A 56,345-nucleotide genomic window follows, 5' to 3' on the forward strand; every position below is an offset into this window, starting at 1 on the left:
TCCCGCGGCTGATGGAGTCGGTCCAGGGCCACGTCGACGACACGTCGTACGCCGTGTTGAAGGGCCGGTCCAACTACGCCTGCCTGCACCGGATCCGGGAGGGCGTGCCCGACGACCAGGGCACCCTCGTCGACATCCCCGAGGGCACGATGGGGGCCGACGTGCTCAAGCTGAGGGCGTGGGCCGAGGAGGAGGCCGAGGCCGGCGGCACCGGCGAGCGCGACTGCGCGCCCCGGCACAACGAGCGGCTGTGGCGCCAGGTGTCAGTGAGCGCCCGCGAGTGCCTGGGCGCGGCGAAGTGCCCCTACGGCCAGGAGTGCTTCGCCGAGCGGGCGAAGGAGAAGGCCGCCCGATCCCAGCTGATCGTCACCAACCACTCCCTGCTGGCGATCGACGCCATCGAGGGCGTCCCGATGATCCCGGAGTACGACGTCGTGGTGGTCGACGAGGCGCACGAGCTCGCCGCCCGGGTGACCCAGGCGGCCACCGACGAGCTGACCGTCGGCGAGGTGGAGCGGGCCGCGCGGCGGTCCCAGCGGCACCTCGACGAGGGTGAGGCCGATGCCCTGATGGACGCCGCCAACACGCTCCGCGACGCGATCGCCGAGACCGCGCCCGGGCGGATCGACCGGAGCCCCGACCGGCTCGGTGACGCCCCGCAGCGCGTGCGCGACGCCGCCCGCGCCCGCCTGTCGGCCTTCCCGCAGGACGGCGACGCCGAGATGCGCGCCGAGCAGACGGACGAAACCGCCAATGAGAGCCAGGCGGCAGAGGATTATGAGCCGGGCGAGGACGAGCTCGCGGAGGCCGATGAAGCCAGTGACAGCGGCCGGCCGGGCCAGACCCGGCGCAACTGGGAGCTGGCACCGCCAACCGACTACAAGGCGTTCACGACCCGCTTTGACGAGATCGTCGAGGCTGGCGAACTGTGCGACGAAACCGAGCTCAACCGGCTCCGCACCTATCTCGACCAGCAGATCGGCGCGCTCGTCGGTCGAGACCCGGACGAGGACCTCGGCGGGTGCTCCGTCGTCACCCCGGCGGGTCGAGGTGACCCCCGCCTCGGCGGCGACATCGGAGGCGCGCGACAGCACCTCGTCATCCCCCCCAGCGTTGACGATCACGATCTCGGCACCGTCCTCGGCCGCGACACCAGCGGCACGCCGCAACGCCTCGAGCGAGGTGTCCGAACCGTCCACGCCGACGACGACGCGCTGGTACGGCGTCAAGGGCCCGCCGTGATCCGCGCGTTCGCGATGCACCGCATCGCTCGTGTGGACGATGAGCACGTCGGTCGGGGCGTGGTGCGCGAGTTCGTGAGGGACGCTGCCGCGGGCGCGCTGCACGCGCGAACCGAGGCCGACGTTGCCCACGACGACGAGGTCAGCGGAGGTGGTCCGGGCGACCTCGGCGATCGCGTCGACGACCTTGCCTTCGACGAGGTGAGTCCGGACCTCGAGATCGTCGTAACGCTTCTGCACACCGGTGAGAGCGCCGCGACCGACCTCGCCGGGGTTGGCACCGGACTCGGCGAAGGGCCCGCCTGACGACTTCGCCGGCCCGTACGCGAACACCGCGTGCAACGTCGCTCCGTGCCGGCGGGCCAGCATCGCGGCCCGCTCCTCGGCACGCATCGCGGTCGAGGACCCATCGGTCGCGACGAGGATCACATCGAACATGGCGGCTACCCCTCCCCGGAGGACACCGAGCGTAGCCTCGGTCGCGGAGCTGTCGGGCCCCAACGCTCCCACACACGGCTCGCGGGTGCGCCACTCCGCTGGCATCATCCGGCTCCCTCCTCCCAGCGATCCACACCGGAGCTGCCTTGCCCTCCCTCCGCCTGCGCCCGTGGCAGAAGGCTGCGCTCGAACGGTTCCACGCCACCGCGAGCACGGATTTCCTGTGCGTCGCGACGCCCGGAGCGGGCAAGACCACGTTCGCGCTCACCGCGGCGGTGCAGGATCTCGCGCTCAACCCGCACCAACGGGTGATCGTGGTCACCCCGACGCAGCACCTCAAGGCGCAGTGGGCCGCAGCGGCCGGGCGGTTCGGGCTCCAGCTGCATCCGACCTGGGCGCCTCGTCACGGCGGACTGCCCGCGGACGCCCACGGCATCGTGACCACGTTCCAGCAGATCGCGTCCGCAGCGGCCGCCGTCGCCCCGATGGCGACCGACGCGTTCGTGATCCTGGACGAGGTGCATCACGCCGGCGACGAGCGCGCCTGGGGGGACGGGCTGCGCCGCGCGTTCGCCGCGGCGGGGCGCCGGCTCTCGGTCTCCGGGACGCCGTTCCGCTCGGATACCAACAGCATCCCCTTCGTGCGGTACGAGGAGGAGGAGGCGGTCGCGGACTTCAGCTACGGGTACGGCGACGCTCTCGACGACGGCGGCGTGGTGCGCCCCGTCTTCTTCCCGCGGATCGATGGCCACATGGAGTGGAGTGCCCCGGACGGCTCGCTGCACAGCCACAGCTTCGATGACGTGGTGACCAACGAGGTCGCCAGCCAGCGGCTCCGCACGGCGCTGTCGCCCGACGGCGAGTGGCTGCCGACGGTCCTGCGACGAGCGCACGAACGGCTCCTCGAGCTCCGACGGGACCACCCGGAGGCCGCCGGGGTGGTGATCACGACCGACCAGGAGCACGCCCGCGCGGTGAGTCGGATCATGCGCCAGCGTCTGCGCGTTCGGCCCGTGGTCGCGACATCCGACGACCCGAGAGCCTCAGGCCGCATCTCTGGCTTCGCCGCCGGTACCGAACCCTGGATCGTCGCCGTCCGCATGGTCTCCGAGGGCGTCGACATCCCGCGGCTGCGGGTGGGCGTCTACGCCACCTCGACCTCCACGGAGCTGTTCTTCCGTCAGGCGGTGGGTCGACTGGTGCGGTGGATCCCCGGGATGCCGCGCCAGAAGGCGTTCCTGTTCGTCCCCGACGATCCGCGGTTCCGCGTCCTCGCGCACCACATCGCCGAGGAGCGGCGGCACAGTCTCCGCAAGCGCCAGGAACGGATGGATCGCGAGCGTGATCCCGACCTGGTGACGGCCACCGTCGGCGAGGATGGCCAGCTGGCCATGTTCGAGGTGATCAGCGCGGTGGCGCTGGGCGAGGAGGAGACGTCGATCTTCTCCGATCGCCACCGCGAGGACCTCGTCCACCTCGATGACCTGACCTACGATCCCGACCTCGAGATCGCGCTCACGCCTCCCCCTCTGCCGGACGGGTCGGTGCACATCGGTGACGCGGCGCTGCACGACGAACGCGATCGACTCCGGCGGGTCAACCAGGACCGCGTCGCCATGCTCGTGTTGCTTACCGGCGAGGACCACGCCACCGTCAACGCCACCTTGAACCGCGAGACCGGCATCCGGTCCGTCGCGGAGGCCACGGTCGGACAGCTCGACAGGAGGGTCCACCTGGCCGACCGCTGGCTCGCCCGTCTCTGAACACCCGAACGAGCAACTAGCCTCGCGACGTGACCTCTCGATCATCGCGTCGCCGCCCCGGACCGCGGACCTCGGCCTCCGTCCTCGCCCTCGACGGACGGGGGGCGCGTGAGCACCCCGACAGCCTCGTGACCGAGGAGCCGCTCGAGATCCGACTGCGCGACGACCACGGACGTCGCACCGTCGCGATCACGATGCGCACCCCGGGATCGGATGTCGAGTTGGCTGCGGGCTTCCTCCACGCGGAGGGCGTGGTCGCCCGGCGTGAGCACATCAGCCACATCCGCTACTGCACGGACCCCGGGGTGGAGCAGCGCTACAACACCATCACGGTCGAACTGCGTCCCGGCGCGCACGCCCACCTGCCACCGCTCGAGCGGCACTTCATGACGACGTCGGCTTGTGGCGTGTGTGGGAAGGCCAGCCTGGACGCACTCGATCTCGACGGCCACACACCGATCGACTCGCAGCTGGCGATGTCCCTCGACGTGCTGTACGACCTGCCCACCCGTCTGCGGGCCGCACAGGCCGTGTTCGCACGAACGGGGGGCCTCCACGCGGCCGCGCTGTTCTCCCCCGACGGCGAGCCGATCGCGATCCGGGAGGACGTGGGACGGCACAACGCGGTCGACAAGCTCCTCGGCTGGGCGTTGCTCGGGGACCGGCTCCCCGCGGACGACTCGGTCCTGCTGGTCAGCGGTCGCACGAGCTTCGAGATCCTGCAGAAGGCGCTCGTCGCACGTATCCCGGTCGTGGCGGGTATCTCCGCTCCGAGCAGCCTGGCGTTCGATCTGGCGCGACGGTTCGGTGTGACCCTGATCGGCTTCCTGCGGAACCAACGCGCGAACGTGTACAGCCATCCGGAGCGCATCCGCCTCCCCGCGGCGACCGAAGGAGCCCGATCGTGACGCTGGACGACCTCGCCGGGGAGCTCGGTGTCGCCGCGCTGACGGACGACGAGATCGAGCTGCTCCTCGACGTCGCCCGCGACGTCGCGCACGCGACCGAGCGCCGCTTCGCGCCCCTGAGCTGCTTCCTGATGGGCTTGGCAGCGGCTACCGGGACTGATCGCTCGGCGGAGCTACACGCCCTGGCCGGGCGGGTCAGGGCGCGGCTGCCCTGACACGGACCCGCCGAGCGCAGCGAGGTCCTCGGGGCGGTTGAGGTTGAGCGTGAATCGCCCCGCAGGGTCGAGATGATCGACGTCCACCGCTACACCTTCGAGCTCGTCGAACGCCCCGTGGACGCTGCGGCCGCCTCCATCGAGGTACCTGCGGAGCGCGCCGCGGGCAGCGGCCCGCCACACCGCGTGCAGCGGCTGGATCCTCCCTCGGTGACGAGGCGCGACCACCGCCGCTCCCCGTCGTCGCAGCTCCGAACCGAGGGTCGCCAGCACATCGGGATCCGCGTGCGGCAGGTCCACGGCGACGACGGCGACGAGGTCGTGGTCGGAACCCGCGAGCTCCAGAGCCGCGAGCACGCCTCCGAGAGGACCCACGTCGTCGACCGCATCGGCGATCTGGGTCCACGGCAAGGAGCCGAGTCGCTGGCCATCGCCCGAGGCGATGACCACACGCGCACACGCGCTCGCGACACGACGCGCCACCCGTACCACGAGCAACTCGCCGTCGAGCCAGAGCGATGCCTTGTCGGAGCCCATGCGGCGGCTCGCGCCGCCGGCGAGGACCACGCCGATGGGGATGGGGCGATCGTTCGTCACGGGCGCAAGGATGCCGCAAGCTTGCCGTCCGGATCGTGTGCCGTGCGGAGGTGGTCGTGGAACATCGACTGACCCCGGTCGACGTCGCGCGCGAGCACGTCCTGGCCCAGGTCGCAGCAGTGCCCGGCGAGGACGTACCGCTGCGAGCCGCTCTGGGTCGCGTCACGACCAGGGCCGTTGTTGCCCCGCACGATCTCCCACGGTTCGACAACAGCGCGATGGACGGCTTCGCCGTACGTGCCGCGGACACGGCGGGCGCGACGCCCGACGAGCCCGTCACGCTCGAGGTCACGGCCGAGGTCGCCGCGGGATCCGATCCGCTGCCGACCATCGCGCGGGCACAGGCGGCGCGCATCGCGACGGGTGCGCCTCTGCCCCCCGGCGCCGACGCGGTCGTGCGGCTCGAGCGGGTGCGGATCGATGACGGACGTGTCCACGTTCCGCGGCAGGTCGCCCCCGGCGCTGATGTGCGTCGGCGCGGGGAGGACGTACACCGACAGGACGTACTGGTGCCGATCGGGACCCGTCTCGGACCCGGTCAGATCGCGGCGATCGCTGCGACCGGTGCGGAGACGGTCGAGGTCCACCGTCGGCCACGGATCGCACTGGTCATCACCGGCGATGAGATCGCCGTCGCTGGAACGCAGCTGCGCCCGGGTCAGGTCTTCGATGCCGTCGGGCCGTCGCTCGCGGCGTGGTGTGGGGCGACCGGAGCGAGCGTCGAACTGGAGGGCCCGGTGCGCGACGAGGCCGACTCGCTGCGCGCTCGCCTCACGTCCGCGGCCGAGGCCAGCGACGTGGTGCTGACGGTCGGGGGCGTGTCCATCGGCCACCGCGATCACGCTCGCGCGGTGGTCGACGAGGTGTCGCTGTCGGGCGTGGCGGTCCGGCCCGGTAGACCCTTCGCCGTGGGCCGGGTCGGCGGGCAGCTGTGGCTGGGGTTGCCGGGCAACCCGGCGGCGGCCCTGGTGACGTTCAGCCTCTTCGTCGAGCCCGCTCTGCGACGACTCGGCGGCTACGAGCCGGCTGACACCACGGTCCGTGCGGTCCTGACCACGGAGCTGGCCAGCCTGTCGGACCGCGTTCACGTGGTGCGAGCACGTTGTTGGGAGGAGCACGACACGCGCTTCGTGGCGCCGGTCAGGGGCCAGGGCGCAGGCATGGTCGGAGCCCTCGCCCGGGGCAACGCCCTCATCGTCGTGCCGATGGGGGTAGGCGAGTACGGCCCTGAGGACCGCGTCGACGTTCGACCACTTCCGACCGCGGTTCAGAACGGCGGATCCTGAACGTGGCCGGTACGGTCGAGCCGTCACCCACCAGGAGGCACGCACGAGTGCGGTCCGAAGCGCGGTCCGGCGCTGCGCCCGTGCCGGACACCCAAGGATCGGACGGCGACGTCACGGCTACGGTCACCGCCGATCGGGGTGACCGGCAGAGCGTCGAGGAGCAGCTCCTCGACAGCGAGCAGCGCTTCCGCTCGCTGTTCGAGAGCGCCCCGCTGGGGATCCTCCTCGCCGATCTCGACGGTCGTCTGGTCCGTGCGAACGCCGCTCTGTGCCGCATGCTCGACCGGCGCGAGTCCGACCTGCTCGGCGGGGACCTCGCCGACCTGATGGACCCCACGGCCGCCGAGGATGCCGAGGCGAGGTTGGCGGACGTCGCCACCGCGCGGACCGATGGCTTCACGATCGAGACGCGCTACCTGCGGGGCGACAGCAGCACGATCCACGCCCGCACGACCTCCTCGCCGATGCGGGACGCGACCGGCCAGCCTGCCTACATCATCGCGGTCGTCGAGGACATCACCGACCGGCTCCGGCTCGAGGAGCTCGAAGCCCGCCAGCGTGAACTGGAACTGATCGCGGCCCACACCGAACAGCTCCAGAGCCTCAACCGTGCGGCGATCCTCATCAACACCCAGACCAGCCTCGACCAGATGCTGTTGACCATCACCGAACAGGCGCGCGCGATCATCGGCGCCCACCTCGGCGCCACCTCGCTCACCGTCCCCGGCGCCGGCCCCGAGGAAGGGTGGCCGCAACAGGACATCACCGTTTCCGTGTCGGACAAGTACGCGAGCTTCCGGGCCTACGACGAACCCTCCCGCGGCTCGCCGGTGTACGGGCTCGTCTGCGACCGCAACGACGTCGTGCGTATGACCGACGACCAGCTGAAGTCGAACCCGGCCTGGCGCGACTACGGCAGCGAACATGATCGACACCCACCGCTGCGCGGCTGGCTCGCGGCACCGCTGATCGCACGCGATGGGACCAACCTGGGGATCCTGCAGCTGTCGGACCGCTACGACGGCGACTTCACCCCCACCGACGAAGCCTTGCTGGTGCAGCTGGCACAGATGGCCTCGGTGGCGGTCGAGAAGGCCCACCTCTACGCGCTCGAGGCGGGGCGCGCGGCAGCTCAACGCCGGGAAGAGCTGCTCGCGGGCATCAGCCACGACATGCAGACTCCGATCGCGGCGATCGTGGGTTTCATCGACGCCCTGAGCTTCGACGACATCCCGAACGTGGACCGCGACGAGATGCTCACGGTCCTGCGCCGTCAGTCCCGCAGGTTGCGGGCGCTGGTCCAGCAGTTCCTCGACTTCTCGCGACTCGAGGGCCAACGTCCGCTCGCGGTCGACCTGCGACCCATCGACGTGGTCCCCGTCATCGAGCGAGTCGTCGAGCTGTTCGAACATCAGCACGAGTTCATCGTGGGCGCCGAGGCCGGCCTCGCTCGTGCTGTAGCCGATGGGAACCGGCTCGAGCAGGTCCTGACGAACCTCGTCGCCAACGCGGTGAAGTTCAGCGACCGACCGGTCCGCGTCGTCGCGCGACGGAGCGGCGATCACGTCCTGATCGAGGTCATCGATGAGGGAGACGGCATCTCCGAGAGCGAGCTGGAGCTGGTGTTCGAGAAGTTCTACCGTGGGGACGGCGCCGGCGGCACGTCCGGTTCCGGACTCGGGCTCTACGTCGCCCGTGCCTTGACGGAGGCGCAGGGAGGGGAACTCTCCGTCTCCTCGACGGTGGGGGTAGGCACTAGGTTCCGCATCCTGCTCGAGCGGGAGACCCCCACGTGACCACCCGCGTGCTCGTCGCTGATGACGAGCCGGACATGCGGCTGCTCGTGAGCCGGCTGCTGAAGCGGGAGGGTTTCGACGTCACGACCGTCTCCTCCGGCGAGGAGGCGCTGCAGACGTACGCCGAGGACGGGGCCGACGCCGTCGTCCTCGATCATCGGATGGACGGCATCTCGGGGGTCGAGACGGCACAGCGGCTGCGACAGAGTGGCTGCGACGCGCCGATCGTGATCTTCTCGGCCTACCTCGAGCCCGCGATCGATCAGCTCGCGAGGGAACTGCGGGTCGCCACGTTGCCGAAGGCCGACGCTCCCCAGCTGGCGACGGCGGTGCGGTCGCTGCTCGACGACCGCGAGGATCCTCGCGCTCAGGCGTAGTCCGCGCTCAGCGATGCGGCGACCGTCGCTCCGAGGTTCCAGCAGGCGTCGCGGGCCTCCGCCGTCGGAGCGCCCACGATCTCGACCGCTGCGGCGACCTCCCTCCATCCCAGCCCCTGGGTGATCGAGGTGACGGCTCGCAGGGCACCGGAGGTATCGCTGCCGCCGTGGATGTACACGCCGTAGGGCCGACCGCGGCTCGCTTCCATGGCGGGGTAGTACACGCGGTCGAAGAAGTGCTTCAACGCGCCCGACATGTAGCCGATGTTGGCGGTTGTGCCCAGCACGTAGCCGTCGGCCTCGATGGCGTCGACGTCGCTCGCCGTCAGCGCCGGCCGCGTGATCACCTCGACGTCCTCGATGGCGTCGTTGGTCGCGCCGTCGAGCACCGCTTCCAGCAGTTCCTGGAGCGTCGGGGACGGCGTGTGGTGGACGACGAGCAACCTCGGCACGCCGCGACCGTACCGGCACCCCGCGGCGGACCCGTGTCTCGTTCGGACGAACCACGTGCAGCCCCTAGATTCGTCTCGGGAGGCCGGTGCTATGGACAGGCTCAGCGACAACGTCGTCCTCGGGGCGACCGTGTTGCGAGTTCGCGACGTCGACCGCAGCGCCGCGTGGTACCGGGAGATGCTCGGTGTCGAAGTGACCGTCACCGCGGCGATCGAGCACCCGACCGCCGTCTTCCGCTTCGGGCAGACGCTCTACAGCATGTGGCAGCTCACCGAAGGCGAGGAACCGCCTCGGGGGTCGGTGAGCGATCCGTACATCGTCGCCGTCGTGCCCGAGAACCTCGAGGGGATCCGCACCGGACTGGTGGCGGGCGGGGCGAACGTCACATCGATCGGCCAGGGCAACGGGTTCCGCTTCTTCCGGGTGCGCGACCCCGACAACAACCTGATCGAGATCTCGTCGCCGGACAGCCGTTGAGGGTGTTCAACCCTTGAACGTCGAGGCGCCGGGATCGCCGAAGGGCTCGTCACGTTCGCGCACGGCCTGGCGGAAGCCCACCTGCGCCGTGCGCTGTTGGAACGCGTACCCCTCACGGGTGTGACGGGCGATGCCGTCGAAGACGGTTCCGAGGATCTGGGTAGCGTCCAGACCCTGGTTCGCCAGCGTCTGGTTGACGAGCAGCTTCATCATCTGCAGCTGGTTCAACGGCATCCGCGCGATGCGTCGCACGAGCGCCTCGGTGCGCTCGTCGAGCTCCTCTGGCGGTGGCGCTTCGATCGCCAGACCCCACTCGGCGGCTTCCGTACCGGACAGCGAGTCGCCGGTGAACAGCAGACGCTTGGCGCGCTGCGCTCCGATGCGGTGGGCCCACAACGCTGTCGTCGGTGAACCCCAGACCCTCGCCGGCGGGTAGCCGATCTTGGCGTCCGCGCTGATCACGAGCAGATCCGAACACAGCGCGAGGTCGGTTCCACCTCCGACGCAGAACCCGTGGACCTTGCAGACCACCGGCGTCGCGGCGTGGAACAGGGTCATGAACGCGCGCACGTTGCGACGCATCATGGCGAAGTCGACCATCGGGTCCCAGGTGGCTGACGGATCGTGGTTGGCGACGATCACGCCGGGGTCGAGCGGTGAGCCGGCGAGATCCTCGTCGCCCGCGCCCGCTTGGCTCGTCCCCATCGCCTCGGCGGATTCGACCAGGTCGTAGCCGCCACAGAAGCCCTTGCCGTTGCCCGACAGGAGGATGACGCGCACAGCGGGATCGAGATCGGCGCGCTCGACCGTCTCCGCGAGCTCACCGATCAGCCGCGGCGTGAGCCCGTTCCCTCGCTCGGGACGGTCGAGCGTGATCCGGCCGATGCCCTCCGCGACCTCGTACCGCAGCGTGCTGAGCGGGCTCAAGACGGCTCTCCTGCGACCGGCTTCTCACGCGTTCTCGGAAGACCTACTACCATCGTTCCCATGTCCTCCGCTGCCGAGCTCACCGACGTGCATGCGACGGTGCGCGACCAGCTCCGGCGCACCCGGCAACGCTACACGCACGGTCGGCAGCATCTCGTCGAGCTGCTGGTCGAGCTCGCGCGCCCCGTGACGATCCCCGAGCTGCTCGAGCACGGGGCGCAGCAGTCGCAGTCGTCCCTGTACCGCAACCTCGCGATCCTGGAACGCGCGGGGGCGGTGCGACGGCTGGCCTCGGTGGACGACGTCGCACGCTACGAGCTCGACGAACACCTGACCGAACACCACCATCACCTCGTGTGCGGCACGTGTGGCCGGATCGACGACATCGCTCTGCCCGATGACATCGAACGGTCCCTGATGCGAGCGGTCCAGGGAGCCAGCGGCGACCACGGGTACCAGCTCACCAGCCACCGGCTCGAGCTCGTCGGGGTCTGCGCGGACTGCGACTGACCCTCATGCCGGTGCCTCGGCGACCCGCGACGCGGCGATCGACGCGCCGATCTCTCGGATGGTCAGGACGAGGAAGAACTCGACGACGGTGGCGACCGCGATCGAGGACGCCGCCGGCGTCGCTACGTGGTAGCTCGTGAGCAGTCCTGCCACCACCGCGACCGCCCCGAGGGCGACGGCGATCACGACCATCACCGGCACGCGCCGCGAGATCAGGGACGCTGCCGCCGGTGGGGCGACGAGGAAGGCGAAGACCAGCAGCGTCCCGACGGTCTGGAACGACACGACGATCGCCAGGCCGATCAGCACCAGCATGGCGAGGTGCGTCGGGCCCGGACGGAACCCCAGCGCTTCGGCCTTCGCCCGACTGAACGACAGGACGAGGAACGGGCGGTAGAGCAGCACCGTCACCACGATGGTCACGATGGCCGCCGCGCCGGTGGCGGCGACGTCCCCCCAAGTCACGCCGAGTGCGTCTCCGAACAAGATGGCGGTCAGGTCACCGGCGTAGGCGCCCTTCAACGAGATGATCATCACGCCGAGGGCGAGCATGCCGACGAAGAGCAAGCCAATGCCGGTGTCCTGAGGCAGGTGGGACCGGCGGTTCACGAGGTCGATCCCCGCGACCATGACGAGCGCCGACACGGCGGCGCCCAGACTGAGGTTGATGTCGAGCAGGAACGCGAGGGTGATGCCGGGGATGACCCCGTGAGCCATCGCATCACCGAGGAAGCTCAGCCCCCGTAGGACGACCCAGGTCCCCACCAGGGAGGTCGTCACGACCGTGAGCAGGCCGGCGACCAGCGCTCGCTGCATGAAGGCGTTGTCGGTGAAGGGTTCCAGCAGCCACTCCACAGCGATCTCCTCAGCAACCCGCGAGAGTCTCCGCTACCAGCTGTGCGTTGGTGCGGATCATGTCGGTGTACGTGGCAGCTCCCGAGTCAGGCGCACCGAGAGACTCGGTGTGCAACGACACGACCTCGACGTCGCTGCCGACCTCGGCAGCGAGCGTCTCGGCGAGCCGCGACGACGACTCGACCTCGGCGAACACCGCGGGCACTCCGGTCGCGCGCAGGGTGTCGGCGAGCTCCGCCAGTTCGGCCGCGCTCGGCTCTGCCTGTGACGACGTGCCCGGGATGACGCTGCCGACGACCTCGAAGCCGTAACGCGCAGCGAAGTAGCTCAGCGAGTCGTGGTTGGTGATGAGCTGCCGGCACCGCTCCGGAACGGCGGCGAGGACCGTCCGCGCCTGCTCGTGTGCCACGAGGATCTCCGCTGCCACCTGCTCGCCGCGGCCGGCCCAGTCGGCATCGTCACCCGCCACTTCGGCCAGTCGCTCGGCGATGTGCTGTGCTGCGTCGGCCATGCGTACGGGGTCGTGCCACACGTGCGGATCCTCGTCCAGCGGATCGACGATCTCGGCGACACGCAGGACCTCGACGCCATCGCTCTCGGCCGCCCGCAGGCTGTCCTGCAGCTGCTCCTCGAGGTCGAACCCGATCGCCACGACGAGGTCGGCCTGGCGCAGCGACCGCGTCTGCTGTGCCGAGGGGGCGAACGCGTGCGCGTCCTGGCCCGGCTCCACGAGCACCTCGACCGTGCCCTCGTCGCCGACGATCCCGCGGCTGATGTCCGCGACGATCGACGTCGTAGCGACGACCTGGAGCCCTGGGGGGCTGGTCGCGCCCTCTGCGCCACACGCAGCGAGCGCGAGCGCCGCGACGGCGAGCAGTCCTGCGAGCGGTCGGTACGACACGTCCGTCCTCGGGGCCGAGCGGGGTGTGGAGCTGACGGTCCGATGGTAGTGTTCTAGGAACCGTTCTCGCAACCGAGCCTGGAACGAGGATGCAACCGTCGTTCGTTCGTCCGTACGCTGCGTCCGTGAGCGCATCCCCCGCTGTGGCTGCAGGGCCCGCCGTCGTCGCCGACGGCGTGCTGCTCACGTACGACGACCACGTGGCCCTGCGCGACGCGACCTTCGCCATGCCGACGGGCGCGACCACCGCCGTCATCGGTCCCAACGGCTCGGGGAAGACCACGCTGCTGCGAGCGATCAGTGGCCTGCTCCAGCCCCGCCGCGGCGCGTTGCAGGTGCTCGGCGCCCCGGCGGGGCGTCGTCGACGCGCGGTCGCCTACGTCATGCAATCCAACCGCGTGAACGAAGCGGTACCCCTGACGGTCGTCGAGGTGGTCCGGATGGGCCGCTACGCCCAGCGCAGACTGGTCGGTCGCTTCACCTCCGAGGATCACGAAGCGGTCGACGAGGCCATGGATCGGATGGGCATATCCGACCTCGCACGGCGCCACCTCCGTGAACTCTCGGGCGGCCAACGACAACGGGTGTTCGTCGCACAGGGCCTGGCCCAGGACGGCGAGTTGCTGCTGCTCGACGAGCCGGTCACCGGACTCGATCTCGTCAGTCAGGACCGCATCGAGCGCTTGCTCGAGGACGAGACCTCGCGCGGCAACACGGTCGTCCTCACGACCCACGACGTCGTCACGGCAGCGGCAGCGGACCACGTCCTGCTCCTGGCGACGCACGTGGTCGCCGCCGGCCCGCCGGACGAGGTGCTGACCGAGGAGCACCTTGGCCACGCCTACAGCGGGACCGCGTTCCGTACCGTCGAGGGGACCCTCGTGATCGGCGATCCCCACGTGCACGGCGCGCCTGTCACCGGCCACGAAGGACATTGACCTCGGCGGCGGCCTGGCCACGACGTCCCTACGCGACGGTACCGGTCAGGCGAGACGGAAGCCGTGGGGCAGCTCGAGGCGGTGTCGGCGGAGGCGCTCGTCGTCCCTGAGGAGCTCCCGAGTTGCGCCATCCGCGACCACCCGGCCCTCGTCAACGATCACCGCGCGCTCGCACAGCTGCAGCGCGAACGGCAGGTCGTGGGTGATCACGAGCTGGGTCAGGTCGAGCGGGGCGAGGACCTCGACCAGCTCACGCCGCCCGGCCGGGTCCAGCCCGGACGTCGGCTCGTCCAGCACGAGCACGTCCGGCCGCATCGCAAGAACGGTCGCGAGCGCGGCACGTCGGCGCTCGCCACCGCTGAGGTGGTGCGGGGCGCGATCGGCGAGGTCCGCCGCCTCGACCGCTCTCAGCGCCTCGCGCACCCGGGCTTCGAGCTCCGCTCCATGCACTCCGTGGTTGGCGGGCCCGAAGGCGACGTCCTCGGCGACGGTGGGCATGAACAGCTGGTCGTCGGGATCCTGGAACACAAGCTGCACGCGGCGGCGGATCTCGGTGAGGTGCTCATCCACCACGGGCAACTCACCCACGTGGACACTCCCGGTCGCGGCGGTGTGGATCCCGTTGAGGTGCAGTGCGAGCGTCGTCTTGCCTGCACCGTTCGGTCCGAGCAACGCCACCTTCTGGCCGCGCGGGACCACGAGATCGAGTCCGCGGAGCGCCTCGGTCCCGTCGGGGTAGGTGAAGGTGACCCCGGCCGCGCGCACTGCGGGCACGGGCGCTGGCGCGTCCTGGATCATCACGACGTCACCGCGGCCACGACCGCCGCTGCAGCGGCGATCGCCGGAGCGGACGACGCGAGCAGCCACTCCCCCGGGCTGGCGGAAACCTGATCGAGGTGTGGCATCACCCCGGTGAACCCCCGACCCAGCATCGCCGCGTGCACACGCTCGGCACGCTCGTAGCTGCGGATGAACAGCGCGCCCGCGGCGGTGGCGAGGGGCCGTGCCTGCCACAGCGAGCGGGGGGCGTAGCCCCTGGCCGCCATGGCGGTGCGCATGCGACCGAACTCGTCCGCGAGCAGCTCGAGGTACCGCAGCATGAACGCGGCGATCGCCGTGAGCGCACGTGGCACGTGGAGGCGTTCGAGGCCCTCGAGGATGCGGGCCTGCTCGGTGGTGCCAGCCAGCGTGATGCTGGCGGTCGCACCCAAGCCCGCCTTGGCCAGGATGTTGAACGCGCTCCACAGACCGTCGCGCGACAGTGCCACCCCGATCACCTCGGTGCGCTCGCCACCGGCGATGAAGGGGATGAGGACGGCGAAGACCACGAACGGGATGACCACGGCCAACCGTGCGAGGACGAAGCGGAGAGGCAGACCCGCAGCGGCGACGATGACAGCGAGGACGACGGCATCGAGCATGAAGACCCAGACCGCCTCCCGTGGGGTCAGCGCCACAGCCGTGACGAACGCCAGCGTGGTCGCGACCTTGACCTCCGGCGCGAGTCGGTGCACCCGGGTGTGGCCGTGGTGGTAGAGCGTGTGGGCGTGTCCCGCTCCCACCGGTCAGCCCGTGCGCGGCGACGCGCGGCTGCGCCGGTCACGGATCGCGGCGAACAGACCTGCTCCGACCGCCAGGGTGATCGCGACCCCGGCCACGCCGGCGACGGTGAGGCTCAGACGCTCGTCGCCGAGACCCCTGGTGGCGTAGTCGGCGAACGGGGCGTCGGCCAAGGGGTGGTCGCCGGCGACCTCGGCGAACCCCTGCTCGGCGGCGACCGATTCCAGCCCATCCGGAGCGTCGGCGGCGAACTGGCTCACCACACCGGCGACGACGACCGCGACGAGCACGGCCGCGATCGCGAACCCACGCACGTCACTTCGGGGGCGTTCGAGCAGGCGGAGTCGCGGGATGTCCTGGGCACCGTGGACGAGGTCGGGGCGTGAGGCGAGGACGCCGGCCACCGCAACCGCGCTGAGCAAGCCCTCGCCGATGCCGATGATCAGGTGGACGCCGACCATCGCCCCGAACACCGTGTCGAACGGGACGTCCGCGGTCGCCCCGAACAGCCACTCGAGCGAGAACGCCGCTGCGGAGAGCACGACCGAAGCACCGGCGGCGACCGCCGTCGCGGTGACAACTCCGGTGGCGTTCGCCGGGAGGAGACGCCTCGTGGCGCGGAACACGGCGTAGCCGCCGAACGAGGTAACGACGGCCATGTTCAGGACGTTGTAGCCGAGGGCCGTGAGCCCTCCGTCAGCGAACACCAGAGCCTGGATGACAACCACGACCGTCACCACCAGCGCTCCCACGGCGGGGCCGAGCAGGATGGACGCGAGCGCTCCCCCGAGCAGGTGGCCCGTCGTTCCGGCCGCGACCGGGAAGTTGATCATCTGCGCCGCGAAGATGAAGGCCGCAGCGACCCCGGCCAGGGGCACCTGCTTGTCCGCCAGCTGCCGACTGGACTGACGCAACGCGACGGCGACCGCCGACACGCTCGCCGCGCCAGTAGCCGCGGCCGTGCCGGCGTTGAGGAAGCCGTCCGGGGCGTGCACGGGACCCGTTCGTCGTGGTCGGACGTCCCGAGCGTAAGTTTGTTGCGAGTCGTTCGCAACACGGCGGAGGCGGAGCGATGCCGGTGCATCCCGACGGGGCGTTGCCTCAGGCGCGCCCCGCGCAGTCCGAGCACCGCCCGGTGACGATCAGCTCGACGTCGCGCGCCTCGAACCCGTGGCCGTCGGCGAGGTGGTCACGGATCTCCTCGACCAGCGTCCCCACGTGGTGATCGATCCGACCGCACGAGTCGCAGACGAGGTGGAAGTGCTCGTCGGGGTGCGCGAGCTCCCAGCGGCTCGCCTCCTCACCGACCATCCGCGATTCGCGGACGAGCTCGAGCTCCTCGAACAGCGCCAACGAACGGTAGATGGACGCCAGGTTCACCCCCGGGTCACGGCGCTGCACGCGTTGGGCGATCTCCTCCACCGTCAGGTGGCCGTTGGCGTCAACCAGGGCGCGCCAGACCGCCTGTCGCGGCTGGGTCACGCGGTAGCCACTGCGGCGCAGCAGGAGCTCGATGTCGTCGGGGGCCATGGCGCGAGACTACGCCCGCGAGCCTGTGCGCTGCGGCACGCAGCGGATGCGGATCCCCGTCAGCGGAACTTAGGAAACCTCCGAAGACGACCGCACCCGGTAGGGACGGTGCTCGCCGATGCCGTGCAGGTGCGTCGGCGGCACACTGCTCAGCTCGAAGTGATCCTCGAGCCGGTCCGCCAGCTCGTCCGCCGCGAGGATGCTCCAGGGCTTGGCGTGGTCGGTGAGTCGGGACGCGAGGTTGGGCACCTGGCCGTAGAAGTCGCCTTCGCGGACGAGCACCCGACCGTACGCCAGTCCCGCGTGACGCGGCGTCTCGGTCAGCTGCTGGCGGTCGTCGACGAGGTGGAGCAGCACGCGGGCGACCTGCAACGGATCCGAGCCGACGACCATGGCCGCGTCTCCGACGAACTTGGCCAGGAGGGTGTCAGCGATGCGGTCGACCGCCTCGGTGACCAGCTCCTCGAAGCGTCCCAGCAGCCGGTCAAGACCAGCCGGATCGATCTTCCGTGACAGCTTCGTGAACTCCACCAGATCCACGAATCCCACGGCCAGATCGACCTCTCGAGCCTGTAGCTGTGCGCCCTGCGAGACCGCGTCGGAACCGAGCAGGCCGACGAGGATGTGGCGGTAGTCCTCCGCGAGCTGTCCGGTGATGAGCGGCAGGAGCTCACCTGCCGTCTCGCCCAACCGGACCGCGAGGCCGGTGGTGTCGGCACCGCCCTCGAGGGCAGGAGCGATCACCCGGTCGCGGACCGTGCCGAGATCGCTCACCACGATCGTCGTCATGCCGCGGTACCGGGTGCGGAGGTTGCGGACGACGACGTCGAGCGGGTACAGGTCCAGGATCCGGCGCAGGGCGCGCGCGTACGCGACGTCACGCTCGTCGTAGCCGGGTCGGGCGTCCCAGTTCATCGCGGCGAACGCCTCGCGCAGCACCTGAGCAGGGACGTCCGCTTCGTCCGCGACCTGCTCGAGCGTGAGCTCGGCATCGCCCTCGACCACGTCGCGGACGTGGTCGAACACCGACGACGTCGCCTCCTCGTCACTCATGCGCTGTCGCGACTGGTCCCTGAGCCGCGGCGGATGACATCGCCCCAACGCTCCCTCGGCACCCCTCCCGGTTCGGTCGTCCGGACGAAGTCGGCGATGAACTCGGCGACGCGGACGGGCTCATCGACGTGAGGGAAGTGGCCGGCGTCGCGCAAGACCCGCAGACGGCTACCCGGGATCGCCTGGTGCGCGTCCGTGGCGTGCGCGAGCGGGATGATGCGGTCGCGTGCGCCCCAGATCAGCAGTGTGGGAACGTGCTCGGCGAGGTAGAGCTTGTCACTCGCGGACACGCGCTGGCCGGTGAGGCCGATCGTGGCCTGGACCGTCCTTAGGAAGGCCCGGCGTGCTTCGGCGTCGGACAGCTTCTGTAGACCCCGACGGGCCTCGAGAAGGTCCGCGCCGCGCGCCAGTCCGAATCGCTGGAGCGCCCGGGACAGCGAATCCATGGCCCGAAGGGCACGGTCGGTCGCGAGGAGCGCCACCACCGGATCGGCACCGGGTAGCGAGGCGGCGCGCAGGAAGGGGCTCACTTCGGGACCGAGGCCGCCGGCGTCGATCAGGACCAGGCGGTCCACCATCTCGGGGAACTGGTACGCGAACTGCAGCGCCACGCCCCCGCCGAGCGAGTGTCCGATAACGGTCGCGCGCGGTTCGTCGAGCGTGAACAGCAGGTCGCGAACCGTGCTCGCGTACGCGCCGAGGGAGTGGTCCCCTTGCGGGCTCTCGCTGCGGCCGTGGCCCGGAAGATCGACGGCGATCAGTCGCAGGTGCTCGGCGAGGAGGGGACCGACGTGATCCCACGTCGAGGCGTCCTGGGTCATGCCGTGGATCAGCACGGCGGCAGGGCCACGCGTCCCCGCGGAGCGGTACGCCACCGTGCGACCGTGGATCGCGATCTCCTGCTGCTCCATCATGCCTCCGTGTACGTGCCTAGCCGTCGGTGGAACCTACCCACTGGTCACAGATGTCTGGCGTTCGGGAGCTGTACCTATGCTCGACCACCATGGGGTCGGATGGGTCCTCCGCTCGTCCGTGGTTGTCACCACGGGCGAGCGAGCGCGAGACCGAGCTGCTCGCGTCGCTGCCGGTCGGGGTCGAGGAACTCGAGGAACGCATCGCGGCGCTGATCGCGCGGAACCGCAGCATCCACGAGTCCGAGTGCGTGAACCTCAACCCGGCGACCAACGTGATGAACCCGGTCGCCGAGGCAGCGTTGGGGGCGGGCCTGGGTTCGCGGCCTTCGCTGGGCCACCCCGGCGAGAAGTACGAGATGGGCCTCGAGGCGATCGAGCAGCTCGAGGTCATCGCCGCTGCGCTCGCGTGCCGGGTTCTGGTTGCCCGGTTCGCCGAGCTCCGGGTCGCGTCCGGCTCGATGGCCAACCTCTACGCCTTCATGGCAACGTGCGCACCCGGCGACGCGATCGTCGTTCCGCCACCGTCCGTCGGCGGGCACATCACCCACGACCGCGTCGGTGCGGCCGGCCTCTACGGTCTCGAGATCCACCATGCCCCGATCGACGCCGAGCGCTACACCGTCGACGTCGCGACGCTGGCCGATCTCGTTGACCGCGTGCGGCCGCGACTCATCACGATCGGCGGGAGCCTCAACCTGCTCCCCCACCCGGTGGCCGCGATCCGTGAGGTCGCCGACGGGGTCGGGGCGCGGGTGCTGTTCGACGCCGCGCACGCGTGCGGGATGATCGCGGGGCGGGTGTGGCCCAACCCGCTCGACGAGGGTGCGGACCTGCTCACGATGAGCACGTACAAGAGCCTGGGTGGACCGCCGGCGGGACTCGTCCTGACCAACGACGAGGGGCTCGCGGCGCGGATCGACGCCATCGCCCATCCCGGACTCACGGCGAACTTCGATGTCGGCAACACCGCAGCGCTCGCGATCGGGCTACTCGACTGGCTCGAGTACGGAGCCGACTACGCGGCAGCCATGACGAGCGCTGCGTCGGCGTTGGCCGGCTCGCTCGGTGATCTCGGGGTCCCGGTGTTCAGCACCGTCGAGGGACCCACGACCTCGCACCAGTTCGCCCTCCACGCCGACCGCTGGGGCGGGGGCCAGGCGATGGCGGAGCACCTGCGCCACGCGAACCTTCTCACCAGCGCCATCGGACTCCCGACCGGAGACGGCCTACGCATCGGCACGCCCGAGATCGTGCGGTGGGGCATGAAGGATCCGGACATGCCGGAACTCGCCGGGCTCGTACACGACGCGCTGGGTGACGCACCCGAGGACGTGGCTACACGCGTGACGGAGTTCCGTCAGCGCTTCCGCGACCTGCACTTCATCCGGAACTGACAGGTCTGGGGCTGGCTCAACATCGTCGGGGCGGGGGGTGGGTGCGGATCTGGTGTCCGGTGGGTGAGGTGAAGGTGGCGATGGCGGTGTGTGGGTCGTAGTGAGCGGTCCAGCCGCCGGTGGTGTGCATGGCGTGGTGGCCGTCTTGGCCTTTGCAGGCGGGCAGGGTGTCGTCCCACTCGGTCTCGCCGTGGTCGGCCCAGGGGATCACGTGGTCGGCCTCGGTCCACGCCACCGGCCGGTCACAGAAGGGGTAGCGGCAGCGGGTGTGGAGGTGCTCCAGCAGCGGTCGGAGCCAGTCCGGCAGGGTGCGCAGGGAACGTCCGAACGCGACGGGACGGTAGGGCCCGGCGGTCAGGATGACGTTGGTGAGGAACCCCTCGTCGTGCACACCCCACCGGGTGAGCAGGTCGCGGGCGAGCTGGTCGTCGATGGTGCCGGCACGGCGCAGCCGGGATTCGAAGGTGCGGCGGCTTCCTGGCCCAGCAGGGTCCACAGGTCGATCATCAGGTTGACGTGCGGACGGGCACCGTTGCGGGTCTCCAGCGTCGCGGCGGCGGCACGTCTGAGGATCTCGGCGAAGGCGTCGTGGCGGATCTGCGCGGCGGTGCGGCGCTGCTCCTTGGGCACGTCCTTACTGTCGCGAACGGCGAGGGTCTCCAGCAGCTGGACCAGCAGCTCGTGCACATCCGGCACCACGGTCGCCTTGACGTCTCCGAGCCCATCGATGCCAGGGTGAACGGTGAACTCGCGACGCTCGTCCAGCCCCGACCCCAGCGGCTGGGCGTCGGTGCCGTCAGGATCGACCTGGTCACGGATCAGCTTGACGGCGCGGCGCACATCGGTGGGGGTGCCGTGCTTGGCGAAGGTCACCAGGGCGTCTTCGGCGTCTTGCAGCGCCCGCAACCGCCGCGACGTGGTGGCGCGCACGACCGGGTCGACGTGGTCGGAGGAGATGTGTCCGGCCTGGTAGGCCTGCTGCAGTTGGGGGAAGAAGTCCAGGCGGTGGGCACGGCGGGCGATCCGGGTGGTGGCGGCCCCGTCCAGGCCGGTGTGGGCCGCGTACCACGACGCGATCGAGACCGCCCCGTCGAGGCGGTGCACACCGGTCACCCGGACCCGCTCCAGCAGCCGGGTCTGCTGCGCCTGGAGGCGGTTGACGTGCCGCTGCGCCGCGATGGCGGCGTCGGCGACGTCACGGTCGATCTCGTCACGTAGATCCAGCCCCGCCAGCGCGTCCAGGCCCTGGGTGATCAGGCCCAGCGCCTCACCCACATCCCGCACCGCCGGCGTCTCGTTCTCGCCAGCGCCGGGGTCGTAGCCGCCCCGCACTTCGCGCGCGACCGACGCCCCGACCTCCGTACGCGCGCCACCGCCACTGCGGGCTTCGGCCCGGCGGCTGGGGTAGCGGCGCGTCTGCTCCATGGCCCCCAAGCTACGCAGGGGGTGTGACATCTGAGCTCGAACACATCATCCCTACGTGCGTTCGGCGCATACCTGGGGGGACTGGTTCGAACTGCGCCTCGAGGACCCGAACGAAGCGTTCCCGTCAGGGACGGGACAGTGACAGGTTGAACCGCGGGGTCCCCAGCGTCTGCATCAGTTCGATCCACAGCAGCAGCCAGGCCTCCATGCCGCGGGCCGCGGTCAGCGCCCCGAGGTCCAGGATCTGCTCGTCGCGCCAGCCCAGATCGGCGAGCAGCGACCGCACCGCGCCCTTCGCGTCCTCATCGTCACCGGCGATGGGCGCGAGGTGGTCTCCCGGGATGCTCGACGGGGACGTCATCACCGACGCGTTCATCGTGTTCAGCGCCTTGACCACGCGCGCATCGGGGAAGGTGCGCTGGATGCGTTCGGCGAGGCTGTCCGTACTGGTCGTGAACAACGCCAACCTGCCGGTCGAGAAGTCGAGCGGGTTCGCGACGTCGATCAGCGGCTTGTCCGCGAGCGCCTCCGCGCCGACGGCCTCGAGCGCCTCCAGCGAGGCCATCCCCGAGGTCGCGTTGATGACGATCTCCGCACCCGCACCCACGTCCGTCAGGGGCTGTAACCCGATGCCGGCGTGGTGTCGGTGCCACTCGGCGAAGGGCGGGTTGCCCATGCGGTCGGGTTCGGTCCGCGCCATCGTGTCGTGGGGATCTCGCGTCCCGATGACGACGTCGTGACCCGCCGACGCCAGGCCCCCCGCGAGAGCCCGCCCGACCATGCCCGTACCCACGATCGCGATGCGCACGTGCGCTCCTCACGTCACCAGAGGCGTCAGCATGCCGCACGGATCACGCCGACCGAGCGCCAAGGTGACCAGCGAGCATCGAACTGCTCGCGGACGGAGACGTGGTCGAGGGTCCCGACGTCGGCGACGGTCAACAGGCGATACGCCACCGTTCGGACGACGCAACGCGACCGACGACCGTTGGATGGACGCACAATCCGGCGACGAGACCGACCTGGTGTCCATGACCTGACCGTCGCGTCCACGAGCGCGCCCTTCTGCCCAGAAGTCCGGGACCATCGGCGGGGGCGCTCGCGTTCGTACGCTCTGCTACCGGCACCGGTCGGGACGGAGGTACCGCCGTGCCCAGCATCGTGACCTTGACCCTGAACCCGACCGTCGACGCCAGCACCGAGGTCGGCCGGGTCACCGCGAACGAGAAGTTGCGCTGCGAGTCGATGCGCTACGAACCCGGTGGTGGCGGCATCAACGTGGCGCGAGTCGTTGCGCGACTCGGTCTTGACGTCACGGCCGTGTTCCTCGCCGGGGGTGCGACAGGCCGGCAGCTACGCGAGCTGCTCGAGGACGAGACCGGCATCGACGCCCTCCCCGTGGACATCGATGGGTCAACCCGACTCAACGTGCATGTCGACGAGCACGAGAGCGGCGACCAGTACCGGTTCGTCATGCCGGGTCCCGAGGTGACGGCAGAGGAGTACGAGACAGCCGTGGACGCCGCGCTGCAGACGTCCCCCGACATCCTGGTCGCCTCCGGGAGCCTGCCCCCGGGTGTCTCCGACGATGCCCTGGCCGAGGTAGCGAAACGGACGCGCGAGACACCGACCCGCTTGATCGTCGACACGTCCGGACCAGCTCTCGAAGCCGTGGCGGGAGCAGGGGTCTACCTGCTGAAGCCCAACGCGACGGAGCTGCGCGACCTGTGGGGGGGTGACCTCGAGGACGACGACCTCGAGGCGGCCGCCCGCCGCCTCGCCGAGCGGGGCGCCGCGGACGTCATCGTGCTGTCCCTCGGTTCCGGCGGCGCCTACCTCGCCACCAGCGACGGAGGCAGACACCTACGCGCCCCGACCGTCCCGATCGAGAGCCGCGTCGGAGCAGGCGACAGCATGGTCGCCGGGATCGCCGTCGGGCTCGTCCGCGGCTGGGAGGTCACCGACGCCGTTCGGCTCGGGCTCGCCGCCGGGGCCGCGGCGGTGATGACACCTGGCACCGAACTCGCGCGTGCTGACGACATCGAACGCCTGTACCGACGTGGGACCGACTGATCCGGCCTGGGGGAGGGCGATCCACCGCACGCACGATGGTCGGCGGCGTCGATCCTCCCAGTGCTCAAGTAGCGAAGCGGTAGCACGACCTGAGGCGTCCGGCTGGCCGGGTGGACCAGCGCGGCCGAGACTACGGTCCCGGAGGACCGCATGGACGTCCGCACGTCGGGAGGGACGGGTGCTCGCAGGCTTCCTCAGCGCGGCGGTTGTACTGGTGGCCTCACTGGGCCTGCTCGGCACGGCGTCGCAGTGGCGCCGCATCACCGACCCCACCGCGATCCCCTGGTCGGAGACCGTCCCGGTGCTCGGCGGCCACGAGCCTGCCACCCACGCGTGGTCGCGCTTCCACGCGCGCTACTACCCGATGACCCTCGTCCTCATCGCGTTCGAGATGGAGATGATGTTCATGTACCCGTGGGCGGTCGTCTACGTCCGCGAGGGAGTCAAGGCGCTGGTCGAGATGGGGATGTTCCTGGCGATCCTGTCGCTGGGGGTGCTCTACGCGTGGCGTGAAGGAGCCCTTCGGTGGCAGTGAGCCTCCTGCATCGGATCGCTTCGTCGGCCCGAGTCCCCGTGTGCATCGTGACCGGGCGCGGCGAGGAGCCCGTGGCGCTCCGGCTGGGGATCGACCCGCGCATCGAGGTGGTGGACTCGCCCCGACACGCGACCGTCCTCGTCGTCATCGGTGCGATCGCCGCCGACCACGCCCCGGCCTTGCGGCGCGTGCACGATCAGCTCCCCCACCCTCGAGCTGCCGTGTGGTGGACGGCCGAACGGCTGACGGTGACCACGCGGGATGTCCTGCCGGACGTCGAGGAGGTACGGGTCGAGCCTCTCGTCACGATCACCGACCTCCACCGGGCACTGCTCCTCGGGGATCGCAGCTCCGCGCCGGCCGTGGGGCCAGCGGACAACCCCACGTCGTGGAAGGGCGTGGGGCCCCACGGCCAAGGCGGCGAGGGGATGATGGGCGGCGTTCCCTACGGCCGCGGGATGGCGATGACCGGCGAGGATGTCCGCGACGGGCTCGAACTCGATCGCGTCCCGCTCACCCTGGGTCCGTTCCACCGCGCCCTGCCGTCCGGGCTGACCCTGGAGCTGGAGCTGCAGGGCGACGTCATCGTCGCCTGCGACGCGCGCGGTCCGAACGGACCGTGGCTGGGATCAGCCACAGGCGCCGACGGTGACGTGCCGGACGCGCGGCTCGTCGCGGTGGCGCACCTGCTGCGGGTCCATGGGCTGGATGCGCTCGCCCAACGTGTCGTGCGCACGACGGTCGATGGACCCGAGGCGGCGATCGCCCCCCTGCTGCGCTCGGCCCGCAGACGCCTGCGCCCGGCACTCCAGGGCGTGGGCGTGATCGAGGGCGCCGACGCACTCGATCGCTTCGACGAGCTCATCGCGGATGCCAGCCTCCCGGACCTGGCGCTCGATGAGCTGGGGGAACATCTCGTGGGGCTGGGGTGGAGCGAAGCGGTCACGACGGTGTCGACCTCGCTGGGCACCATCCACGACCCGGCGGAGGTGAGCGGTTGACGGTCCCGCACCTGCATCCCGTCATCGCGGTCGCGGCGGTCGGCGTGGTGATGGCCGCGGGAGTGTGGGTGGCGGCGATGGCCGATCGCCTGCTGACGGCACGCGCCGCCGGCGCCCCGCTGACGGGACAGCTCGCCGCACCCTGGCGACGCGCCAGCCTGCTCCTGGTACAGCAGCAGACGACGACCGAGCGCCCCGACGTGACGCTGTGGCGGCTCGCGCCGGCGATGTACGGAGCGATGGCGGCGACCATCGTTGTGCCGGTGCCCCTCACCGAGGGGGCCGTCGCGGCCGACGTGCGAACGGGCATCGTCCTGATCGGCGCGGCCGAGGTCGGAGCCATGGTCGCGATCTTCCTCAACGGCTGGTCCGCCAACAGCTACCCCGCACTCGTGGGCGCGTACCGCATCCTCGCCATGGGCCTGTCGTACGTGCTGCTGAGCATGTTCGTGCTCATCGCGGCCGCACTCCCGGCGGAGTCACTGTCGGTCGGCGCGATCGTGGCGTCGCAGGAGCCGCTCTGGAACGTGGTCCGACAGCCGCTCGGTCTGCCGCTGTGGCTCATCGTCGGTCTGGGTGTGGCGTTCTGGGGGCCGCTCGAGCTCCCGGATGGTCGCGACCTCGGAGGCGGGACCGCGGCCGAGACCGCCGGGGCGCACCGGCTCGTCTGGGAGCTGTCGCGCTACGCGATGCTCGTCGCCTACGCGGTGGTCGGCGCGGCCGTGTTCCTCGGCGGCCACCACGGCCCGCTCTTGCCGGGCTGGGCGTGGATGGCGGTGAAGTCGCTCGGGCTCCTCGTGGCGCTCGTGGCCAGTCGTCAGGTCGTGGGCCGCGTGCCCCCGGAACGGTTCGTGCTGTGGACGTGGACGGTGCTGCTGCCGCTGGCGTTCCTGGATCTGCTCATCGCCGGGCTCGAGGCGCTGCCGTGAGCGCGCCGCTCGCTGCCGACATCGCCTTCTGGGGCTTCGGGCTCGCCGCGGTGTGGTTCGGCTGGCGCGTCTTCGTGACCGACTCGATGGTCCGAGCGACGTTCGCGCTGCTCGCGTCGTTCGTCAACGTCGGCGCGATGATGGTGCTGCTCGTCGCCGAGTACCTCGGCGTCGCGCTGCTGTTCATGATGACGGTCGAGATGACCGTCATGGCCATCTTCATGGTGGCGTTCATGATGAACCCTGCTGGCCTGAACCCGATGCAGATGGTCCACCAGCACACGGTCGCGATCGTCGCGGGCGCGCTGACCTTCATCGGACTCGCCGCCCTCGCGCTGCTCGCCGACTGGCCCGATGACCCCGTCGCCGCCCACGTCGACGCTGTGCCGAGCACGACCATCGAGGATCTCGGCACCGAGCTGCTCGGTGGCTCGATGCTCGTGTTCGAGTCGGCGGGGGTGACGCTGCTCGCGACCATGATCGGGGCGGTGATCCTGTCCTCACGTCGGGGACGCTACGGCCCGTCCGACGAGGGCTCGACACCGCCACCGCTCGACCCTGACGACCCTCACGGCCGCACGGCGGAACCGCAGCCGGCGACCGATCAGGGCGGCCACCACCATCACCACTGAGGAGACGAGCCCTTGGGACTGCAGGCTGCGCTGGTCATCGCCGCCGCGCTCATCGGCGTGGGCGTCTACGGCGTGCTGTCGCAGCAGACCTTCGTGATGATCATGATGGGCTTCGAGCTCGCGATCAACGGGGTGATGCTGGCCGGCGCGGCCTTCTGGGCCTACTCGACCGGTGGCCCTCCCCAGGGACAGGTGCTGGTCATCATCGCGATGCTGGTCATGGCGGTCGAGGCTGCCATGGGCTTCGCGCTGGTCATCGCCGTCTACCGCGCCCGTCAGGTCGACATGACCGAGGGCATCGACACGCTGAAGGGCTGATGCGGTGACCTGGATGCTCGTGCTGCTGCCGCTGCTCGCGGGCCCGCTCACCTGGTGGGCCTCCGGGCGCGTCGCGGAGGACCGACGCCGTGTCTTCTTGGCGTCCGTCGGTGGGACGACGCTCGTCGTCACGACGGCCGTTGGTGTCGCGGTCGCGGTGCAGCGTCCGAGCAGCGTGGCCGAGCTCGGGGAGGGATGGCGGCTCGTCCACGACGTCACACCGCTGGCCGGCATCGTCGCGGTGCTGGTGCCGGTGGTCGCGCTGCTCGTCGTGGTGTACGCCGCGGCTCACGAGCAGGCACGCGGGCTCGGTCGCCTGATCGGTGGCCTGGTCGCGTTCGTCGGGGCGATGGAGCTGATCGTCGTCGCGGGCGACCTCCTGACGCTGCTGATCGGCTGGGAGCTCGTCGGGGCGGTCTCGTGGGGACTGATCGCGCAGGACTGGCGCGACCCGACCGTCCCACGTCAGGCCGCGCACGCGTTCAACGCGACCCGCCTGGGCGACCTGGGGCTGTTCGTCGCCGCGGGTGCGGCGCTCGCGGGGGTCGGAACCCTCGACTACGACGGGCTCGGAACGCTGTCGGGTGGTGAGCTGCACGTCGTCGTAGCCGGTGTGATCCTCGCCGCCACCGCGAAATCGGCGCAGGGGCCGTTCGCACCCTGGCTGTTCTCGGCGATGGCCGGTCCCAGCTCGGTGTCGGCACTGCTGCACTCCGCGACGATGGTGGCGGCCGGGGCGTACCTGCTGGCACGCCTCCACCCGGTCCTCGACCGAGCCGACTGGTTCGGGCCGACGACGATCGGCATCGGACTCGCGACCGCGCTGGCCGGAGGAGCTGTCGCCGCGCTCCAGACCCACACCAAGAAGCTGCTCGCCGCCTCGACGTCGGCGCAGTACGGGTTGATGTTCGTGGCCGTTGGTGGCGGCTTCCCTGCCGCTGCGACCGCGCACCTGGTCACCCACGCGGTGTTCAAGTCCCTGCTCTTCCTGGTCGCGGGCATCGCGATCGTGGTCACGGGCAGTGCCACGCTGGGACGCCACCGGCTCGGCTCGCACCTACCGATCGTTGCGGGGGCCTCACTCGTCGGTGCGCTGGCGCTGGCCGCGGTCCCTCCCCTCGGCGCGGCGTGGACCAAGGAGGAGGTGGTCGCGGCCGGCGGTCACCACGCCCCGTGGCTCGCCGTCGCGGTGGCGATCGCGGGGGGACTGTCGGCGCTCTACGCCGCACGGTTCCACCTGCTGTCGTACGGACCGACCCAGGGCGGTCTGCGCGATCTCGGTCGGCCGTCGCGTAGCGAGCGGGGCGCCGTCGTCGCCCTCGCGGCCGCGTCGATCGGGCTGGGTGTGCTGCTCATCCCGGGCTCGGCTGAAGCCGTGTCCGACCTGTTCGACGCCCCGCTGCCACCTGGCGAACCCTGGGAGCTCGCGCTGTCGCTGCTCCTCGTCGCGGCGGGCATGTGGACCGCAGCCGTCGCCGACCGGCGCGACCGGCTCGGCAGCCTCGGCATGACCGGGGCCACCTCGCAGGCTGCGGACTGGCTCGGCCTGCCCACACTGACCCGCCGTGCGGTCGACGGTGCGCTGCGTCTGGCAGCGGCCGCGGCGCGGTTCGACGACCGCATCGTTGATGCCGGCGTGCGCGTCGCGGCGGCCGTCGGCGTCGGTCTGTCGTGGCTCCTCGCGGGACCGGGCGCCTGGAACCTGCCCCGGAAGGGCGTGCGGCGGGGTGTCGAACCCAGCGTTGACCGGGTCGTTCACGGGGCCGCCGCGGCGGTCCGGTGGCTCGCGGACCGCGCCTCGGTGCTGATCGAGCTCGTCGTCGACGGCGTGGTCGAGGGGACCGCGACTGGCGTCGGGGTCGCGGGGCGTGATCTCCGACGGCTCCAGACGGGACAGGTCCACCACTACTACGTGTTGATCGTCGTCGGTCTCGGGCTGCTCGTGGCCGTGGCCGCCATCTGGAGGTAGTCGATGCTCACCGCTGCCGTCCTGGTCCCGCTGGTCGGGGCGATCGCGTTGGCGCTGTGGCCCCGCGCGTCCGAACGCACCGCGCGGGGAGTCGGGGTGGTCACGACACTCGTCCCGCTGGTGCTGCTGATCGTGACGTGGGGCCGCTTCGAAGCCGGCGCGAGCGACCCGTTCCAGCTGGTCGAGCGGATCGAGTGGATCCCTCAGCTCGGTGCGTCGTTCGCCTTCGGCGTCGACGGCATCGGCCTCGCCGTGGCCGCGACCGCAGCGCTCCTCTTCGTCGTCGCGGTCGTCTACCCCGCCGACACCCGGGGGCGCCCACGACAGTACGTGGCATGGTTCCTCTTCCTCGACGCGGTCTCGCTCGGCCTGTTCCTCACGGTCGACCTGCTGCTGTTCTACGTCTTCTTCGACCTGTCGCTGGTCGGGATGTACTTCCTGATCTCGTCGTGGGGGCATGGCGATCCCAAGCGCGCGGCGTTGAAGTTCTTCCTCTACACGCTGGCCGGATCGCTGGTGATGCTGTTGGGGGTGCTGGCCATCTACCTGGGTACCGAGCCGCGCACGTTCGACATGGCCGAGGTGATCGCCCAGCAGCCGCTCGCGGGTGAGGCGACCCGGGCCGGGCTCGCACTGCTCGCGCTCATGATCGGTCTGGGCATCAAGTCGCCGGTGGTGCCGTTCCACACCTGGCTGCCGCCTGCCCACGTCGACGCGCCCGGTCCCGCGTCGACCATCCTCGCGGGCGTGCTGCTGAAGATGGGGACGTTCGGGATGATCCGCCTCCCCTACGCCATGCTGCGCGACAGCTTCCAGCGTTGGGCCTTCGTCATCGCCGTCGTGGCGGTGATCTCGATCGTGTACGGGGCGCTGGTCGCGTTCGGGCAACGCGACCTCAAGCGGCGCATCGCCTACACGTCGGTCAACCACATGGGCTACACGGTCCTGGGTGTCGCGGCGGCCGGTGCCTTGATCGGGGGTGACGAGGCCGCACGAGAGCTCGCGCTGACCGGCGCGACGGTCGAGATGGTCGCGCACGGGCTGATCACCGGAGCGCTGTTCCTCATCGCGGGCTCGTTCTGGCAGCGGGGCGGGGAGTACGACCTCGACGCGTACGGCGGGCTCGCCGGTCAGGCACCCAAGCTCGCCGGCGCCACGACCATCGCGGCTTTCGCCAGCCTCGGGCTGCCCGGACTGGCGGGGTTCGTCGCCGAGTTCCACGTCTTCGTCGGGACCTTCTCGGTGTTCCCGGTGCTCGCTGCCGTCGGCCTGCTGGGCATCCTGATCACCGCCGCCCTGTTCCTCCAGGTGCTCCAGGAGCTGTTCCTCGGGGACCTGCCCGACCGGTGGCGTGGGTTCCCCGATCTCGTCCCCCGCGAGGTGTCTGCCCTCGGGGTGCTGCTCGCGCTGACGGTCCTGATCGGAGTCTGGCCGGGGTGGCTGCTCGACGTGGTCCGTGACGGAACGGCGTGGCTCGTGGGGTCGTGATGCCGGTCGAGCACGTCGTCCCCGAGATCGCGGTCGTGATCGGTGCCGCGGTCGTGCTCGTGGTCGCCATGTTCACTCGGCGTGCCCGGCAGTGGGTGAACGCCCCGCTGGCGCTCCTGACGCTGGCTGCCGCCGCCGGGTTCACGATCGACGTCGCGATCAACGGCTCGCCCCTCACGACGATGCACGCTTCGTGGGCGGTGGATCCCGTGACCCACGCAGCCCGGCTGACCATCCTCGGCGCCACCGCGATCGCGGTCGTGCTCGCCCCGGAGTGGTTGCGACGCGACCCGCGTCACGGGGAGTACTACGGCGTGCTGCTGCTGTCGGCCCTCGGGGCGATGCTGATGGCTGGCGCCGCCGACACGATGGAGCTCGTCCTCGGACTGCTGCTCGCGTCGATCACGGGCTACACGCTCGCCGCCTACCACCGTGGATCGGCGGCATCGGTCGAGGCTGGGATGAAGTTCTTCCTCGTCGGGGGCCTGGCCAACGTCGCCCTCATCACCGGGGTCGTGCTGCTGTTCGGCGTCACCGGGACGACGGGGTACGAGCACGCGGCCATGGCGCTCGACGGAGCCTCCCGACCGGTGCTCGTGACCGCCGTCACGCTCATCACCGTCGGCCTCGCGTTCGAGCTCGGAGCCATCCCGGCGCACACGTGGATGCCCGACGTCGCCGAAGGCGCGCCAGCACCGGCAGCGGCGTTCCTGACCGTCGTGCCGAAGATCGGCGCGCTGGTCGGTCTCGCCCGCCTGCTGTCGATCCTGCCCGAGCCGCAGGTGGGGTGGCGGCCCCTGGTCGCCGTCATCGCGGTCATGACGATGACCCTCGGGAACCTCGCCGCGCTGTGGCAGGACGACGTCCGACGGCTGCTCGGCTGGTCCTCGGTCTCCCAGTCGGGCTACGGGCTGATGGCGATCGTCGCCATCGGGCACAGCGATCGCGCCATCCCGGCTCTCATCACGTTCCTGATCGCGTACGCGCTCGCGAACCTCGCGGCCTTCGGCGTGGTCGTCGAGCTGCGTGGCCGCACCGCCATCGCCGACTACGACGGGCTCGCCCGGGCCCGGCCATGGCTGGCAGCCGTCCTCGTGGTCGCGTTCCTGTCGCTGGTGGGGATCCCGCCGTTGGCAGGCTTCGTCGCCAAGCTGGAGCTGTTCACCGCCACCATCGACGCGGGCTACGCGTGGCTGGCGATCGCCGCCGTGCTGAACACCGTCGTCTCGCTGTTCTACTACCTGCGCGTCCTCGGGCCGGCCTACACCGCCGAGGCGCCTCGCGCCGTCCCGGTGCTGGGGCGCTGGGCCGGCATCGGGGCGGGCGTGGCCGCCGCGGGGCTGCTCACCGTGGGGCTGCTCGCCGGGCCGGTCTCGCGTGGCCTCGAGGGCGCACCGCTGCTCCCCTGACCGCGACGGGTACACCGCGACGAGCCAGGCAGAACACGCCCCGATGCCCGCTCGATGTACGCGATACGGTGCCATCTGGCAACGGATCACTTTCGTCGACATGCCAGAAGCGCTGCGGCCACGGAGCGGGTCGTCAGCTGACGGACCCGACCTCTTCGGACGTCGAGGGATGATCTCCAGTGGGGTTCGCGCGGACGAGGAGCACGACCTCGTCCCCCGCCTCGAGATCGTCGGCCGTATCGAAGAGGATGCGGTTCTCGCCGCGCAGCACGACCAGTGGCAGTCCGCGTCGCTGAACCTCCCAGACCGCCCGCAGCCGCTGCGCGTCGCCCTCGTCCGCCACCCTCTCGGTGACGATCTCGGTCCGGTTCGTCGTCAGCCACCCCTCCCACAGGCCGATGTCGACGTGGCCACCGAACAGCGGCTCCGCCCCGGCGTTCTCGCTGAAGCTGCGCAGGCCCGCGCTCATCGAGGCCCGCAACGCCGCGAGCACGCGCGGCACGAAGAACTCCTCGCGAGCGATGCGCGCCGCCAGCACGTTCACCTCGGCGTTGGTCGTCATCGCGGCGAACACCCCAGCCTCCTCGATCCGTGCCCGCTGCATCGTCTCGGCGTCGAGCACATCCCCTCTGACGGCGCTGAGCCCCTCCCGCCGCGCTTGAGCGCACAGGTCGGGGTTGGAGTCGATGAGGGTCACCGGCCGGGCATCGCCCAGCTGCGAGGCGATCGTGCGCGGTAGCGGTCCCGCGCCGCAGAGGACGACCCGGCGGCGGGCACTCTCGGAGCGATCGAGCTCTCCGTGTCGACGCAGCCATCGCACGCCGGCCGTCAACAGGATCGGAACGGTCGCGGTCGTGAAGATGGCCATGAAGACCAGGATCGTGAACAGCTCAGCCGAGATGAGCCCGAGCTCGAGACCGATCCCGGCCACGATGATCTCGACCGCGCCGCGACCGTTCATCGCCATACCGAGCACCAGGCCCTCACGCCAGCCGTACTGCGTCGGGATGTAGAACAGTGCGGTGCCTCCGATCTTGCCGAACATGGCCACCGCGAGGACGCCGAGCAGCAGTGCCAGGTCGGTCCGGAACACGTCGAGGTCGATCTGGAAGCCAGCGGTGACGAAGAACACCGGCGCGAGGAAGCCGACCGAGATGTCGTGGATGGTCCGGTTCACCTCCGTGAAGACGCGGCCCCCGAGCGCCTCGCTGCGCAGGAACAGTCCCGCGACGAAGGCGCCGAGGATGGGGTGCAGACCGGCGTACTCAGCTATCTCGGCGAACGCGAGTCCACTGCCGAGCACGAAGATGAAGGCGAGGCTGCGGTCGTTGCCGGACACGCGAGCTACCAGGCGGCCCAGCCGTGGGAGCAGGAGCGCACCGATCAGGCCGGTCACGACGAAGAAGGCCACCGCTTCGCCCGCTACCCGGGCAGTGCCGAACACATCGAACGCGCCGAGTTCGACGAATCCGATGATGCCGGCGAACACGATCAGCGTCGCCGTGTCGGACAGCAGCGCCCCCGCCATGAGCACGGACGCGATCCGGGTATCGAGCAGCTTGAGGTCGAGCAGGATGCGCGACTTGGTCGCCAACGACGTCACACCGACGGCACTGCCGACGAACAGCCCGGCGATGGCGGAGCCACCGGTCAGCATGATCAGGCCGAACCCCAGGCCGAAGGGGACGACGAAGCCACCCACCGCTGCGAGCAGACCGGGCACGGAGGCGCGTCGGAGATCACGGACGTCGATCTCGGTGCCGATGTAGAGCATCATCAGGATGACCCCGAGGTCACCGATGATGGTGAGCGCGTCGCTACTGTCGAGCAGCCCCAGGAGCGGTGGGCCGAGGAGGATGCCGACGATGAGTTCACCCAGGATCGCCGGGTAGCCGACGTGCACGGCGAGCCGCCCAGCGGCCCATGCGGCTACCAGTACGGCGAGCAGGTTGCCGACGCTGAAGGCCCCGTGAGCCGCCGTTTCCTGAGCGGCGAGCACTGCTTCGGTCACGGTGCTCCCGTGGTCGAGGGCTCAGCAGCCAACCATACCCAGCCCACGAGTGTGGTACCCGACTCGCGCCGAACGCTCCCCACGGTGGTGCCGGTGCTGGACGCGTAACCCATGCTCCAGATCGCTCGGCGCAAGGCTCTCGACCTGATCGACACCGGGCCACTTCTTGTCCCGCGATGCAACCAACCTGAGCCGTGTGACGTCTTCCTCTCGACGCCGCGAGCAACGGTGCTCCAGCACCTCCTGAACAGGAACGACGATGATGGACATGACGCGCGCGCGCATCTCGATCGCGCTCGCTGCCGGTCTCGCGATGGCTGCGCTGCTGGCCTCCGCTTGCTCGAGTTCGGATGCGGCGGCACCCCCGACGGACCCACCAACATCACCGGCACCACCGAGCACACCACCGACCGAAGCCATCGAGATCGACTGGAACGACGCGGAAGCCACGACCACGCTGGGCAACGGCTGGACGGTGAGCCACTGCGAGGGCGACGCGCCGCTCCTGTGCGTGTACGACGGCGACGAGTGGCTCGGGGTCCTCGAAGCCGGAAGCTCTCCTCTCGACGACGATCTCGCCGCGACGCTCGAGGCTGAAGGCCTCGCCGCGACGCTCGCCCAGCACGTCGAGGCCTACCACGCCACCTTCGAGGTGGACCGCGAGAACGGGTGCGGGCCGGGCTACGGGTACAGCGCTCTCGAGACCGTAGAGGCGACGCTCGCAGGCAACCTGGCACTGCGGTACGGCTTCGTCGGCACCCGCGACGGTGTCGAGGTGGAACGCAACCTCAGCTACGTCAGCATCGTCGACGGTCAGCTCAAGCTCATCACGGCGACGGCCAACGACCCCGACTCGTGCGTGTACTCCGACGAGTTCCACGAACTCACGCCCGCGGCTCTCCGCGAGTTCGAGACTCACCTCGATGCACTCGCCGCAGGGAGTCGCCTCCCACGGTAGACCGCCCTCCTAGAGTGCGCGGGGATGGTCTCGCTGCCCCTCGAACAACCGGCGTTCGTGTTCGCGGTGCTGTTCGTGGCCATCCTCGTCGCCCCGCTCGTCGCGGAACGCCTCCGAGCCCCAGGTCTCATCGGCTTGCTCCTCGCCGGAACCCTGATCGGACCGGCTGGCCTGGGACTCGTGGCACGCGGTGGTGTCGTGGAGTCACTCGGGGCCGTTGGACTGCTGTACCTGATGTTCGTGAGTGGCCTCGACCTCGACCTCGATGGGTTCGAGGAGTACCGCCGTGACTCGGTGCTCCTCGGCGTCCTGACGTTCATCGTCCCCGCGGTGGCTGTCGTCACGCTGGCGTTGGCGTTCGATCTGCGGTTCGCGGCGGCGGTGATGATCGGCTCCGCCTTCACCAGCCACACGCTGCTGACCTACCCTGTCGTGCAGCGCTTCGGGATCGTCCGCAACCGCGCCATCACCGCGACGCTGGGAGCGACGCTGCTGTGCACGGTGGCGGCGTTGCTCATGCTCGCGGTCGCTGCCGCCGCCGGTACCGGGTCGTCCGACCTCGGATTCTGGGTGGGCTTCCCGATCGGTCTGCTCACGTTCGGCGTCGTCACCCTGATGGGTCTGCCACGACTGACGCGATGGGTGTTCAGGGGGGTCGGACAGGACCGCGCGGTCAGGCTGACGTTCGTGCTCGCCGCGATGTTCGCGCTGTCGGCCACGGCCGATCTCGTGAACATCGAGCCGATCGTCGGTGCGTTCCTCGCTGGGCTCGCCGTCAACCGGTTCGTCGGCGAAGGCACCACCGTCCGCGAGCGGCTCGACGTGCTCGGATCCGCGCTGTTCATACCGCTCTTCCTCATCTCGACCGGGATGCTCATCGATCCGATCTCGGTCGCGACGAACCCGAGGACGCTGGCGATGGGGGCGGCGTTCACCGGCGCGACGCTGCTCTCGAAGTCGCTGGCAGCGTGGTCGACCGCCCGCCTCCTGGGCTTCGACCGGAACGAGCTCGGGATGATGGTGTCGCTCACGGTCGGGCAGGCGGCGGGAGCCCTCGCGGCAGTCATCGTCGCGTCGGATCTCGGACTGGTGGGTCAGGAGGTCGTGGATGCGACCGTGCTGGTGATACTCGTGACGGCCCTCGTGGCCGCACTCTCGGCTCAGCACTTCGCACCGCGGGTTGCGGTCCCCCCCGTCCGCGTGCGTGGGCTCGGACAGCGTGTCGTCGTCCCGGTCGCGAACCCGCACACCGCGGGACCGCTCGTGGAGCTCGCGGGGCTCGTCGCAGGTGCGGACCACGGCGCCGTCGTGGCGGTCAACGTCCTCGATCATGCGGCTTCGCCGCACGAGGTCGATGAGCACCGGAAGGTGACCGCCGAGGCGGAGCGAGCGGCCCTGCGGGTGGGAGCGGAGGCGGTCAGTCTCGTCCGGATCGATGCCAGCCCCACGGCTGGTGTGCTCCACACGGTGGTCGAACATGCAGGCACGAGCATCCTGATGGGTTGGACCGGCCACACCAACCGACGAGAGGCGTTCTTCGGCAGCATCATCGACGCGGTCATCGCCCGGGCGTCCGTGCCGGTACTCGTCGCACATCCGGGTAGCGATGGCGAGATCCGGCGGGTCGTGCTGTCGCTGACGTCCTACGACCTCACGATCGAGGGTGAACGGACGCTCGAGCTGACCCGCGATGTCGCCACACGGCTCGCCACTCAGGCCGGAGTTCCACTGCTCGTCGTCGGGCCGGAGCCACCCGAGCGCCTGCGAGCGCTGATCGCGAACGAGCGCCAACGAGGAGTGGAAGCGGTGCACGATGACCGGGCGCAGACGGTGTCCCTACGCGACCACACCGGCCCCGGTGACCTGGTCGTGACTGGCGTGCCTCCGACCCGAGGCCGGCTCGCACGGCGTGCGCTGCGGGTCGGACGCACCGTGCAGGACCGCACCCTGATCGTCGCCGTCCCGCACTGACTCCGGTCAGGCTGCGCCGGCTCGGGTGTCGGTCTCGCGCAGCGCGTCGATGAGTTCGTCCTTGGACATGCTCGAGCGCCCCGAGATGTCGCGCTGCTGGGCGAGATCGTACAGCTCGTCCCGCGTCAGATCGGTGTACGAGCCGTCGCCGCTGGCCGCCGCACGTCGGTCGCCACGGGACCGCTGCAGGCTCTCCTCCAAGGCAGCCATGAGGTCGACGACACCGCCGACATCGCGCTCCGGAGGGGTGATCTCCACCTCCTCGCCTTCCGCCTTGGCCTCGAGGAACTCGATCAGGCGCTGCTGGTACTCGTCGTGGTAGGCGGAGGGGTCGAACTGGGTGACGAGCCGGTCGATCAGCTGCTCGGCCATCTCGAGTTCACGCTCGCGCACCTCGACGTCTTGCCCGAAGGAGCCCACGTCCAGTTCCTCGGGATCGGCGACCTCGTCGGCGTAGTTCATGGTGGACAGCAGCAGCACACCATCTCGTGGCCGCAGCGCCGCGAGGTACTCCTTGTTGCGCATGACGAACTTCGCGATGCCGACCCGCCCCGACCGCTCCATCGCCTCGGTCAGCAGTCGGTAGGGCTTGAGTGCCGCCTCACCGTCAGGAGCCAGGTAGTAGGGACGGTCGTAGTAGATGGGGTCGATCTCGGACAGGTCCACGAAGTCGCGGATGTCGATCATCCGTGACGTCTCTGGATCGAGCTGCTCGAGCTCATCGGGATCGACGATCACGTAGCGATCCTCGCCGACCTCGTAGCCCTTGACGATCTCGTCGTAGGGGACCTCCTCGCCGGTCTCCTCGTCGACGCGCTTGCGCTTCACCCGCGCGTGGGTGGTCGCGTGGATCTGCTTGAAGTTCACGTCGTGGCTGCGGACCACGGTGAAGAGCTTCACGGGCACGTTGACGAGCCCGAACGATACGAAACCACTCCAGGTCGCTCTAGCCATCCTGCTGCTCCTGATCGTCCTCTGCCAGGGTCGCTCCGATCAGGTCGCCGCGCCGCACCCGGCCACGTCCGACCGTCGGGTGTGACTACGGTGACCCGACCGAGTGTCAGGGGCCACGTGTTCCGTCGTCTCGCCGTGCTGGCTGCGCTCACCGGGCTGCTGTTGCCAGCCGCCCCAGCCCTCGCCGACCTCCCCGACGGGACCACGCATCCACGCGCGTTCCCGTCAGCGCGAACCCTTCGCGCCTCACCAGCCTGACGGAAACCCGCATCCACGCGCGTTCCCGTCGCGCGGCTCGATCGCTCGCCTACCAGCGGGCGTCGAGCAGGGACTCGACGGCGTCGACCACGCGGACCGGCTGCGTCCGGATCGCGAGGTGATCCGCGTCAAGAGCCGACCGAGGCCAGCTCCGCGCACCCGCCTCAGCGAACTCGGCGTCGTACGCGTCGCTGAGCTTCAGGTAGCTACAGCGACCGCGTGACCAGCCATCGGGCACGGGAACCGCCTCGTCGTAGAACGACCGCGGCAGCGAGGCCATGTCCGCCGCGATCTCAGCTCGGTCGAGCGGATCGGGTATCAACTCCTCCACGACCTGCTCCGGCCACCACTCCAGCCAGGGTCGCAAGCGACCGTCCACGGTCTGCTCATCGAGCTGCCGACGCATCGCCGGCGGCGTCTCGTGGACCCCAGCACCGGGAGGGAGTACCGCGTCGACGAACACCATGTGGGCGTCCGAGACGCGATCGGCGATCTCCGGCAGGAACGCGCCTGCACCCGAGTGGCCGACCACGGCGGTCGGCCCGGTCAGTGAGGCGGCACCTGCAACGGCCACCTCGACGAACGCCTCCCACTGCGGAGGCGGTGACGACGCCACGACCGTGAGGTCGGGGAGGGCGACGTCGAAGCCTCGGGCCCCCAGGACCTCGGCGGCCAACGCCCAGGACGAGGGCCCCACCAGGGGGCTGTGGACCAGGACCACGGACATCGCCATCGCAAGGAGCAGGCTAGGGGGTAGCGTCAGCCGCGACCGTGACCCGGAGGCTCGGCCGGAGCCTGTCCGGGCTGGGGACCGGCAGGCACGTCGTCGGGGATGTGCTCGTCAGCCTGGTCCGGCGCGCGGTCCTCGGGCTCGGTCAGCCCCTCGCCGGAGCCCTCGGGTGCGTCGTCCGGCCGGTCGCCCGCGGTCTCGCGCTTGGTCTCCGCGGTCGTACGCCCCTCGTCGGCTCGATCGGGCAGGTCGCTGCTGCGGCCGTCCGACGCCTCGTCGGCGACCTCGCGCCCCTCGACGCCGGGTTCACCGTCGCTCTGACCGGTCGCGTCCTCCGCGACCTCCTGACCGAGGTCGGCCTCGAGTGCCGGAGCTCGATCCTCGTCGCCGGCACTGCCGGGGCCGCCCCGACGCTCGACGGCTTCGCGCGCGGTGTCGCTGGCGCTCGACGGCAGCTCGAAGGGCGTCACCGTCCCCACGACGCCCGCGACGGCGTCCTGGACCGGGGCGGGGAGCACGCCAGCGGCGCCCGCACCGGTGGTGGCGGCGGCCGCCACGGCGGCGCCGAGACCGAGCTTCACGAACAGCCCGAAGGCGGCGAACCGGGTTGCCAGCGTGCGCACCAGCCGGCGCCCGCGTGCGGTGCGCGACGGATCGGCGGTGGTGAGGGCGTAGCTCGGCCTCACCGGGTCGAGTCCGTCGGAGAAGATCTCAGAGAGCGCGTCAGACGGGCACTGCGGCGTGCCAGCGACGGCGCGATGCAGCGCGGAGACGAAGTCGGCCAGCTCGTACAGATCGGCGTCGTCGGGGCGCCCTCCGGCCAGGAGCCGGCCGATCGTTGCGTCGGAGAGGCGCTGGCGGCGTCTACGCACTGGTGAGCTGCACTGGCGAACTCCTCGTGTCACCTACGTCATCGCCGTGAGAGCTCAGAGGGTTACGCCCCGTGCGGCGAGGATCTGCTTGACGCGCAGGAGCCCGCGACGCTGCAGCTGCTTGACCGCCCCGGGGCGCTTGCCGATCGTGTCCGCCGTCTCGTCGACCGTGAGGCCGCCGACGATCCGCAGGAGCAACACGTCACGCTGGGTGGAGGGGAGGTCGGCGAGGAGTTCCCCGACCTGCTCCTGACGCAGCTTGTGCACCACGTCGTCCTCGGTCGTCTCACCGGTGGGGACGTCGGTGCCCGGTTCGAGCTCGGTCGTGGACGGACGGCGGGACCAGTAGCGGCGTTCATCGAGCAGGCGTCGGTGCGCGATCGTGAACACCCACGACCGGAACTGCTGCTCGGTCCCCTCGAAGGAGCCCAGACCACGGAAGACGGCCAGGAAGGTCTCGGACGCCACGTCATCGGGCTCGCGCGCACCCTGTAGGCGCAGGTAGCCGGTCACGGTCGGGGCGAGGTGCTCGTACAGCCGCTCGAACGCCCACCCCGCCCCGGCCTGGGCGGCGGCGAGCACGTCGTCGAAAGCCTCCAGGCTCACCCCTGGGGGCGTGCGTCGAGCCGCTCCAGGATGGCGTCGCACACCCTCGCCAGGTCCGCGACGTCGCCGTCGTCCAGGCCATCGAACACGAACCCACGCACCGCCTCCGCGTGGCCGGGAGCTGTGGCGACGACCTTGTCCCAGCCCGCTTCCGTCAGGACCGCGTAGCTCGCGCGTGCGTCGTGCTCGCACGGCTCCCGGGCGACCCAACCGCGCTTCTCCAGGCGGGTCACCACGTGGGACAGTCGGGAGAGCGACGCGTTCGCCTGGGCCGCGAGATCGCTCAGCTGCAGCCGGCGCTCCGGTGCCTCGCTCAGCAACGCCATCACCCAGTACTCGAAGTGGCTCACGTCCGCGTCCTGCTGGAGTTGGCGCTCGAGCTCGGACGGCAGCTTGAGCACGACCGCCGCCAGTCGGCGCCACGCGTGCTGCTCAGGGTCCGTCAACCAGCGTGGCTCCTCCATGGCGCTCAACCTACCTCTTGACGATTCAACCGTTCTCCCCGACCGGCGACCACTGATACTTGACACATCAACCAACCCCCGGGTAGCTTACTTGAAGCATCAACCGAACGCTACCGATCCGAGAGGACCTAGAATGACGACCACCACGACCTCCCCGACATTGACCGGCACCTACGAGCTCGATCCGACGCACACGCGCATCGGGTTCGTGGCGCGTCATGCGATGGTGACCAAGGTGCGCGGCTCGTTCAACGAGTTCAGCGGTTCCGGCTACTTCGACGCGGACGACCCCACCCGCTCCCACGTCGAGGTCACGATCACGGCTGCGAGCATCGACACGCGCAACGCCGACCGCGACGCACACCTGCGCAGCAACGACTTCCTCGACATGGCCAACCACCCCGAGATCCACTTCGTCTCGAGCTCGGTGGAGCAGCTCGACGACGACACGTACCGTGTGGTCGGCGACCTCACGATCAAGGGCGTCACCAAGCCGGTCACGATCGACTTCGACCACGAAGGCAATGCCGTGGACCCCTACGGCAACCTGCGTCTGGGCTTCGAGGGCCGGACGACGATCAACCGCAAGGACTGGGGCGTGAACTGGAACGCCGCGCTCGAGGCCGGCGGCGTGCTCGTCAGCGAGAAGGTCACGCTCGAGTTCGAGGTCTCGGCGATCCGCACCGACAGCTGAACCCACGCCGGGGCCGGGCGCGCCGCCCGGCCCCACGAGGAGGGAGTCCGATGACGTTCTCACCCGTGCGACTCAACCACGCCGTGCTCTTCGTCGCCGACCTCGACCGATCACTGCGCTTCTACACCGACACCTTCGGCATGGAGGTCGTCGCCCGCGAGCCGCGTGCGAACGCGGCGTTCCTCCGTCTGCCGCGCTCCGACAACCACCACGACCTCGGGCTGTTCGGCGTCGGCACCATCGGGGGACCGCGACGGCGTGGCGCCATCGGCCTGTACCACCTCGCCTGGCAGCTCGATACCGTCGACGAACTCGCTGACGCGTACCGGACCCTGCGGGAAGTCGGCGCGTACACCGGCGCCTCCAACCACGGCGCCACGCTGAGCGTCTACGGGGCGGACCCCGACGGCATCGAGTTCGAGATCATGTGGATGCTGCCCCGGGATCAGTGGGGCGCCTACGAGAACGCCGCACCGATCGAGCCGCTCGATCTCGATCGCGAGCTAGAGCGCTGGTCGGGCGTCAGCACTGCGCTGCGGCCAGCGTCGAGCGGTCAGTAGTCTCGGACGATCGGGAAGAGCCGGTCGGGTAGCAGATGCGGTTCCGAGCCGGTGAGGCAGCCCAACACGATCGCGAAGGTGTTGACGAAGGTCAGATCGTCGGGCACGTCGAGGTCACGGCACGCCTCGGGCAGCCGGATGGCGCTGAACGCGGAGAAGAACATCTCGCCGTCGAGCAGCACGCGACCGGACGTCTCGGTGCTGAACCCCAGCCGGGGCCCGTGGTCGCCCGTGATGATGATCACGGGGTCGGCATCGACCTCGAGGATGCGCCGGACGGTGGCGTCGAGGCGGTCGAACAGGCACGTCACGGCATCCCGGTACCCCGGCCCCTCGCCCCAGGCCGCGAACACGGGAGCGACATCGCGCAGCCCGCAGGCCGCATCCCGGTAGTAGGGCGGGTGCGGGTTGATCAGGTGGATGAAGGCGAAGTACGGCGAGGGCGGAGCTCGGTCGAGCACCGCCCGCGTCACCTCGACCGGATCGTTGGACCGCGCGATGCTCGCACTCGCTTCCTCATCGACGATCAGCTCGATCAACGGCGTCTGTGTGGCGAGGGCCCACTCGGTGTCGCTCAGCGGACCGTGGTCGCCGATGCACACGTCCTCGAGGCCAGCACACCGGCTGCCTGTCCACAACCCGGGGTACGCGTGCACGTACCCGTACCCGTTGGCGCGCAGCGTCGCGACCGTGCGGTTGTCCCCCTGTAGGCGCTCGAAGAACGGTCCGGCGCCGGGTTCCTCGACGCCGTCGTACAGGTACTCCATGTCCAGCGCCGACGCGACCGCGAGGTGCGTGAACGGGTAGTTGCTCCTGGCCTGCTCCTGCACGTGGAAGCCCCGCTCCTCCAGCGAGCCGACGAAGCCGTCGGTCTCCACCCCCACCTGACGCAGGAACGGGGGACCCGCCAGCCCGTCGAGCACGAACCAGTAGACGTTGGGGTGGGGCTCGAACGCCGCGTCGGCGGACTCGCGCACGATCGTCTCCTCAGCGGCAGCCGTTGGAGCGGCGCTCAGGAGCTGCACGAGCGGCAGGAGCAGGAGCGCCGGCGCCCAGATCGCGAGGAAGAGCTGCGCCTTCTCCCTGCGCAGCAAGGGGATCGCGAGCGCGATGATGACCGCAGCGACCAGCAGCCACCACTGCAGTCCCGTCAAGGGCGCCCCGACGCGATCGCGGACGTCGACGACGGCCGGGTAGTTGAAGAAGAGGAACAGCGCCACACCCAGCACGGCACCGATCCACCGTGCGGCGCCACGGCTCCGCCACGCCACGAGGGCGACCACCGCCAGTCCCGCGGCGACGGTGATCGCCCACCACCAGAGGACGAACGCGAGATCGAGACCCTCCCCGACGTTGGCGGCGATCAGCGACAGGTAGGGCAGGCTCCCGAGCGCGGCCACGACGAGGACGGCCGGCCAGATCCGCCCGACTCGTCCCTCGGCTGTCTCGTCCACCGCATCCCCTCGTCGGTCGGCGCCAGAAGGTACCCACCACCGCCACCGCCACCGCGCCGAGCCGCCCTGGTCAGGAGACGCTAAGCTCAACCATCATCGACTCAATATATGTTGAGAGGTTGTGGAAAGTGGCCGACCGCGAGACCCGAGCGCGACGACACCACGCGCTGGGCGACACGCACCGACTCGCCATCGTCGACGCGCTGCAGGTATCCGATCGGACGCCATCGGAGCTGCAACGACTGACGGCGCTGCCCTCGAACCTGCTGGCGTTCCACCTCGACGTGCTCGAGGAGGCCGCCCTGATCGCACGGCACGGATCCGAGGGCGACCGGCGCCGCCGGTACGTCACCCTGGACGGCGGCGTCCTGGCCGACCTCGTCGTGGTGCCGCCCTCCGGCCTCGGCGACATCGCAGACCCGGTCCTGTTCGTGTGCCGTCGCAACTCGGCGCGCTCACAGCTCGCGGCCGCGCTGTGGAGCGAACGCACCGGCCGCGTCGGCCTCTCGGCGGGTCTCGATCCGGCACCGCGCGTCCACCCTCACGCCGTCGAGGTGGCGCGACGTCACCGCCTCGATGTCCGCGGGGCCCGTCCGCGCGGCTACCCGGAGGTCGAGGTCGAACCGGGTCTCGTCGTGTCGGTGTGCGACCGGGCACGTGAGGCGGGCATCCCCTTCGACGCCCCCGTCCTGCACTGGTCGGTGCCCGATCCCACACGGGGTGGCCTGCGCGATTTCGAGACGGCCTACACCGTTCTCAGCCGGCGCATCGATCGGCTCGCGCAGGCGGTCGCTGCGTGAGTAGACGGGCGCTCACGCCGGCTCCTGACGTCGCTGAGTGCGTGGTCGTGCCGCACCAAGACGACCGCCCTCCGCTGCCGACCTCGGCCACGGGAGGATGACGATGTCCGAGCGACCCACCGTGCTGTTCCTGTGCGTGCACAACGCCGGCCGATCGCAGATGGCTGCGGCGTGGCTCCGCTACCTCGGCGGCGACCGCGTCGAGGTGCTCTCCGGCGGCTCCAGTCCCGGCGAGCGCGTCCACCCCGTCGCCGCCGAGGCGATGGCCGAGGTCGGCATCGACATCATGGCGGAGGAGCCGCAGCGCTGGACCGACGAGAAGCTGCACCGCGCGGACGTCATCGTCACGATGGGATGCGGCGACGAGTGCCCGTTCATCCCCGGCAAGCGCTACCTCGACTGGGAGCTCGACGACCCGGCTGGTCGGCCCGTGGAGGCCGTGCGACCGATCCGGGACGACATCGAGCGGCGGGTCCGTGCGCTGATGGCGGAGCTGGGCGTGACAGCCCGGCCAGCCTGATGCCCGATCGCGACGGGGAGCGGACGATGAGCCAGGGCAGGCACGAGCTCGCTCGCCGTCTCACGACGACCGACGCCGTGCTCATCGGGCTGGGCGCCATGGTCGGCGCTGGCGTCTTCGCCGCGCCCGGTCCCGCGGCGGAGGCCGCCGGGAGCTGGATGCTCGCCGGCCTCGCCCTGGCAGCGATCGTCGCCTACGCCAACGCGACGTCGTCGGCGCAGCTGGCGGCGCTCTACCCCGAGTCGGGCGGCACCTACGTCTACGCCCGTCAACGGCTCGGTCCCTACTGGGGCTTCCTCGCGGGATGGAGCTTCGTGATCGGCAAGACCGCCAGCCTCGCCGCCATGGCGCTGACGTTCGGGGCGTACGTGCACGCGGATCTCGCACGCCCCGTGGGCATCGGCGCGGTCCTGGCCCTCACCGCCGTCAACTACCGCGGGGTCGAGAAGACCGCCCGCCTCACGCGCATCATCGTCGCGATCGGCTTCGCCGCCCTCGCCACCGTCGTCGTCGCCTCGCTCGTAGGGGGGGACCCGGCGCTCAGCAAGCTCGACGGGGACGCACCGCGGGGTCTGTGGGGCGTGCTGCAGTCGGGGGGTCTGCTGTTCTTCGCGTTCGCGGGCTACGCCCGGATCGCCACGCTCGGCGAGGAGGTGCGCGATCCGGCGACCACGATCCCCCGAGCGATCCCCATCGCGTTGTGGCTCGTGGTCGCCACGTACGCGCTCGTGATCGGGGCGACGCTCGTGGCCGTGGGCGCGGGGACGATCGCCAACTCCCCCGCCCCGCTCGCGGACGCCGTCGAGGCCGGACGCTGGCGCACTCTCGCTCCCGTCGTGGGCGTGGGCGCGGCGGTCGCTGCGGGTGGTGTGCTGCTGTCGCTGTTGGCGGGCGTCAGCCGCACCGCGTTCTCGATGGCTCGCCGACGTGAGCTCCCCGGCTACCTCAACGCGGTGCACCCCCGCTACCGCACGCCCCACCGGGCGGAGGTGACCGCGGCCGTTGTCGTCTGCGCCATCGTCCTAGCCGCGGACCTGCGGGGCGCGATCGGCTTCAGCTCGTTCGCGGTCCTGACGTACTACGGCCTCGCGAACGCATCGGCGTGGACGCTCTCAACAGACGAGCGGCGGTGGCCACGCTGGCTCGCGGGTGTCGGCGTGGCGCTGTGCGCCCTGCTGGCCCTCACCCTGCCGCTGGTCGCGGTGATCGGTGGGCTCGTGCTGCTGGCTATCGGCTCGATCACCTGGTTCGCGACGGGCGGCCCGCGTCAGACGTCCTGAAGGGCCCCGCCGCGCAGCACCAGGCTCAGGACCAGCGACGCGGTGGCGGGGCGATCGTCATCGACGACAGCGAGCAGCCGGACCCCTCGCGCATCCCAGCGCTCGGGCGCCAAGCCCTCGATCTTGCAGGTCGCGTACGGCTCCGGCACCGCCGCGACGGTCGTGCGCTGCTCGTCCAGCAGCGCCAACACCGAGCCGGCGACGGGACCGTCGGCGACCGGATCGGGCGCGTCCTCGGCGGTGGCGGACACGCAGATGGCTCCGGTCGGCAGCGCGACCGCATCGGTGATGCCGAACGCGAGTCCGCCGACGCCGCCGAGGTCGTATGCCCGCACGTCGCCCAGCTCCACGTCCGCGGGATCGCGTGCGCCCCGGACCGCGGCGATGAGCGCACCCAGTTCCACGTCGACGCTGGCCGAGGGAACACCCGATCGCGCGTGTCCCCGCTGGTACCAACGCAGTCGCTCACCGACGACGCACGCGCCCTCGAGGTTGAGCGCCGCCGGCTCGATCTGCAGCGCCTGGCGGACGCGGCGGTAGAGCGGTGCGAGGTCGGCCGAGGTCGCGACGGGACCGTCCGAGCCGAGTTCGACGACGACGCCCCGGGTGCGTGGCGGCAACGAGCCGGACCCGAGCAGGAGCACGCCGCGGCCGCCCTCGATGGTGACCTCGCAGGCAGCCTCGAGGTCGGGCTTGAGGTGCTTGGTCGCCGACGCTTCGTCGAAGGTGTCGTGGCCCTCCACCGGCGGCAACAGCCGGACCCGCTCCACGCCACCGTGCTCCGGCGACCACCACGCGGCGTGGGTGGCGTCGTCCTGGACGACCAGCCATCCCGCGCCGAGACGGGCGACCGCCGAGGCCGCACGGACGGGATCGTCGGGACCGAAGCGCAGCGCGGTCACCCCGGTGACCTGCACGGACAGCGTCCCGTCGTGAGGCTCCTCGGGCACCGGTCCGGTCATCGTCTCTCGCGTGGCGGCTAGATGCCGTGGTTAGCATGCCGGGATGAGCGCGTGGCGACGACCCCTGGCCGTCTTCATCGGGGGGATAGCAGGCGGCGGGGCGCGGATCGGCCTCTCCGCGGCGTTCGCGGCTCCGAGCGGCATCCCGTGGGACACGCTCGTTGCCAACCTGAGCGGCGCGCTGCTCCTCGGGTACGTCCTGACGCGGCTACTGGCGGGGGCGCGTCGTACGACACTGACGGTGCCGCTCCTCTGTACTGGGGTGCTGGGCAGCTACACGACCTTCTCCGCCCTTTCGCTGGAGACCTGGATGCTGCTGCGAGGTGACCGACCTGCTCTCGGAGTGGGCTACGCCGTCGCGAGCGTGATACTGGGACTCGCCGCTGCGGCAGCCGGGATCCGGCTCGCGGAGCGGACGCCATGATCGTGCTCGCGGCCATCATCGCCGGCGGCGTCGGCTCCGCCGCCCGCTACGGGCTGGCTGGCACGGTGCAGCGCGGCGCACGCACGACCCGCCCGTGGGGTACGGCGGTCGTCAACCTCGCCGGTGCCCTCGTGCTGGGGCTACTGACCGGGCTGCACGCAGCGGGACACCTCCACGTCGATATCGTCACCGTCGTCGGGACGGGGTTCTGCGGCGGCTTCACCACCTTCTCGACGTGGATGGTGGAATCGGTTCTGCTCGGCGAGGAGGGCGGAGGGGCGGGGCGCGTTGGCGCCTTGCTGAACGTGGCGGGGATGCTGGTGCTGGGTGTCGGCGCAGCCGCGGTGGCGGCGGCGATCGCGTAGGAGGGAGCGACGTGGAGGACCTGGAGGATGGCGTCCTGCTGCGGATCTTCGTCGGCGAGGACGACGAGCACGAGGGCCGTCCGCTGTACGAGGCCATCGTGCTGGCGCTCCGCGAGCACGGCCTCGCCGGTGCCACGGTGTTCCGCGGCGTGATGGGCTTCGGTCGGTCGAGCGTGGTGCACACCTCGAAGGTGCTGCGACTCTCGGAGGACCTGCCGATCGTCATCGAGTGCGTCGACCGGCGCGCCACCGTCGAGCGTGTGTTGCCCGTGCTCGACGGGATGATCGAGGACGGGCTCGTGACGCTCGAAGCGGCCGACGTGCGCGTCTACCGCGGCCGCGAACCCGGCTGAAGCCGGTCCGGAGCCCGATCGTGCCGTGAGTCATCGCACGGGCGTCACAGCCGGTGGATCACGAGCTCGTGCGCGCGCTCGACGAACCGGGCGTAGGCGTGTGCTGCCTCAGCCAGGTGCGGTCCGGCGCCCCGCGCATGGTCGGGATCCATCCACACCTCGACGAGGACGACGTCGCGTCGCAGCGTCCGCTTCCACCGCCCCGCGGGTACACCATCGCTGACGACCACCCCCGTCGGAACGCCGAGCCGACCGCTCGAGCGCCCCGCGCCGACCTCCATCCCCCGCGTCGCCTGGAATCCCACGAACAGCTCGTCGTAGGTGGGCAGCAGGTGCACCCTCGTTCCTCCGGCGCGGCGCGATGTTGGCTCGGCCCACCAGTACCTCACGCCCTCGACGTCGCGGTGCTCGAGCGTGTCTTGCAGCTCCTCCAACGCCCCACGGATGTCGGTGAGGGTCAGGCTCGCCCACCAGCGCAGGTCCGCGTCGCTGGCGGGACCGTGTCCCTGGAGGTAGCGCCGGACCAGTTCGGTGACGGCGGCGTCTCGATCGCGTGAGGGGGTCCGCGGGGCGCGGTCGTCGACGAGCGCGTACGTGTGCTGGTTGCCCGATCGCGGCCCGCTGCAGACGACCCCGGTCAGCTCGGCGTGCATGAGCAGGTAGGGCAGGCGCTGCCCGTCGGGCTCGGTACCAGCGTCCTCGAGGATCTGACGCGCCTCGGACCGGGGCACCGCTCGACCACCACGCAAGGCAGCCGCGAGGGCCTCGCATCCCGTCTGCAAGACCGCGTCGTCGAGGCCGACCTGCCGGTACCGCGACCGGTTGTGGCCGATCACCCGTGGGCCGGTGAGGTCGAGCAGCCAGCGCAGATCGGCGGCGGTCACCAGGTGCCACGTGGGTCGCAGCACGTGGGTACGGACCAGCGTCGCGTCATCCAGAGCTCGATCGACTTCGGCGTCCGTCGAACCCCGCGTTCGCTGGGCGATCGACCACGTGCTGCCGGCGTACTCCTGGGCCTGGAGCGCGAGGAGGTGAGCCACGGCGTCACGCGGGCTCACCGCGCCGGGGCCCGTGAGCAGCTGGGTCGCCGTGCGCCAGCGCACGAGGTCACGAACGTCCACGCATCCGAGCCTACGCGGGCCGGTCGCAGCGACGGTTACGTTGCCCGAGGGCTACGAGGGGAGAGGCCGTGGGACGACGTGGCCTGGCGGTGTGGCTGGCGGCGTTCATGGTGCCGCTGGTGCTCCACGCCCCGCCCGCGGCTGCCGAGGTGCCGACGCCGACGGTCGAGGAGATCCCGTACGGGGTCGGGGTGTTCGGCCACCCGCTGTGGGATCCGTGGTTCGACATCGAGGCCTTCGGCTACGAGTCGCACGAGTACCTCGTGTCCGGGACGGCCACCGCCACCGGAGGGACGCAGACCGCTGACTACACGACCCGCATCATCGTGGTGCACCCGACGGACCCGGCGGACTTCTCGGGCACCGTGATGCTCGACTGGGTGAACGTGACCGCACAGTTCGAGAACGCCGTCAACTCGCTCACCTCGGTCCGCTACCTGCTGCGCGAGGGCTGGACGTGGGTGCACGTCAGCGCGCAGGCAGCGGGTGTGTGCTGCACACCGCTGACACCGAAGGTCTACGACCCCGTCCGCTACGAGGCGCTCGACCACCCCGGTGACGAGTACGCCAACGACATGTTCAGCCAGATCGCCAAGGTGTTCGAGGAACCAGGTCCGGTCGACCCACTCCGGGGCCTGCAGGCCGAAGTGATCCTGGCGGCCGGACAGTCGCAGAGCGCCAACCGCCTGACCGACTACGTGCAGACGAGGCAGCAGGCCGCGGGGATCATCGACGGGTTCCTGATCCAGGCCGAGGGCGACAAGGTCTACCCCGCCAACCCCGATGTCCCGGTGATCCACGTACTCGGCGAGCGCGAGGGGGACCCCGAGGAGCCCACCGAGTGGCCCAACTACGTCCTGTGGGAGGTCGCCGGCGCCGCACACGCGGATTCGTGGATCGGACGACAGCAGACCGAGGGGCAGCGGGATCGCCTCGGTAGTCGCGAACGCAAGTCGCGCGAGGAAGCCGAGGCGTTGTGGCAGTCGGCGGGCAACATGGGCGAGGAGGTGGATCCGCGTTCGACGGTGTGCATCGTCAACGGGGCGCTGTTCCCCACCCGGTTCGCGGTGAACGCCGCGCTCGACCACCTCGAACGCTGGGGGAGCGAGGGCATCCGTCCTCCGGTGCCGCCGCGGTACGAGTTCGAGGATGGGTCCGTGGCGCGGGACGCGGACCGCAACGCGCTCGGCGGGCTGCGACTCCCGCCGATCGACGTGCCGATCGCCCACTACGACTCCGCGGCCTGCAACCTCGGCGGCATCACGGTCCCGTTCGCCGAGGTGGATCTGATCCAGCGCTACGGCGACCACCAGAGCTACTACGACCGCTTCGCCGCAGCCACCACCCAGACCGTCGCCGCCGGGTACCTGCTGCCGACCGACGCCGAGGAGCTGCTCGCCCGCGCCTGCGCCGCACGACCGCGCTTCCTCGATACCAGCACCGAACCGTGCGCCGCGTCGGTCACCGACGGTGACCCACCGGATGGTCCCGCCCCGGCTCCGGATCCGCCGGCCTCGCCGCCACCTCCGTCCTCCCTCCCCACTACCGGTGGCGGAGTCGTCGCGCTCGCGCTGCTCCTGGCCGCGATGGGGTCGCGCCGGCGCTCGCGGTGAGAGCGATCGCGGACGGGAGGTCCGCGGGCACGGCGAGATCGATCAGCAGATGCGCGGTAGGGGATCGCCGACCAGCATGTCGATGATGCGGTGTCCCCCGAAGGTCGTGCGCCCCAGCACCCGACCCTCGGGTTCCTCGACCACCTCACCGATGATCGCGGCGTCCTCACCTGCCGGGTCGGAGCGCATCGCCTCGAGCCCGGCATCAGCGTGCTCGGGTGCGACGAACGCGACCAGCTTGCCCTCGTTGGCGACGTAAAGGGGATCGATGCCCAGGATCTCGCACGCCCCGGTGACGGCGGGACGGAGTGGGACCCTGGCCTCTTGGACCACGATCCCCGCCCCGGAGCTCAACGCGATCTCGTTCAGGACCGTCGCCACGCCGCCTCGGGTCGCGTCGCGCATGCAGTGCAGGCCGGCCCCGCAGGCGTCCATGACCTCCTCGGCGAGCGACCACAGCGGCTGCGTGTCGCTGCGGACGTCCGCGGAGATCTCGAGTTCCCCCCGAGCGAGCATGATGGCGACCCCGTGGTCGCCGATGGTCCCTGATACGAGGACCTGGTCGCCGGGTCGGACCAGCTGGGGCGCGAGCATCCGATCCCCCGCGACCAGCCCGACTCCGGTCGTGGTGATGTAGAGCCCGTCCGCCTTGCCGCGCTCGACGACCTTCGTGTCGCCGGTCACGATCGGCACGCCCGCCCGCTGTGCTGCGCCGGCCATGGCCTCGATCTCGTGCCGCAACGCGTCGGCACCGAGGCCCTCCTCGAGGATGAAGGCCGCCGACAGCCCGAGAGGGCGCGCCCCGACGACCGCGAGGTCGTTCACGGTCCCGTTGACGGCGAGCTCGCCGATCGAGCCGCCGGGGAACACGTGCGGCCGGACGACGAACGAGTCGGTCGAGACCGCGATCCGAGCGCCGTCGATGCCGAGCACCGCAGCGTCGCCGAGGGTGGCGAGCGCGGGGTTGTCGAGCATCGGCACGAACACGCCCTCGACGAGTTGGCGCGACGCCTTCCCACCGGCACCGTGGGACATGGTGATGTGCTCGTCGGTGAACCGGGGGCGGCGACGGCGCATGTCCTCGATGCGCTCGATCACCTCTTCCTCGGTGAACTGCTTGGGCACGGGACCTCCCCCGACCGGTCGGTATCAGGCGTGGACGGGCAGCCGCTTCTTCGCGTACCTGCCGTAGTTGTAGTAGGCCGCGCACGCGCCCTCGGACGACACCATGCAGGTCCCGATCGGGGTCTCGGGCGTGCAAGCCGTGCCGAAGACCTTGCACTCCCACGGCTTGAGCACGCCCTTGAGCACCTCACCGCACTGGCACGACTTGGGGTCGGCGACGCGGACGCCCGGCATCTCGTAGCGCTGTTCGGCGTCGAAGTCGGCGTACGCGTCGGAGAGCCGCAGCGCGGAGTGGGCGATCGAACCCAGCCCGCGCCACTCGAAGTACGGACGGAGCGCGAACACCTCGCCCATCACCCCCAGCGCACGCGGGTTGCCGTCCCACGGCACGATGCGCGCGTACTGGTTCTCGACCTCGGCACGCCCCTCGGCGAGCTGAGCCATGATCATCTCGATCGACTGCAGCACGTCGAGGGGTTCGAAGCCGGCGGTCACCACCGGCATGCCGTGCTCCCGCGGCACGAACTCGTACGGCCGGCACCCGATCACGGTCGAGACGTGGCCGGGACCGATGAACGCGTCGAGGCGCAGGTCGGGCGAGTCGAGGATGGCCTTCATGGCCGGGATGATGGTGACATGGCTGCAGATGACCGAGAAGTTGTCGATCCCCTCGCGGCGGGCCCGGACCAGCGTCAGGGCGGTCGACGGAGCGGTGGTCTCGAACCCGATCGCGTAGAAGACGACCTGGCGGTCGGGGTTCTCGCGCGCGATGCGCAGGGCGTCCAGCGGCGAGTAGACCATGCGGATGTCGGCCCCCCGCGCGTTGGCGTCGAGGAACGACCCGTGGCTGCCGGGCACACGCATCATGTCCCCGAAGCACGTGAGGATCACCTCGACGTGCTGCTCGGCGAGCACGACGGCATCGTCGACGCGACCCATCGGGATGACGCAGACGGGACAGCCAGGTCCGTGGACGAGTTCGACGTTCTCGGGGAGGAAGTCGTGGACCCCGAACCGGTAGATGGCGTGGGTGTGGCCGCCGCAGACCTCCATGATCTTGTAGTGGCGTGCCGGGTCCGCCAGCGATGCGATGCGTGCGGCCAGGGCACGAGCCAGTTCGGGGTCGCGGTACTCCTCGACGAACCTCACGCGTCGCTCCCCTCCGTCAGCTTCTTCAGCGCCACCTGCGCATGCACGAGCACGCGGTCACCGGGGACCACCGGCTCGACCAGCTCGATCGCGACGAGCTCCTCACCGCCATCGTCGGCCCGGCAGCGTGCGTCGTGCTGGCTGACCTCGATGACCGTGAGGGCCATGGCGACATCCCCGCAGGTGATGCAGACGTCGCGGTTCACCTGATCCTCGATGCGGTGATGTCATCGGAATGTATGGCCGGGTCGGGTGCGGTGGCTACCTCCCTGCGGTCAGCGGGGGCGCTGAGCGCGAGGGCCGGCTGCGCGCGAGCTCGGCTCGACACTCGTCACGACCGCACCGGCCCACGGCCAACTCGAACTGGTCGCGAAGCCGAGGAGGATCCGTCGCCGCTCGTCGTGCACTGCGAGCCGATCGTGGAAGAGCGCATCATCGACCACCGGGATGCCCGCCGCTCGCAGCGGTGTGAGGTCCGGGGCAGGGGGCACGTGCTCGGCCGCGTCGTGGAAGCTCGTCTCGAGGATGCCGAGCAGTCGACCGATCGCTGCGCGCGCGGTCTTCACCGCGGCCGCGTGCGGGCGGGCGTCTTCACGGACGGCGGTGATGGTGATCGTGAGCGCTTCATCGAGCGCCGTCACGCTCAGGGCGAACTCGTCGCTGCGATCAGGGCTGTGGAAGAAGTGCAGGATCGGGTAGGTGAGGTGGCGCTGCGCGGTGCGGTTGATGTCGGCGGCGAAGCTCATCAGCGGCGCGTCTAGGAAACGCAGCGAGGACCCGTCCCACACGGACACGAGCAGCTCCTGCGCCGTGCTGCCGAGGCCCGTTATCGTCGCCGCCTGCTGTCGCCGTTCCGTGACCGCCGTCACCACGGGGATGGAGTAGGTGATGGCGAGCGTGGCCATCGCCAGGCCGTTGGCCACCGACAGCCCGGTCGCGAACTGCCACACCCGACCGCTGGGGCGGAAGTCCCCCACGCCCAGGGTGAAGACGGTGTAGCCCGCGAAGTAGACCCGGTCCCAGCCATCCGCAGGTCGCCCCGAAGCCGTCGCGACGACGGCGTCGACATCGGCCGAGAACACCAGCCACCAGCCGACCCACAGCATCGACATCCAGATGAGGATGGTCGTCACGAGGATGGCCGGCCCGGCCGCGGCGACGATGCGCGAGTGGGGACCCGCCCCGATGCGCTTCGCGAGCCACCACAGCCCCCCACCGACCCGCGCGGTGAGCGGTCCGGCCGCGGAGTTGGCGACCAGTGTCGTGGAGATCGCGTCGTAGACGACCACCGCGATCAGGGCGACTCCGGCGATCAGCATCCAGATCTGCACGCCCCGACGCTAGCGAGGACCACCGTCCCGCCCTGGTTCATCCCCGGTGCTTTCGGGCACGCGCCCGACGGGATCAGCTGGGGGACGGCTCGACGAAAGCGACACAGCAGCGGCCCTCGCACGGGTCGAGCCGGGCCTCGAGGGGGGCTCCCGCGGCCTCGACCACCGCCCCGAGCATCGCGAGGTTCATGCCGCAGACCAGGTCGCGATGCTCGGTCGCCAGCCGGTGGAACGGACAGTTGCGGAGGCGGATCACCCCGTCGTCGTCGTAGGGCTCGTAGCCCTGCGCCGTCAGACGTTCGAGCACGTCGTCCGGCCCGTCGTCGGCCACCAGCTCCCGACCGAGCTCGGCGGCTGCGCGGTGGACCGCTTCGCGGACCGCGCCGCTCGCATCGGTCTCCGCGGCACGGGCGAGCAGTTCCGCGGCGAGTCGGTAGTCGCGAGGCGGCAGGCTGACCGCGAACTCCGCATCCGCACGTTCGTAGCGCTTGGCCGGGCGCCCCGCACCCGGTCCTCCCCGACCCTCCGGTCGAGCGAACGACGCGATCAGCAGCCCCTCCTCGACCAGCTTGTCGAGGTGGTAGGCGACGGTCGAGCGGTCCAGGTCGAGCGCGGCGCTCGCCGCATCGCGCGTGACCGCAGTCCCGGCCGTCGCGACGTGCTCGTAGAGACGGCGGCGGGTCGGGTCGTCGAGGCTGCAGAGCGGATCGAGCTGCGTCGGATCGAGTGTGCGGGGCGAGATCCGGTCGTCCACGAGCCACCTTCTATAGAGAAACAAACTTGACGTTAGAGCGAGGCCCTTCTAACGTGAGTGCATCTTCATCTTACAACAGGAGGCGACATGCCACCGCTGACCGCTCCGACCCGTCCCACCTCCGACCCCGCCCGGCTCGCCAACCCGGTCGTCCAGGCGTTCCTGATCCTGCGCGTCGGGTTCACGCTCGCACCGATCCTGTTCGGACTCGACAAGTTCGTCGAGGTGACCGCGGATTGGTCGACCTACCTGTGGTCGGGGGTCGCCGACGCCGTGCCGGGCTCGGCCGATCAGATCATGCTGGGCGTCGGCGCGATCGAGATCGCGGCCGGCATCCTCGTCGCGGTGCGGCCCCGCATCGGCGGCTACGTGGTCGCCGCCTGGTTGGCGGGGATCATCGTCAACCTGCTCCTCGTCGGCGAGTTCCTCGACATCGCGTTGCGCGACTTCGGCCTGTTCCTCGGAGCGCTCAGCCTCGCCCGACTGGCGACACTGTTCGGCGGCACGAGCGCGCCCGAGGCGGTCCGCCAGTGACCTCGACGCTGGCACACCGCCAGCTCGACGGAACGGACCGGGAGGGCGGGGGCGCACCTCGGGTCCACGCCCGCCCCATCGACATACCCAAGGCCACGGCGGCGGTCGCCGAACTGCTCGACGCTCTCGGTCTCGACCGCAGCGACGAGGGCCTGGCCCGGACTCCGGCGCGGGTGGCGCGGATGTTCGCCGAGCTGCTGACGCCCGAGACGTTCCGTGCCACCACCTTCCCCAACGATGCGGGCTACGACGAACTCGTCCTCGTGTCCGACATCCGCTTCACCGCGCTGTGCGAGCACCACCTGCTGCCGTTCCGTGGCGTCGCGCACGTCGGCTACCTCCCGGGCGCCCGCATCATCGGCCTGTCCAAGCTCGCGCGGCTGGTCGAAGCCCACGCACGTCGACCGCAGTTGCAGGAGCGGATGACCACCCAGATCGCCGACTGGTTGCGCGAGCACGTCGCCCCGAGGGGGGTCGGCGTGGTCATCGACGCCGAGCACCTCTGCATGAGCATCCGAGGCGTGCGCACCGCGGGGGCTCGGACCGTGACTTCGACCCTGTACGGCCTCG

At 70.5% G+C, this 56,345-nt stretch carries 61 protein-coding genes (1 of these 61 running past the window's edge); 32 read left to right on the plus strand and 29 right to left on the minus strand.

Annotation, left to right across the window (positions count from 1 at the left end):
- Positions 1 to 263: 263 nt before the first annotated feature.
- Positions 264 to 1,679, minus strand: coding sequence for a universal stress protein (locus tag KY469_11035; protein MBW3663622.1), 1,416 nt, complete (start codon positions 1,677 to 1,679; stop codon positions 264 to 266).
- Between the two features lie 146 nt (positions 1,680 to 1,825).
- Between KY469_11035 and KY469_11040 the strand changes: the two genes are divergently transcribed.
- The 3 genes from KY469_11040 to KY469_11050 are packed head-to-tail and all read left to right on the plus strand — an operon-like array spanning position 1,826 to position 4,565.
- Positions 1,826 to 3,442 (plus strand): DEAD/DEAH box helicase family protein, encoded by a 1,617-nt coding sequence (locus KY469_11040; protein MBW3663623.1) that lies wholly within the window; start codon positions 1,826 to 1,828, stop codon positions 3,440 to 3,442.
- 29 nt (positions 3,443 to 3,471) lie between these two features.
- Entirely contained in the window at positions 3,472 to 4,350 is an 879-nt protein-coding gene (gene fdhD, locus KY469_11045) for a formate dehydrogenase accessory sulfurtransferase FdhD (protein MBW3663624.1), read from the plus strand.
- Positions 4,347 to 4,565: a molybdopterin-guanine dinucleotide biosynthesis protein MobA gene (locus KY469_11050; GenBank protein ID MBW3663625.1), complete on the plus strand. Its 219-nt coding sequence runs from the start codon at positions 4,347 to 4,349 to the stop codon at positions 4,563 to 4,565. Before fdhD ends, KY469_11050 begins: the two co-directional genes overlap by 4 nt.
- Here the strand turns inward: KY469_11050 and KY469_11055 are convergent.
- Complete coding sequence (locus KY469_11055) at positions 4,524 to 5,162, minus strand: molybdenum cofactor guanylyltransferase (protein ID MBW3663626.1); 639 nt, start codon at positions 5,160 to 5,162, stop codon at positions 4,524 to 4,526. The two genes, KY469_11050 and KY469_11055, sit on opposite strands and share 42 nt — an antisense overlap.
- A gap of 56 nt (positions 5,163 to 5,218) precedes the next feature.
- Here KY469_11055 and KY469_11060 point away from each other — a divergent pair, with 56 nt between their 5' ends.
- The 3 genes from KY469_11060 (at position 5,219) to KY469_11070 (ending at position 8,621) form a co-directional block, all read left to right on the plus strand.
- Positions 5,219 to 6,448, plus strand: a complete 1,230-nt coding sequence (locus tag KY469_11060) for a molybdopterin molybdotransferase MoeA (protein ID MBW3663627.1) — start codon at positions 5,219 to 5,221, stop codon at positions 6,446 to 6,448.
- A gap of 80 nt (positions 6,449 to 6,528) precedes the next feature.
- Positions 6,529 to 8,244 carry a PAS domain S-box protein gene (locus KY469_11065; protein ID MBW3663628.1) on the plus strand — a complete coding sequence of 572 codons (1,716 nt, stop codon included), beginning with the start codon at positions 6,529 to 6,531 and terminating at the stop codon, positions 8,242 to 8,244.
- Positions 8,241 to 8,621: a response regulator gene (locus KY469_11070; GenBank protein MBW3663629.1), complete on the plus strand. Its 381-nt coding sequence runs from the start codon at positions 8,241 to 8,243 to the stop codon at positions 8,619 to 8,621. Before KY469_11065 ends, KY469_11070 begins: the two co-directional genes overlap by 4 nt.
- Here KY469_11070 and KY469_11075 read toward each other — a convergent pair.
- On the minus strand, positions 8,612 to 9,073 hold the full coding sequence (locus KY469_11075; GenBank protein ID MBW3663630.1) for a hypothetical protein: 462 nt from the start codon (positions 9,071 to 9,073) through the stop codon (positions 8,612 to 8,614). The two genes, KY469_11070 and KY469_11075, sit on opposite strands and share 10 nt — an antisense overlap.
- 91 nt (positions 9,074 to 9,164) lie before the next feature.
- On the opposite strand from KY469_11075, the gene KY469_11080 reads away from it, so the two are divergent.
- Entirely contained in the window at positions 9,165 to 9,551 is a 387-nt protein-coding gene (locus tag KY469_11080) for a VOC family protein (protein ID MBW3663631.1), read from the plus strand.
- A 6-nt stretch (positions 9,552 to 9,557) separates the two neighbouring features.
- Here the strand turns inward: KY469_11080 and KY469_11085 are convergent, their stop codons facing one another.
- Positions 9,558 to 10,478, minus strand: a complete 921-nt coding sequence (locus tag KY469_11085; GenBank protein MBW3663632.1) for a crotonase/enoyl-CoA hydratase family protein — start codon at positions 10,476 to 10,478, stop codon at positions 9,558 to 9,560.
- Between the two features lie 60 nt (positions 10,479 to 10,538).
- On the opposite strand from KY469_11085, the gene KY469_11090 reads away from it, so the two are divergent.
- Positions 10,539 to 10,988 (plus strand): transcriptional repressor, encoded by a 450-nt coding sequence (locus KY469_11090; GenBank protein MBW3663633.1) that lies wholly within the window; start codon positions 10,539 to 10,541, stop codon positions 10,986 to 10,988.
- 3 nt (positions 10,989 to 10,991) lie between these two features.
- Here KY469_11090 and KY469_11095 read toward each other — a convergent pair whose 3' ends face one another.
- On the minus strand, positions 10,992 to 11,804 hold the full coding sequence (locus tag KY469_11095; protein MBW3663634.1) for a metal ABC transporter permease: 813 nt from the start codon (positions 11,802 to 11,804) through the stop codon (positions 10,992 to 10,994).
- A 49-nt stretch (positions 11,805 to 11,853) separates the two neighbouring features.
- Positions 11,854 to 12,744: a metal ABC transporter substrate-binding protein gene (locus tag KY469_11100; protein ID MBW3663635.1), complete on the minus strand. Its 891-nt coding sequence runs from the start codon at positions 12,742 to 12,744 to the stop codon at positions 11,854 to 11,856.
- A gap of 89 nt (positions 12,745 to 12,833) precedes the next feature.
- Between KY469_11100 and KY469_11105 the strand changes: the two genes are divergently transcribed.
- The gene (locus KY469_11105; GenBank protein ID MBW3663636.1) at positions 12,834 to 13,682 is read left to right on the plus strand and encodes a metal ABC transporter ATP-binding protein; all 849 of its coding nucleotides are present in this window, start codon (positions 12,834 to 12,836) and stop codon (positions 13,680 to 13,682) included.
- Positions 13,683 to 13,727: 45 nt separating this feature from the next.
- Here KY469_11105 and KY469_11110 read toward each other — a convergent pair whose 3' ends face one another.
- The 6 genes from KY469_11110 to KY469_11135 form a co-directional block, all read right to left on the minus strand.
- On the minus strand, positions 13,728 to 14,480 hold the full coding sequence (locus KY469_11110) for an ATP-binding cassette domain-containing protein (GenBank protein MBW3663637.1): 753 nt from the start codon (positions 14,478 to 14,480) through the stop codon (positions 13,728 to 13,730).
- Complete coding sequence (gene cbiQ, locus KY469_11115) at positions 14,480 to 15,244, minus strand: cobalt ECF transporter T component CbiQ (GenBank protein ID MBW3663638.1); 765 nt, start codon at positions 15,242 to 15,244, stop codon at positions 14,480 to 14,482. Before cbiQ ends, KY469_11110 begins: the two co-directional genes overlap by 1 nt.
- 3 nt (positions 15,245 to 15,247) lie before the next feature.
- A complete protein-coding gene (locus KY469_11120) occupies positions 15,248 to 16,237 on the minus strand; it encodes an energy-coupling factor ABC transporter permease (protein ID MBW3663639.1) in 990 nt (329 codons plus the stop codon).
- Between the two features lie 106 nt (positions 16,238 to 16,343).
- Positions 16,344 to 16,772: a transcriptional repressor gene (locus KY469_11125; GenBank protein MBW3663640.1), complete on the minus strand. Its 429-nt coding sequence runs from the start codon at positions 16,770 to 16,772 to the stop codon at positions 16,344 to 16,346.
- A gap of 69 nt (positions 16,773 to 16,841) precedes the next feature.
- Positions 16,842 to 17,825 (minus strand): adenylate/guanylate cyclase domain-containing protein, encoded by a 984-nt coding sequence (locus tag KY469_11130; protein MBW3663641.1) that lies wholly within the window; start codon positions 17,823 to 17,825, stop codon positions 16,842 to 16,844.
- The gene (locus tag KY469_11135) at positions 17,822 to 18,739 is read right to left on the minus strand and encodes an alpha/beta fold hydrolase (GenBank protein ID MBW3663642.1); all 918 of its coding nucleotides are present in this window, start codon (positions 18,737 to 18,739) and stop codon (positions 17,822 to 17,824) included. The genes KY469_11130 and KY469_11135 overlap by 4 nt, the downstream gene beginning before the upstream one ends.
- Positions 18,740 to 18,828: 89 nt before the next feature.
- Here KY469_11135 and KY469_11140 point away from each other — a divergent pair, with 89 nt between their 5' ends.
- On the plus strand, positions 18,829 to 20,133 hold the full coding sequence (locus KY469_11140; GenBank protein ID MBW3663643.1) for a DegT/DnrJ/EryC1/StrS family aminotransferase: 1,305 nt from the start codon (positions 18,829 to 18,831) through the stop codon (positions 20,131 to 20,133).
- Between the two features lie 16 nt (positions 20,134 to 20,149).
- Here the strand turns inward: KY469_11140 and KY469_11145 are convergent, their stop codons facing one another.
- The 3 genes from KY469_11145 to KY469_11155 form a co-directional block, all read right to left on the minus strand.
- Positions 20,150 to 20,524: an HNH endonuclease gene (locus KY469_11145; GenBank protein ID MBW3663644.1), complete on the minus strand. Its 375-nt coding sequence runs from the start codon at positions 20,522 to 20,524 to the stop codon at positions 20,150 to 20,152.
- The gene (locus KY469_11150; protein MBW3663645.1) at positions 20,488 to 21,558 is read right to left on the minus strand and encodes a 13E12 repeat family protein; all 1,071 of its coding nucleotides are present in this window, start codon (positions 21,556 to 21,558) and stop codon (positions 20,488 to 20,490) included. Before KY469_11150 ends, KY469_11145 begins: the two co-directional genes overlap by 37 nt.
- 124 nt (positions 21,559 to 21,682) lie before the next feature.
- Positions 21,683 to 22,366: an NAD(P)-binding domain-containing protein gene (locus KY469_11155; protein ID MBW3663646.1), complete on the minus strand. Its 684-nt coding sequence runs from the start codon at positions 22,364 to 22,366 to the stop codon at positions 21,683 to 21,685.
- 341 nt (positions 22,367 to 22,707) lie between these two features.
- Between KY469_11155 and KY469_11160 the strand changes: the two genes are divergently transcribed.
- The 9 genes from KY469_11160 (at position 22,708) to KY469_11200 (ending at position 31,912) form a co-directional block, all read left to right on the plus strand.
- Positions 22,708 to 23,631: a 1-phosphofructokinase family hexose kinase gene (locus KY469_11160; protein MBW3663647.1), complete on the plus strand. Its 924-nt coding sequence runs from the start codon at positions 22,708 to 22,710 to the stop codon at positions 23,629 to 23,631.
- 178 nt (positions 23,632 to 23,809) lie between these two features.
- Positions 23,810 to 24,166 (plus strand): NADH-quinone oxidoreductase subunit A, encoded by a 357-nt coding sequence (locus KY469_11165; GenBank protein ID MBW3663648.1) that lies wholly within the window; start codon positions 23,810 to 23,812, stop codon positions 24,164 to 24,166.
- The gene (locus KY469_11170) at positions 24,157 to 25,167 is read left to right on the plus strand and encodes a hypothetical protein (protein MBW3663649.1); all 1,011 of its coding nucleotides are present in this window, start codon (positions 24,157 to 24,159) and stop codon (positions 25,165 to 25,167) included. Before KY469_11165 ends, KY469_11170 begins: the two co-directional genes overlap by 10 nt.
- Positions 25,168 to 25,217: 50 nt before the next feature.
- Positions 25,218 to 26,096 (plus strand): NADH-quinone oxidoreductase subunit H, encoded by an 879-nt coding sequence (locus tag KY469_11175; protein ID MBW3663650.1) that lies wholly within the window; start codon positions 25,218 to 25,220, stop codon positions 26,094 to 26,096.
- An 86-nt stretch (positions 26,097 to 26,182) separates the two neighbouring features.
- Entirely contained in the window at positions 26,183 to 26,728 is a 546-nt protein-coding gene (locus KY469_11180; GenBank protein MBW3663651.1) for an NADH-quinone oxidoreductase subunit J, read from the plus strand.
- A gap of 12 nt (positions 26,729 to 26,740) precedes the next feature.
- Complete coding sequence (locus KY469_11185; GenBank protein MBW3663652.1) at positions 26,741 to 27,046, plus strand: NADH-quinone oxidoreductase subunit K; 306 nt, start codon at positions 26,741 to 26,743, stop codon at positions 27,044 to 27,046.
- Positions 27,047 to 27,050: 4 nt separating this feature from the next.
- The gene (locus KY469_11190) at positions 27,051 to 29,015 is read left to right on the plus strand and encodes an NADH-quinone oxidoreductase subunit L (protein MBW3663653.1); all 1,965 of its coding nucleotides are present in this window, start codon (positions 27,051 to 27,053) and stop codon (positions 29,013 to 29,015) included.
- 3 nt (positions 29,016 to 29,018) lie between these two features.
- A complete protein-coding gene (locus KY469_11195; protein MBW3663654.1) occupies positions 29,019 to 30,503 on the plus strand; it encodes an NADH-quinone oxidoreductase subunit M in 1,485 nt (494 codons plus the stop codon).
- Positions 30,503 to 31,912, plus strand: a complete 1,410-nt coding sequence (locus tag KY469_11200) for an NADH-quinone oxidoreductase subunit N (protein MBW3663655.1) — start codon at positions 30,503 to 30,505, stop codon at positions 31,910 to 31,912. The genes KY469_11195 and KY469_11200 overlap by 1 nt, the downstream gene beginning before the upstream one ends.
- A gap of 133 nt (positions 31,913 to 32,045) precedes the next feature.
- On the opposite strand, the gene KY469_11205 is transcribed toward KY469_11200, so the two are convergent.
- A complete protein-coding gene (locus tag KY469_11205) occupies positions 32,046 to 33,923 on the minus strand; it encodes a cation:proton antiporter (protein ID MBW3663656.1) in 1,878 nt (625 codons plus the stop codon).
- A 259-nt stretch (positions 33,924 to 34,182) separates the two neighbouring features.
- On the opposite strand from KY469_11205, the gene KY469_11210 reads away from it, so the two are divergent.
- Together KY469_11210 and KY469_11215 are read left to right on the plus strand one after the other, a co-directional pair.
- The gene (locus KY469_11210) at positions 34,183 to 34,881 is read left to right on the plus strand and encodes a hypothetical protein (protein ID MBW3663657.1); all 699 of its coding nucleotides are present in this window, start codon (positions 34,183 to 34,185) and stop codon (positions 34,879 to 34,881) included.
- Between the two features lie 24 nt (positions 34,882 to 34,905).
- Positions 34,906 to 36,852: a cation:proton antiporter gene (locus tag KY469_11215; protein MBW3663658.1), complete on the plus strand. Its 1,947-nt coding sequence runs from the start codon at positions 34,906 to 34,908 to the stop codon at positions 36,850 to 36,852.
- Between the two features lie 6 nt (positions 36,853 to 36,858).
- On the opposite strand, the gene KY469_11220 is transcribed toward KY469_11215, so the two are convergent.
- The 5 genes from KY469_11220 to KY469_11240 form a co-directional block, all read right to left on the minus strand.
- Positions 36,859 to 37,806 (minus strand): Ku protein, encoded by a 948-nt coding sequence (locus KY469_11220; protein ID MBW3663659.1) that lies wholly within the window; start codon positions 37,804 to 37,806, stop codon positions 36,859 to 36,861.
- 307 nt (positions 37,807 to 38,113) lie between these two features.
- Entirely contained in the window at positions 38,114 to 38,791 is a 678-nt protein-coding gene (locus KY469_11225) for an alpha/beta hydrolase (protein ID MBW3663660.1), read from the minus strand.
- A 32-nt stretch (positions 38,792 to 38,823) separates the two neighbouring features.
- Positions 38,824 to 39,666 carry a hypothetical protein gene (locus tag KY469_11230; GenBank protein MBW3663661.1) on the minus strand — a complete coding sequence of 281 codons (843 nt, stop codon included), beginning with the start codon at positions 39,664 to 39,666 and terminating at the stop codon, positions 38,824 to 38,826.
- Positions 39,667 to 39,720: 54 nt separating this feature from the next.
- On the minus strand, positions 39,721 to 40,272 hold the full coding sequence (locus KY469_11235) for an RNA polymerase sigma factor (protein ID MBW3663662.1): 552 nt from the start codon (positions 40,270 to 40,272) through the stop codon (positions 39,721 to 39,723).
- A complete protein-coding gene (locus tag KY469_11240; GenBank protein MBW3663663.1) occupies positions 40,269 to 40,736 on the minus strand; it encodes a MarR family transcriptional regulator in 468 nt (155 codons plus the stop codon). Before KY469_11240 ends, KY469_11235 begins: the two co-directional genes overlap by 4 nt.
- A gap of 133 nt (positions 40,737 to 40,869) precedes the next feature.
- On the opposite strand from KY469_11240, the gene KY469_11245 reads away from it, so the two are divergent.
- Entirely contained in the window at positions 40,870 to 41,430 is a 561-nt protein-coding gene (locus KY469_11245) for a YceI family protein (GenBank protein MBW3663664.1), read from the plus strand.
- A 50-nt stretch (positions 41,431 to 41,480) separates the two neighbouring features.
- The gene (locus KY469_11250) at positions 41,481 to 41,990 is read left to right on the plus strand and encodes a VOC family protein (GenBank protein MBW3663665.1); all 510 of its coding nucleotides are present in this window, start codon (positions 41,481 to 41,483) and stop codon (positions 41,988 to 41,990) included.
- On the opposite strand, the gene KY469_11255 is transcribed toward KY469_11250, so the two are convergent.
- Positions 41,984 to 43,444: a hypothetical protein gene (locus KY469_11255; GenBank protein ID MBW3663666.1), complete on the minus strand. Its 1,461-nt coding sequence runs from the start codon at positions 43,442 to 43,444 to the stop codon at positions 41,984 to 41,986. The two genes, KY469_11250 and KY469_11255, sit on opposite strands and share 7 nt — an antisense overlap.
- A gap of 119 nt (positions 43,445 to 43,563) precedes the next feature.
- Between KY469_11255 and KY469_11260 the strand changes: the two genes are divergently transcribed.
- The 3 genes from KY469_11260 (at position 43,564) to KY469_11270 (ending at position 46,044) form a co-directional block, all read left to right on the plus strand.
- The gene (locus tag KY469_11260) at positions 43,564 to 44,244 is read left to right on the plus strand and encodes a helix-turn-helix domain-containing protein (GenBank protein MBW3663667.1); all 681 of its coding nucleotides are present in this window, start codon (positions 43,564 to 43,566) and stop codon (positions 44,242 to 44,244) included.
- Positions 44,245 to 44,347: 103 nt separating this feature from the next.
- Positions 44,348 to 44,764, plus strand: a complete 417-nt coding sequence (locus tag KY469_11265; protein MBW3663668.1) for an arsenate reductase ArsC — start codon at positions 44,348 to 44,350, stop codon at positions 44,762 to 44,764.
- Positions 44,765 to 44,790: 26 nt separating this feature from the next.
- A complete protein-coding gene (locus KY469_11270; GenBank protein ID MBW3663669.1) occupies positions 44,791 to 46,044 on the plus strand; it encodes an APC family permease in 1,254 nt (417 codons plus the stop codon).
- On the opposite strand, the gene KY469_11275 is transcribed toward KY469_11270, so the two are convergent.
- On the minus strand, positions 46,032 to 46,967 hold the full coding sequence (locus KY469_11275; protein MBW3663670.1) for a hypothetical protein: 936 nt from the start codon (positions 46,965 to 46,967) through the stop codon (positions 46,032 to 46,034). The genes KY469_11270 and KY469_11275 overlap by 13 nt on opposite strands.
- 82 nt (positions 46,968 to 47,049) lie before the next feature.
- On the opposite strand from KY469_11275, the gene KY469_11280 reads away from it, so the two are divergent.
- The 3 genes from KY469_11280 to KY469_11290 are packed head-to-tail and all read left to right on the plus strand — an operon-like array spanning position 47,050 to position 48,148.
- On the plus strand, positions 47,050 to 47,430 hold the full coding sequence (locus KY469_11280) for a CrcB family protein (GenBank protein ID MBW3663671.1): 381 nt from the start codon (positions 47,050 to 47,052) through the stop codon (positions 47,428 to 47,430).
- A complete protein-coding gene (locus KY469_11285) occupies positions 47,427 to 47,795 on the plus strand; it encodes a CrcB family protein (GenBank protein MBW3663672.1) in 369 nt (122 codons plus the stop codon). Before KY469_11280 ends, KY469_11285 begins: the two co-directional genes overlap by 4 nt.
- Before the next feature lie 11 nt (positions 47,796 to 47,806).
- Positions 47,807 to 48,148 carry a DUF190 domain-containing protein gene (locus KY469_11290; GenBank protein ID MBW3663673.1) on the plus strand — a complete coding sequence of 114 codons (342 nt, stop codon included), beginning with the start codon at positions 47,807 to 47,809 and terminating at the stop codon, positions 48,146 to 48,148.
- Positions 48,149 to 48,192: 44 nt separating this feature from the next.
- Here the strand turns inward: KY469_11290 and KY469_11295 are convergent, their stop codons facing one another.
- Positions 48,193 to 49,269 carry a winged helix DNA-binding domain-containing protein gene (locus tag KY469_11295; GenBank protein MBW3663674.1) on the minus strand — a complete coding sequence of 359 codons (1,077 nt, stop codon included), beginning with the start codon at positions 49,267 to 49,269 and terminating at the stop codon, positions 48,193 to 48,195.
- A gap of 68 nt (positions 49,270 to 49,337) precedes the next feature.
- On the opposite strand from KY469_11295, the gene KY469_11300 reads away from it, so the two are divergent.
- Entirely contained in the window at positions 49,338 to 50,882 is a 1,545-nt protein-coding gene (locus KY469_11300; GenBank protein MBW3663675.1) for a hypothetical protein, read from the plus strand.
- A gap of 42 nt (positions 50,883 to 50,924) precedes the next feature.
- Here the strand turns inward: KY469_11300 and hypE are convergent, their stop codons facing one another.
- From hypE to KY469_11325, 5 genes are all read right to left on the minus strand, one after another.
- Complete coding sequence (hypE, locus tag KY469_11305) at positions 50,925 to 51,959, minus strand: hydrogenase expression/formation protein HypE (GenBank protein MBW3663676.1); 1,035 nt, start codon at positions 51,957 to 51,959, stop codon at positions 50,925 to 50,927.
- Positions 51,960 to 52,031: 72 nt separating this feature from the next.
- On the minus strand, positions 52,032 to 53,156 hold the full coding sequence (gene hypD / locus KY469_11310; protein ID MBW3663677.1) for a hydrogenase formation protein HypD: 1,125 nt from the start codon (positions 53,154 to 53,156) through the stop codon (positions 52,032 to 52,034).
- Positions 53,153 to 53,362 (minus strand): HypC/HybG/HupF family hydrogenase formation chaperone, encoded by a 210-nt coding sequence (locus KY469_11315; protein MBW3663678.1) that lies wholly within the window; start codon positions 53,360 to 53,362, stop codon positions 53,153 to 53,155. The genes hypD and KY469_11315 overlap by 4 nt, the downstream gene beginning before the upstream one ends.
- Positions 53,363 to 53,431: 69 nt before the next feature.
- A complete protein-coding gene (locus tag KY469_11320) occupies positions 53,432 to 54,475 on the minus strand; it encodes a two pore domain potassium channel family protein (protein MBW3663679.1) in 1,044 nt (347 codons plus the stop codon).
- Between the two features lie 85 nt (positions 54,476 to 54,560).
- Positions 54,561 to 55,229: a helix-turn-helix domain-containing protein gene (locus KY469_11325; GenBank protein ID MBW3663680.1), complete on the minus strand. Its 669-nt coding sequence runs from the start codon at positions 55,227 to 55,229 to the stop codon at positions 54,561 to 54,563.
- Between the two features lie 99 nt (positions 55,230 to 55,328).
- Between KY469_11325 and KY469_11330 the strand changes: the two genes are divergently transcribed.
- Positions 55,329 to 55,775 (plus strand): hypothetical protein, encoded by a 447-nt coding sequence (locus tag KY469_11330; GenBank protein ID MBW3663681.1) that lies wholly within the window; start codon positions 55,329 to 55,331, stop codon positions 55,773 to 55,775.
- 8 nt (positions 55,776 to 55,783) lie between these two features.
- Positions 55,784 to 56,345: the 5' portion of a GTP cyclohydrolase I FolE gene (gene folE / locus KY469_11335; protein ID MBW3663682.1), read on the plus strand. It continues 56 nt past the right edge of the window; the window shows 562 of its 618 coding nt (coding positions 1–562); the start codon lies at positions 55,784 to 55,786; its stop codon lies beyond the right edge, outside the window.

It is taken from the genome of Actinomycetota bacterium (genome assembly GCA_019347575.1).
Taxonomy (GTDB): domain Bacteria; phylum Actinomycetota; class Nitriliruptoria; order Nitriliruptorales; family Nitriliruptoraceae; genus JAHWKY01.

Bases quoted from the DNA above. Each gene is read 5' to 3' on its own strand.
- KY469_11095 (MBW3663634.1), bottom strand. From the start codon at position 11,804: ATGCAGCGAGCGCTGGTCGCCGGCCTGCTCACGGTCGTGACGACCTCC.
- KY469_11175 (MBW3663650.1), top strand. From the start codon at position 25,218: ATGGCCGCGGGAGTGTGGGTGGCGGCGATGGCCGATCGCCTGCTGACG.
- hypE (MBW3663676.1), bottom strand. From the start codon at position 51,959: ATGCGCCGTCGCCGCCCCCGGTTCACCGACGAGCACATCACCATGTCC.
- KY469_11265 (MBW3663668.1), top strand. From the start codon at position 44,348: ATGTCCGAGCGACCCACCGTGCTGTTCCTGTGCGTGCACAACGCCGGC.
- KY469_11210 (MBW3663657.1), top strand. From the start codon at position 34,183: ATGATGGACATGACGCGCGCGCGCATCTCGATCGCGCTCGCTGCCGGT.
- KY469_11225 (MBW3663660.1), bottom strand. From the start codon at position 38,791: ATGTCCGTGGTCCTGGTCCACAGCCCCCTGGTGGGGCCCTCGTCCTGG.
- KY469_11090 (MBW3663633.1), top strand. From the start codon at position 10,539: ATGTCCTCCGCTGCCGAGCTCACCGACGTGCATGCGACGGTGCGCGAC.
- KY469_11240 (MBW3663663.1), bottom strand. From the start codon at position 40,736: ATGGAGGAGCCACGCTGGTTGACGGACCCTGAGCAGCACGCGTGGCGC.
- KY469_11280 (MBW3663671.1), top strand. From the start codon at position 47,050: ATGAGCGCGTGGCGACGACCCCTGGCCGTCTTCATCGGGGGGATAGCA.
- KY469_11245 (MBW3663664.1), top strand. From the start codon at position 40,870: ATGACGACCACCACGACCTCCCCGACATTGACCGGCACCTACGAGCTC.
- KY469_11130 (MBW3663641.1), bottom strand. From the start codon at position 17,825: ATGAGTGACGAGGAGGCGACGTCGTCGGTGTTCGACCACGTCCGCGAC.
- KY469_11110 (MBW3663637.1), bottom strand. From the start codon at position 14,480: ATGATCCAGGACGCGCCAGCGCCCGTGCCCGCAGTGCGCGCGGCCGGG.
- KY469_11285 (MBW3663672.1), top strand. From the start codon at position 47,427: ATGATCGTGCTCGCGGCCATCATCGCCGGCGGCGTCGGCTCCGCCGCC.
- KY469_11035 (MBW3663622.1), bottom strand. From the start codon at position 1,679: ATGTTCGATGTGATCCTCGTCGCGACCGATGGGTCCTCGACCGCGATG.
- KY469_11135 (MBW3663642.1), bottom strand. From the start codon at position 18,739: ATGATGGAGCAGCAGGAGATCGCGATCCACGGTCGCACGGTGGCGTAC.
- KY469_11080 (MBW3663631.1), top strand. From the start codon at position 9,165: ATGGACAGGCTCAGCGACAACGTCGTCCTCGGGGCGACCGTGTTGCGA.
- KY469_11250 (MBW3663665.1), top strand. From the start codon at position 41,481: ATGACGTTCTCACCCGTGCGACTCAACCACGCCGTGCTCTTCGTCGCC.
- KY469_11320 (MBW3663679.1), bottom strand. From the start codon at position 54,475: ATGCTGATCGCCGGAGTCGCCCTGATCGCGGTGGTCGTCTACGACGCG.
- KY469_11150 (MBW3663645.1), bottom strand. From the start codon at position 21,558: ATGGAGCAGACGCGCCGCTACCCCAGCCGCCGGGCCGAAGCCCGCAGT.
- KY469_11140 (MBW3663643.1), top strand. From the start codon at position 18,829: ATGGGGTCGGATGGGTCCTCCGCTCGTCCGTGGTTGTCACCACGGGCG.
- KY469_11200 (MBW3663655.1), top strand. From the start codon at position 30,503: ATGCCGGTCGAGCACGTCGTCCCCGAGATCGCGGTCGTGATCGGTGCC.
- KY469_11220 (MBW3663659.1), bottom strand. From the start codon at position 37,806: ATGGCTAGAGCGACCTGGAGTGGTTTCGTATCGTTCGGGCTCGTCAAC.
- KY469_11215 (MBW3663658.1), top strand. From the start codon at position 34,906: ATGGTCTCGCTGCCCCTCGAACAACCGGCGTTCGTGTTCGCGGTGCTG.
- KY469_11195 (MBW3663654.1), top strand. From the start codon at position 29,019: ATGCTCACCGCTGCCGTCCTGGTCCCGCTGGTCGGGGCGATCGCGTTG.
- KY469_11105 (MBW3663636.1), top strand. From the start codon at position 12,834: ATGCAACCGTCGTTCGTTCGTCCGTACGCTGCGTCCGTGAGCGCATCC.
- KY469_11330 (MBW3663681.1), top strand. From the start codon at position 55,329: ATGCCACCGCTGACCGCTCCGACCCGTCCCACCTCCGACCCCGCCCGG.
- KY469_11180 (MBW3663651.1), top strand. From the start codon at position 26,183: ATGGTCCGAGCGACGTTCGCGCTGCTCGCGTCGTTCGTCAACGTCGGC.
- KY469_11125 (MBW3663640.1), bottom strand. From the start codon at position 16,772: ATGGCCCCCGACGACATCGAGCTCCTGCTGCGCCGCAGTGGCTACCGC.
- KY469_11270 (MBW3663669.1), top strand. From the start codon at position 44,791: ATGAGCCAGGGCAGGCACGAGCTCGCTCGCCGTCTCACGACGACCGAC.